This window comes from Pseudomonas fildesensis, from assembly GCF_001050345.1.
Taxonomy (GTDB): domain Bacteria; phylum Pseudomonadota; class Gammaproteobacteria; order Pseudomonadales; family Pseudomonadaceae; genus Aquipseudomonas; species Aquipseudomonas fildesensis.
On record NZ_LFMW01000009.1, the window covers coordinates 1 to 57,671 of the forward strand.

Here is a 57,671-nt window from a genome sequence, read left to right on the forward strand (position 1 = left end):
GCGTGGCTTCGCCGTTGGTTGCATCGATTGCGCCAGTAACCGGTTTGGTCATGGCAGCATCGGTGTAGAACGTGCCGTTGGTAGGCGTGCCGACGGTGAACGATTTCACGTTCGCCAGGCCGTCTACGTCGGTAGCCGAGAGCTTAACTTCGATGCCTACCGCTGGGTCTTCAGAACCGGTCGCAGTAGTAGCGACCGCTTCCGGCGCATCGTTCACCGCAGTCACGGTGATAGTGCCGTTAGCTGGAGCCGAGGTCAGCGGGTTAGTGCCATCAGCATTGCCGCTGTCAGTCGCGGTGTAGGTGAAGTTCGCGGTGCCGTTGAAATTAGTGTTCGGCTTGAAGTACAGCGTCGCTTCGCCGTTGGTCGCGTCGATGGCGCCAGTAACCGGTTTGGTCATGGCCGCGTCGGTGTAGAACGTACCGTTGGTAGGCTCGCCGACGTTGAACGATTTAACGTTCGCCAGGCCGTCGATATCCGTAGCCGAAAGCTTAACTTCAATGCCCTGGACTGGATCTTCCGAACCCGTGGCAGTAGTCGCCACAGCTTCAGGTGCATCGTTGACCGCAGTGACGGTAATGGTGCCGTTGGCAGGCGCCGAGGTCAGCGGATTGCTGCCATCAGCATTGCCGCCGTCGGTGGCGGTGTAGGTGAAGTTCACCGTGCCGTTGAAATTGGTGTTTGGCTTGAAGTACAGCGTGGCTTCGCCGTTGGCTGCGTCGATGGCACCAGTAACCGGCTTGGTCATGGCCGCGTCGGTGTAGAACGTGCCGTTGGCAGGCGTGCTCACGGTGAACGTTTTAATGTCCCCCAGGCCGTCTACGTCGGTGGCGCTCAACTTGACTTCAATGCCCTGGGCCGCATCTTCAGCCCCTGTAGCCGCGACGGTAAGTGCCACCGGCGCATCATTGACCGCGGTGATGGTCACGTCCAGGGTGCTGCTCGAACCGGTGTTGGTGGTGTAGCCGATTTGCGGCACTTCACCGTTGTAATCCTTGGCCGGTGTAAACGCATACGCGCCATCAGCACCAATGGTGATGGTGCCAATACCGACGATGGTCGCGACCTGGCCGGCGTTATAAGTGGTGCCACCGACGTTGAACGTGGCGACGGTCAACACGTTGTCGATGTCGCTGTCGTTGCTCAGTACATTGCCTGTGGCAACGCCATCCTCGGCGATGGTCGCGGTGTCGGCCACCAGCACGCTCGGGTCATCAACGGCCACCACTGTGGTCGTGGCAGCTTGCGGATTGATTGCCAGGTTTTCGTAGTTGCCGCCGCTCGCGCCAGTGATGGTGGCGCTGACACTGAGGTCTTTGCCGTCAGCCAGGTTGGCCGGCGTAGCGACGCTGACCGTGCCTGTGGTGTTACCGGCTTCAATGGTGATGGTGGTGTTGTTGGACAGCGTGATGGTGACGTCGGTCTGCGCAGCGTTGTTCACGGTCGCGGTGTAGACGATCTGGCCGCCCTCATCGACCGATGCATTCGCCGTCAGGGTGACGGTGGTGGTGTCGATGGTGTCGTTGACCTGCGTAACCGCTGGCGCCGGGTCAGTGGTGATGATCAGGTTGCCGCCGCCGGAGGTGCCGGTAATGGTGGCAGAGATCGACGAGGCATCCAGGTACGGCGTGTCGTTACCGGCAAACGTGACGTTCAGCGCGCCCGAGGTCTGGCCGGCAGGGACCACTACGGAGAGGCCGTTGGACAAGGTAACGGTCAGGTCACTGGTCGGTGCCTGGGTGATAAACACGGTGTAGACCACAACGCCACCGGCTTCGGTGATGGTCGGCGTGGCGGTCAGGGTGATGGTGACGTTGCGCGGGTCGACGCCGTTATTGTCGGCGCCGGTGAAGGTAGTGCCCACGGCATCACCGGCATTCAAGCCGGTCGTCGGGTAGCCGATGGTGGGGTCAACCGAGCCCGCGGTGGCCTCCAGCACGACAAAGCTGTGGCCGCCGCCCACGGCGCCGTCTGCGCCAGCGGCGGTCGGGCCGGCAGCGGTGGCTTCAAGGGTTTGGGTCGGGTCGGCACCGGCAGCGATGGCTTGCTGCAGTTCGGCAACGGAGGGTGCCGCTTGAGCAGTGGCGGCGCTCAGGTCGGTCGACGAGTCAGGAGCGTTTGCGCTCCACTGGCTGTCGCGACCCAGGTCAATGATGCGGCCATCGGCCAGTTCCAGCGACACGGCGCCCGCAGGACCGGTGTCGACCTGCTCTCCTGCGAACAGGCGATCGCCTTCTACGAGCAGACGACGAATCCCTTCTGGGGAAACCGCGAACACTTGACCGACAATGCTTTTGACGACCGCAACGCTGCTCATAAAAGACTCTCCGTGTATTACCGTCAGGGTATCCATCATGGAGACCGGTCACTTTCTCTAGCGCCGATTCGATAGCTGGAGTACGTTGATTCTATGTGAAAAATTTGGCGTCAATAATTTGTTGTTTCACCCAACAAATTACTTTTCCGTCAAGGTATTGACCTATTTAACGCTATCCTAAACAATCCGCCCGGTAATGTCACATTGATATTTAAGCGGCCTCGCGACTTTCTGTTTGCAGCACTCAGCTACCATGACAAGCAGTCATTTCGGTTGCCACTCCAATGCAATATTCCAAGTTTGTTGCGGTATTTCAGGCAACCAATCCCCGGGGAAACATCAGAATGCGTTTGCACTTATTAAAAGCTGTGCCGTTTGCTCTCGCCGCCAGTTTTGTACAGGCCCAGACCCTGCCAGAAGCGATGCAAAAAGCGGTGGAAGTCCACCCGGAGATCCAGGCTGGTATCAATGCGCGCATTGCCGCCGACTATCAAGTCAGAGCGGCCCAAGGCGGTTACCTGCCTAAAGTCGACCTGCTGGGCGGTTATGGCCGTGAAAGCTCGGACAACACCTCGACCCGCGCCGCCAGCAACAGCCATGACTGGAAAACCTTGAACCGCGGCGAGTCGACCATTCGCCTGCAGCAAAACTTGTTCCAAGGTTTCGGTACCCAGAATGAAGTGGGCCGCCAACAAGCCACCGCCAATTCCCGTGGTTATGCACTGCTTAATACGTCCGAGCGCACCGCACTGACGGTCGCCCAGGTTTATCTGGATGTCTTGACCCGTCGCGAGATGGTGCAACTGGCAGAAGACAACCTGAAAAGCCACGAACGTATTTTTGACCAGATCAAATTGCGCACCAGCCGTGGCGTCGGAAGAATGGCGGACATGGACCAGGCTGAAGCACGTCTGGCTCAAGCGCAAAACAACTTGATCACCGAGCAGACCAACCTGGCTGACGCCAACACCAACTACCTGAGCGTTGTCGGCCAAGAACCGGACCAACTGGAAAAGCCGCTGGGCGTTGTAACCCTGTTGCCAGCCAGCCTGGATGAAGCACGCCGGCAGATGATTGCCGACAGCCCGGTATTGCGCTCGGCCGAATCGGATATCACCGCCGCTGAAAAGCAGTACGAATCCGCCAAGGCAAACTTCTACCCGCGCTTTGATGCTGTGCTGCAACGGTCAGCCAACAACAACATCGGCGGCGAAGAAGGCCATGACAATGGCTATTCCGCCATGCTGAACATGCAATTCAACCTATACTCCGGCGGCAGCGACAAGGCTAGCCTGCAGTCCAAGGCCTCCCAGGCTACCCAGGCGCTGGATATCCGCAACAACGCCCTGCGTCAGCTGAACGAAGAGCTGGGCCTGGCGTGGAACGCCTACAACAACGCCACCCAGCAGGTGCCGATTGCGCAGCAATACGTGGACCGCAGCAATAAAGTGCGCACCTCGTATCAGCAGCAGTTCAGCCTGGGGGAGCGTACACTGCTCGACTTGCTCGACAGCGAGAACGAACTGTTCACCGCTCAGCAGCGCCTGGCGCAGATCAAGAACCTGCACATCTATACGCAATATCGAATCAAGGCCGACATGGGCCAATTGCTGAGAAGTCAGGGTGTGGTTGCCCCGATGGCATCAGTTGTGCAGAACGATATTAAACCGTCGGTAAACCTGCCAGGGATGAACTGATTCTTGACGGAGTTGGACCACTCAACTGCATTAAGAGAGAGTCAGCTTGGATTCTGAAATAGGTGTGGCGCAACTCAACCATGACCCGCGCAGTCAGCATGATGACCCTCTGCTGGATGGGTTGCTGGCACTCTGCTCACTGCATTACAAGCCCGCCAGCCGCGCGATGCTGACCACTGGGCTGCCCTTGGCAGCCCAGCGCCTCAGCGCCGAGTTGCTGCCACGCGCAGCCGCTCGGGCGGGTTTGCAGGGGCGGTTGCTGCAGCGCAAGCTGGAACAAATCCCGTCCATCGCACTGCCTGCCCTGCTGCTGCTCAAGGAAGGGCGCAGTGCGGTACTGTTGGGATGGGAAGGTGACACGGCACGCCTGCTGCTCAGCGAAAGTGACGGTGGCGAAGTCCACATCTCCCGTGAGGTCTTGAGTCAAGATTACAGCGGTCGGGTTTTTTTCGCCCAACCGCAGCATAAATTTGACATCACCAACGGTACGCTCATCCCCCGCGCCCGCTCGTGGTTCAAAGACACCCTAAAGCGCTCTCGCTGGCTGTACGCCGACGCCATCGCAGCGAGCCTGGTGATCAACCTGATCGCCCTGGCCGCCCCACTGTTTGTCATGAACGTGTATGACCGCGTAGTGCCCAACCAGGCCACCGCCACCCTGTGGGTGCTGGCCATCGGTATCTGCGGCGCCTACCTGTTCGACCTGCTGCTCAAGAGCCTGCGCAGTTTATGCCTGGACCTGGCGGGCAAAAAAACCGACCTGATCATTTCCGCGACGCTGTTTGAGCGCATCGTGGGCATGGCGATGAAAGTGCGCCCGGCACGCGTCGGCAGCTTTGCGCAAAATATCCATGAATTCCAGGGGATGCGTGACTTCCTCACCTCCCTGACCCTCGCCAGTCTTATCGACCTGCCGTTTACCCTGATCATCCTGGTGGTAATCGCCATGCTCGGCGGCCACCTGGTGTGGATTCCGATCATTGCCTTCCCCTTGGCCCTGGGTATTGGCCACATGCTCCAAAAACCGTTGACTGCGACACTGGAGCGCACCATGGCCCTGGGCGCCGAGCGCCAGTCGAGCCTGATCGAAACCCTCGCCGGGCTCGATGCGGTGAAGGTCAATAACGCCGAAAGCGAGCGCCAGTACCAGTGGGAACAAACCATTGGCACCCTCAGCCGCCTGGAACTGCGGGTGAAGGTGTTGTCGGGCCTGGCCATGAACATCACGTTGCTGATCCAGCAAGTGGCGGGCGTGGCCATGATCATCTTCGGCGTGTACCAAATCATCGATGGCACCCTCAGCATGGGCGGCCTGGTGGCGTGCTACATGCTCAGTGGCCGCGCACTGGGCCCACTCGCCCAACTGTCGGGCCTGCTGACGCGCTACCAGCAAGCCAAGGTGACGATGGTTTCGGTCGACCAGATGATGGAGCTGCCGCAAGAACGCAATTACGACGAGCGCCCCCTCAGCCGCAAAGCGCTGCAAGGCGCGATGACGTTTCGTGAGGTCGACTTCACCTACCCGAACCAGCAAAATCTGGCGCTGCGCGGTATCAACCTGAATGTTAAGCCGGGCGAGAAAATCGGCATCATCGGGCGCAGCGGGTCGGGTAAAAGCTCGCTGGCCAAACTGCTGGTCGGTCTTTATCAGCCGGACTCGGGTTCGCTGCTGGTGGACGGCGTGGACATTCGCCAGATCGACGTCAGCGAATTGCGCCATAACATCGGCTACGTGGCCCAGGACATTCAGCTGCTGGCCGGCACCTTGCGCGACAACCTTGTCTCGGGCGCGCGCTACGTCGATGACGAAATGGTGTTGCAAGCGTCAGAACTCGCCGGCGTGCATGAATTTGCCAGGCTTCACCCGCAGGGCTACGAACTGCAGGTGGGCGAGCGCGGGCAAAACCTCTCCGGCGGCCAACGACAGAACGTCGCCCTGGCCCGTGCGCTGTTGCTGAACCCGCCCATCCTGCTGTTGGACGAACCGACCAGCGCCATGGACAACACCGGCGAAGAGCGTCTGAAACAGCGCCTGCAGGCGGTGATCGAAAACAAAACGGTGATCCTCGTGACGCACCGTGCCTCACTGTTGAGCCTGGTGGATCGCCTGCTGGTGATCGACCGTGGCCAGATACTCGCAGACGGTCCAAAAGCGGCCGTTATGGAAGCGCTGAAAAAGGGGCAGATCAGTGTTGCTTAAATCCGGCCCACGCCGCTTGAAGGACGTCATCATCGGCTATTTCAAGGGCACCGACTCGTTCCACGACCAACCACTGCCAGAAGTCGAAAAGGCCCTGATCGACGATGCCCCACGCATCGTCCGCCTGACTATTTGGGGAGTGATCGGCTTCTTCGTGTTCCTGCTGTTGTGGGCACACTTTGCGATCATCGATGAAGTCACCAAGGGCGAAGGCAAGGCAATCCCCTCGTCGCGCATCCAGAAAATCCAGAACCTGGAAGGCGGCATCGTCGCCCAGATCTACGTGCACGAAGGGCAGATCGTCGAAGCCGGCGCGCCCCTGGTGCGCCTCGATGACACCCGTTTTGCCTCCAACGTCGGCGAAACCGAAGCCGACCGCGTGGCGATGGAGCTGCGCGTAGAGCGCCTCAGCGCCGAGATTGAAAACCGCCCGCTGAACATCACCGATGCCGCCCGCAAAGCCGTGCCCAACCAAGTCTCGAACGAAGAGTCGCTGTACCAGAGCCGACGCCAGCAACTGACCGACGAAGTGGGTGGGCTGCAACAACAGCTGGTACAGCGTCAGCAGGAGTTGCGTGAATTTGGCTCCAAGCAGGACCAATACCGCAACAGCCTGAGCTTGCTGCGCCAGGAGATCGGCATGTCCGAACCCCTGGTAAAACAAGGCGCGATATCGCCGGTAGAAGTACTGCGCCTCAAGCGCTCCGAAGTAGAAACCCGCGGCATGCTCGACGGCACCACCCTGGCCATCCCCCGCGCCCAGGCCGCCATCAACGAAGTACAGCGCAAAATCGACGAGACTCGCGGCAAATTCCGCAGCGAAGCGCTGGCCCAGCTGAATGAAGCCCGCACCAACCTGAGCAAGGCCCAGGCCACGTCCAAAGGCCTGGAAGACCGCGTCAGCCGCACCATGGTCACCTCGCCCGTGCGTGGCATCGTCAAGCAAATGCTGGTCAACACCGTCGGCGGCGTCATCCAGCCCGGCAGCGACATGGCCGAAATCGTACCGCTGGACGACACCCTGCTGGTCGAAGCCAAGATCCGCCCGCAAGACATCGCCTTCCTGCACCCCGGCCAGGAAGCCATGATCAAATTCACCGCCTACGACTACACCATCTACGGAGGCCTCAAAGGCAAGCTCGAACAGATCGGCGCCGACACCGTGATGGATGAAGAGAAGAAAAACACCTTCTACCTCATCAAACTGCGCACCGACCGCAGCCACCTGGGCACCGATGAGAAGCCCCTGCTGATCATCCCCGGCATGGTGGCCTCCGTAGACATCATCACCGGCAAGAAGAGCATCTTGAGCTACCTGCTCAAGCCGATCATCAAGTCGCGTGCCGAGGCGATGCACGAGCGTTGATCACCCCGAAATTTTCGGGGAGACGCGGGTAAATGTGGGGCAATGCAAAAAAACTGGGGCTTTCGCAAAAATAGTCAGATTTCAGGGGTTTACAGAACCTTCGCAATCGCTATAATCGTCGCCCTAACACGCCGGTATAGCTCAGTTGGTAGAGCAACTGACTTGTAATCAGTAGGTCCCGGGTTCGACTCCTGGTGCCGGCACCATACAAAACGAAGCCCTCGCAGAAATGTGAGGGCTTTGTTGTTTCCGGGGTGTTTGTATTCTAGCCAAGCCTCGCTTTACACCCCCTACCTCACTTCGCTCCACTCCCCGTCCTTTCTACGAAACCTTCGAAGTTGCCGTTTTTTGTACCCCCGGTTCAACTTTCAAGCTTTATGCTAAATTATGAACTGGCAATAATTATGGCGTATCCATAAAAAGGGGTAATTGCATGAGCAGCATATTTCAGCGCCCTGATCTGGCTGAATCGATGGCAAACCAGCTTCTCAATCCGGGCGTGCTCGATGAAGGCCTGCGCTCAGGTCTGTTTTTGTCTGGACTTCGCCGCACAGGCAAAACGACATTTCTTCGAAACGACCTCATCCCAGCCCTGGAAGCCGCAGGCGCGCTGGTGATTTACGTCGACCTCTGGAGTGACACGCTGGCCAACCCTGCGACGCTTGTGTACAACGCCATCTGTAAAACCCTGAAAGAACTCCAAATGCCGGGCTCCGCTGTCCTGGAGATGCTCAAGCGCGTCAGTAACGTTGATGTAGGCGCAGCGGGATTCACATTCGGCTTCAAACTCGACAGCATCGGCAACGCCGGCGGCCCGACACTGGCGCAAGCACTCACAGAAGTCGTCGACCAAGCAAAGACTGACCTCGTGCTGATAATCGACGAAGTGCAACACGCCATTTCATCCGACGATGGAAATCAGCTGCTCCTGGCACTCAAAGCCGCTCGCGATGCGATCAACCCACGTCCGAACACTCCAGGCTACTTCCTATTCATCGGCACCGGCTCTCACAGAGCGCAAGTGAGCGAGCTGACAGCCAAGCGCAACCAAGCGTTCTCCGGCGCCACATCGACTGCCTACCCGCTGCTGAAGGGTGATTACGTTGAGTTCCTGCTCAACCGACTGGCGATGACCGTGAAGAAGGAGAAGCTCCCGTCTCTCGAAGCCGCTGTTGAAGCGTTCAACACTTTGGGTAATCGACCTGAAGAAATGCTCAAGGCCCTGCGTCAGCTCTTGCAGCAGGAGGGTGACCCCGATCTTTTCCTACCCGTGATAGCCAGCACCTTACGCTCGGCAGCGGCGAGTATTGAGCTGGAGAAAGTCGAACAGCTGGGCAGCCTGGCTCAGGCGATTTTCAACAAAATCGCAGCTTCGGAAGGCGATGCCCGGGGGATTTTCTCTACCGATGCTGCGGCCGAATATTCGAAGACGGTCGGTCGCGAGGTGCGAGTTGAAGAGATTCAACCGGTGGTGATTGCGCTGGTGGCGGAGAACATCGTCATGCGGCGCGGGCATGGGATTTATGCGATTACGGATCAGTTTGTTCAGGAGATTTGGTTGGAGGAGCGGGCGTTGATTGAGGGGCGCTAGGGAACAAGTCCTGACGCGCATGGGCCGCTCAACACCTGGAGAATCATGGTCTGACCCTGATTTCCCTCCTGATTTCCCTCCTATCAGCTCGACCAACGCCTCGATCAGGTGGCCCGGGAGCAAATAGGCTATGAACTGGGGCACGGTGGTGTCGACGTAGTATCGGCATATATCGGTGGTCGAACATGAGCAAGCCATTTGATATGGAACTGTTCCTGGGAGGCGTCCTGACCGGGTCGCATACCACGCGCCAACGCCATCTAAGCCAAGCAAAGACCATTCAAACGGAGATCTCTAATCACTGGCACAAAAATAATCCATGGACTTGGCAGCGTAAGCATCTTGTGTGGCTCCTAAGCTGTCACGTAAACCAGCGGGCTGAATCCACGCGCTATTACTATTTACTGACCCTGCGTCTAATCACCTTTCGCTTAGGAAAATCATGGCGGCTCACGCTCTAGGCCCAGGTCGGCCGACCTAAAAAGCCTTCAGGCTATTTGCCCATACAAACGCCTGAAATTGATGTCCTGGACCAGCATCTTCGACTAACGCGAACGTACTGATTGTGAGGAAGATTCTTTAAAAATTGAAATCCATAGGTTATCGGTTTCAGTATTACGTAGTAGCGCGACTAAAATCCCGTACACCTCAATTCGCCCGACACTGTCTTAAATAAATTCGTCAAACCTTAAAGTTACCTATTTGCCGCTGCAGCACGGTTCCTAGTTCTGCCAAGTTGTTACTTGAACTGGCAGTTCTCTCGCATGACAAAGCTGAATCATCCGCAATATTACGAACTGAAGTAACACTCCGGTTAATTTCTTCTGCTACACAGCTTTGTTCCTCACCGGCGGTTGCGATTTGCCTTACCATCTGCTGGATGTTGTCAATCATCTCCACGATGGTTTCAACCGAATTCCCCGTGTTTGAAACCTGTATTACAGTTTCATCAGTCAAACCGCGACAGACTTCCATCATCCCAGCAGCTTCTTCGGCTATTTTTTGCAGATTGGCGGTCAGAGATCCAATTTCCAGGGTTGCGCCCTGAGTCCGTTTGGCAAGAGTTCTTACCTCATCGGCTACCACCGCAAATCCTCGACCAGCATCGCCCGCCCTAGCAGCTTCGATAGCAGCATTTAACGCTAACAGGTTGGTTTGATCTGCGACTGACGTTATTACTTGCAATACCCCGCCTATATTCAAGCTCTCTATTTTGAGTTGTGCCATGGCTGCGGCAGATTTTGACACCTCAGATGCCAGACGTTTTATTTGGGCTATTGCGTCTTTTGCCATGGTGCCGCCGGTCTGCGCTTGAAGGTTAGCGCTGAGTGCCGCATGGGCTGCCTCTTCGGAGTTGCGCGCAACTTCAAGGGTGGTTGCTACCATTTCGTGAATCGCGGTCGCGACCTGGTCGATTTCAATTCTCTGATTTTCCACGCCGATACGGGTCTGCTCTGTCGCTGCGGAAAGGTCAACAGCAGCAGTAGAAATGACGGCCGATGACGTATTAACCTGACTAATAAGCAGGCTCAGGCGTGACTGCATTTCACCTAAGGAGGACAGCACACTACCGCGCACTGACATTTCTGCTTCGAGAATCGGGCGCAAGTCACCGCTGGCAACGCGCTGAGCGATTGTAGACAAGATGGTGGGCTCTGCACCAAGGGCGCGTGATAGGCCGCGGACTATTAGAATGGTCAGCACCACCCCTATGGCAATTGCTACTGCGCAGAAAAGCATCAAGAAAATACGATTATTTTGATATTCAACCTGCGAGTCGCTAACGCTAGCTAGTGCATTTTTTGAGTTAAAGCTCTTGTAGTTATTGACGCTGGCCACCAGCTTTTTTAAGAGTGGCAAGCATTCGTTATTCATCATATTGATGGCTGCGCTATTATCACCACTCATGGCTAGCCGCGTAATCTCCAAGGCGACAGGGCCATAGACTTTCTCGATAGCCTCAATCTCCGCAACCAAGTTACGGGCACTGTTACTATTAGCCGATGGCGGTAATGCATTTACGCCAGCTACTATTTCTGACAAAAGGCTTTTAACGTGCTGATGCTCGGTGTTTATAGTGTCGGCCTCAGCCTGTCGGTCAGTTGCAGAGGTGACCAGCACAAGATTGCGTGCTGAAATAGCACGTTGCTCCGCAGCGAGCAGCAAATCATTCATCAAACCCATGCGCTTATTCAAGCCATCGACATAGTTTGAGAAGCGCAGATTCGAATCATTTAAGCTAACGACTGATAACGTAGAAACAAGAAAAATAATCAATACCATCACACCGAAACCCAATACTAACTTTGCCCTTACCGTCAAGGAAGCTAACATACAGATACCCCTCTGATCTTTCAGTACTTCGTGACAAAGCCAAGAATATGGCGCATTGGCACTATGCGGCGTGCGTCGTCAATACTTCAAGTACTAAATTCAGTTTTGATAATAAATCCACAATCCAAAATATAAACAACTCAATCGAATTGTTTGCGTGGCCTACTTTAATCTATTCGAGTGCCCCCTATTCCTGGCTGCACATTTACTATAGAAATACGACTGTGAATACGAAGCGCTCTACATTTATTTTAATAATATTTAATTGGTTCCCATAACGGCGTTTTCGTTAAATCGCTCCTCGCAAAAAAGCCCGCTTTGGCGAGCTTTTTTACGCCTGCTGGAAACCAGATCTGGGGGTGAGGCATTACCCCCGGAATACTTGGATCATGAGCTGAAAGGTGAGTGGATTGGTTTCAGGGAATGTCATATCGGGGGAGACTTTTTTCTGATTTACGACGTAGCCCGCGCGGGCTTGGTAACCTTCGTCGACCTCGGCAGCCATGCTGAATTGTTCAAATGAACCCATAAGACGAAGCCCTCGAAGAAATGTGAGGGCTTTGTTGTTTCTGGGATTTGGAACTGGGACGGTATGAAATAGACGGGTGACGGCCCCATAGATACTCCCTTTCGCCAGCATCCTGGCCTTTATACGAAATTATGGGTGCCCAATAATTATGGCGTACCCATGCAAAAGATAACCGCGTTAACGGCTGGCTCCCAGGTCAGGACGGGCTGAAAAACGACCAATCTATTTTCCCGATTGCTCCCCACTCCCCACCACGCTAACCTCCCCCTGCCGCTGCCAATTTTGCGGCCGGGCCTGAGAACCCCACTTGATGCAGGCGCCACAGCGCCGCCCATTCGCCTGAATACCGAATGTGGTAGCTCTCTTTTTATCTGGGAGTTTTACCAATGACCGCTACAAATCCCTCTGCATTAACCACCCTCGGCGTCACCCCCTTCTCCTTTCACTCCGACCAACCTCTGTTCCGCGTCAACAGCGGTGTTTCCCTGCATGAAGCCTTACACCACGTTTCCGACCTCCTCCACGTTGCCAAGCTGCTCGCAGAAGACGCGGCGATGACCAAGGAGACGGATCGTTATGCCTGGGCTTCGCATTATTTGCAGGAGATGAGCAAGGCGGTGATTGATGATGTGGTGAAGGTGTTGGCGTCGCCCTGCAACACCGAGCAATAAGCAGGGCGATCACCACCGCATAAACCGCCTCGACCGGTTACAGGTCGAGGCGTTTTAGTTTGTGGCGGTGATAGACCTGCGCAGACGAGATATGGCACTTAGCCACTTTTCCAATTGACACCCCCATCCCACCACGTTAAAAACCCTGTCTTGCTGGTGCTTTCTATCGAGACACGGATGTTGTCGACTCCCCCGCTGTTCAAATACCGCCGCTATTGGCTGGCGGCCCTCATCGTGCTGCTGGCGATCCTCGATCCTTTCGGCCTGGCCAGTTCCAGCGACAAGGCGTCGTCGCAGTGGCTCAACCGTATGTTCGCCAGCCACTACGCCAACACCGGGCAGCAGCAGGTGGCCGTGGTGTTGATTGATGATGCGTACCTGATGCGCAATGCCACTTCGTGGCCGATGCCGTATGGCGAGCAGAGCAAGTTGTTCAAGCGCTTGCTGGCCTACAAACCCAAGGCTGTTTTTGTGGATTTGCTGTACAGCCACGACCACTCGTTCGGCGACCCGGCGCGGGGCAGTCAGCTATTGGCGAATGTGTTTGAGCGCTACCAGCGCCAGGGCATCCCGTTGTGGCTGGCCAATACCGGCGTGGCGCGCGGTGAGGCGGGCCAGGCCAATACGCTGGCACCGTTTGTCGAGGTGAGCCGCCCGGCCCTGGTGGCGTGGGACGGGGTGGATGACAAGTACCCGCTGGCGGTGGAGACGTCGATAGGGCTGATGGAGACGCCGGCCCTGGCGCTGTATCGCGTGTTCTGCGAGACGCAGGCGTGCAAGCGACCGCCAGTGGACGCTGAAGTCGCCGCTCAACGCCAACCAATCGCTGTGCAGTGGGGGCTGAAGCTGGCGCCCGAGCAGGCGCGTATCGCCGAGATACGCCACTGCGCACCGGCGCGGCATTTCTTGCTGGATGGGGTGGCGCAGTTGTTCCAGGCAGTGTTCTGGAAACTCGATGACTCGGAGCAGGCGCGCTGCCCTTACACGCTGACGTTGTCGGCCAGCGACCTGGAGGTCAGCGACCCGGACGATCAAGCCTTGGTCGCCGAGTTGCTGCGCGACCGTCTCGTGATGGTCGGGGCCAACATCACCTCGACGGGTGATTGGGTTGAGTCGCCGGTGCACGGCCAGTTGCCGGGGGTTTTTCTGCACGCCATGGCCCTGGATAACCTGCTCAACGCGGGCATGGGCTATGACCATGAACCGGCCGATTTTCCCGGCGTGCCGTTCAACTGGCTGGATCTGCTGGAGCTGGGCCTGCTGGCATTGATTGCCGTGCTCAAGGCGCTGCACGCGCGGCGGTTGGCGGGCCATCGCACCTGGAGCCGCTGGCGCCGCCAGGAAATTTGGTTTTTTACTTCGCCGTGCCCGTCATGGCTGTTGGTGATGGGGGTGCTCGCGGCGGTGAGTGTGTTGCTGAGCCTCAGCCACATCACGCCGGTGAACGTGCTGGGTATTGTTTTGTTGTCGTTGGTGCTGTTCAGCGAACGGATCGAAGCCTTCTTCGACCGCGATCGCTGACTGCGCCACTTTGTCATTTGACTCAAGGAATCCAAGGATGAACAGAAGTCTGATCGTAGTGCTCGTTGCCCTCTTCGCCCAGGACGCCTGGGCGGAAACCCACAGTATCAAGGCGTTCCTGGCCGACCCGGTGGCGGTGCTGGATGAGCAGGGAAAACAACAGCGTGAGCTGCCGAAAAAAGACGCGCCCACCCAGCCCCTGACGGTGTTGCAGTACAACAAGGCGCTGGATTTGGTGCAGGTGGAGCTGGCGGGTCAGAAGGTCTGGCTGGACACCATGGACCTGCGCATCGAGCCGCCGCTCAATGTGGTCGACCTGCCCTGCCAGGGCCTGACCAAGAGCCAGACCAAAGACAGCCGTAATAACTCCACCATCGGTTTTGGTGCGGGCTGCAATCAATAAAAGGAGCGGTGCGGTGAAGGGATCTCTATTGGCAGCCAGCTTGCTGGCAAGCACGCTACTCAGCGGCCGCGCGACATTGAAGGGCGCCGACCAAGCGTTCCTGAACCTGGTGGGGCCCTCGACCCAATCCAGGGTCCAGGGCCACTACGTGGATAACACCGACGTGCGCCAGTACTACAAGCTCGACCCGCAACGCCAGAGCCAGCAGCGCTTGAGCTATGACGGGCGCGCCGTGCCCGCCGCCGAAGCGCGTCAGCAGAACCTGGTGGATATCCCGATGCTGCAGGTGTACCTGCAGGGCATCGTCACGCGCTTGTCCAAGGGCTGGCCGGGGGAGTTACCGCCCCTGCAGGTGAAGATCACCGACAGCTACAGCTTTGGACCTTCGGCGGACCCTTACGGCAACGTATTCGTGCCCTTGGGCATGCTGGACAACGTCGGCAGCGAAGACGAAATCGCCGCGATGCTTGGCCACGAAATGAGCCATGTGCTGCTGCATCACCATGACCGCATGGCGGCCTTCCAGCAGCAGAAGGACATGTTCACCACGGTAGCCTCCACCGTCGCCTTGGCCACGATGGCGGCCGACACCGGTGTGGACCGCAGCTCCGGCACGATGAAGCTGTTCAGCAAAGACCCGGCCGGCACCCAGAAGACCATTGGCAACACCGTGCTGTACACCGCGCTGGCCAATACGTTTTCCGACCATGTGTGGAGCACCGCCTGGGGCCGCAGCCAGGAAGACCAGGCCGACCTGCTCGGCACCGACCTGATGATCCGCGCCGGTTATGCGCCCCGCGCCGCCACCCATAGCCTGGAGCGTCTCAACGACTTCCAGGGCAAGCAGAAACCGCTGCTCACCGGCTTCCTCACCGCGCGCAAGAACGCCATGCAGGATTCGCTGCAGCAGTTCAATCTCAACCGCTTTACCCAGGAGCTCGACGTGCTGGTCAAGGACGGCCTGACCACCGGCATCTCCGCGACCACCCAGTATTTCAACCGCTCGCACATGTCGGCCATCGACCGCGATACCGAGTTGCGCCAATACCTGCAGCGCGAATATCGCCAGGAACGCCGCGCACGCATTAATCCGCAGAGTTGGGAGAAGATCAAAAGTACGCCGCAGGTGGCTAAAGCCATGCAGGGCTACAAGAATGCCTACTTTGCCAACGATGCCCTGGAGAAAAACAAGGTGGCCGACGCAGATGGGTTTATCCGCAAAGCGCTGGCTTCGCCGGTCAAGGATCAGCCAAGCATTCGGCGCACGGCGTACACCGTGCGCCTGGCCCAGGGCAAAAACAGCGAGGCGCTGAAAGAGTTGCAGGCGATTAAGGACTGGTCGCTGGCAGGCCCCTCGACGTACGACCTGATGATCAGCTATCACCTCAAGCGCGGCGACGGGCAATCGGCATTGGCGATGATCGACAAGGCCGAGCGCAACCTGGGCTCGGAAGAACTGTTCATCACCGAGAAGCTGTTGGCCAACCAGCAATTGCAGAACGCGCAGCAGGTGCAAACCGTGCTGCGCAAGTGCGAGCAATACCCGACGCGCAAAGAAAACTGCAAGAAGCTCGCGCCGGCCAAAGCCTGACGGTCAGTGCCCGCCGCCTACATGGAGAATCGCGCCGGTGACAAACCCGGCGCTCTCCAGGTAGACGAGCGCCTGGGCAATGCGATGTAACAAATTTTCAGGGTGATTCCCGCCTCCCCTCTGCAACATTTTCGCAGCGATATGGGCGATGCTCGCCGGCATAAAAAAACCCCGAACCAGTCGGGGGTTTTTATCGCCTTGAATCAGGCGCGACGTGCGATCAATTAGAAAACGTTGATCGGGTAGTCGGCGAACAGACGGATTTCGTTACCGCCTACGTTGTAGTTGCTGGCGTTGTTGGAAACACGCAACCACGAAGCACGCGCACGCAGGCTCAGGTCTTTCGCTGGGCCGGCTTGTACGACGTACTTGAACTGGTTCCAGATTTCACGCTCGGTGCCATCGCCACGGCCGCTGCCGTCGTCAATGTTGGTACCGCGCACGTAAGCAACGTTGTAGGTCAGGCCAGGCACGCCAAAGGTAGCGAAGTCGATACCGTAGGAGGCTTGCCACGAACGCTCGTCCTTGCCGTTGAAGTCGGACCAGTAGGAGTTGGCCAGCAGGATGGTGTTGCCGCCGTCGCCGATACCGGTATCGCGGGTATTGTCGCGGTAGCCGCCATACAGGTAACCGGTGTCGCCGGTGCTGCGCTGGTGGGCCAACGTGAAGCTGTGCGCGCCGACAGCCCAAGTGGCGCCCAGGCTCCAGATTTTGTTGTCGCGCGCGTCAGCGTCGCCACGTTGCTCGGCGAAGCTCTTGTCCAGCTTGGTTTTGTAGCCGTTGAAATCAAACGTCAGCGACTGCTTCTCTGGCAGGGCCAGCACGTAGTTGACGTTGACGTATTGCTTCTTCAGCACGTCTTCCATATCGGAAGCGTACAGCGCAGCCGACAGGCTTTCGGTGAACTTGTAGCTGCCGCCCAAGTAGCTGATGTTCTTCAGGTTGCCGCTGTCGGTACCTTCGGCGCCTTTTTGGGCTTCCTTGGTAAAGCGACCAGCGTCCAGTTGCAGGCCTTCGATCTCTTTGGAAACGATCGAGGTACCGGTATAGGTTTCGGACAGCAGACGGGAGTTGTCGTACTGCAGAACGGGTACGGCTGGCATCTGGTCACCGTACTTGAGGACGGTGTTGGAGATGCGTGCCTTGACGGCTGCGCCGCCCTTGGCCAGGTCGTCGGCTGCTGCGCCGCTATCACCTTGCTTGAAGAAGTTGATACCGCCCGCGCCGCTGCGACCTTTACCGCCGTCCAGACGGATGGCGTACTGGCCAATCACGTCCACACCCACACCCACGGTGCCTTGGGTGAAACCGGAATCGAACTTGCCGATGAAGCCTTGGCCCCATTCGGCTTTGTCTTGCTTGCCGTTTTTGTAGTCACGGCTGATATAGGCATTACGTGCTGCGATGTTCAGGTGGCTGTCTTCTACGAAACCCTTGGATTGCTCCTGGTCGTTTGCCATTGCTGCCGACGCGCTCAAAATCCCCAGAGCGATCAGACTCATCCGTTGCTTCAACATTTCTTATATTCCTTATTACTGGTTGAGTACGCGCTGTGACACCAGGCTCCGTGTTGCTTTCTGGTATCGACTTTTTCCGGAAAAAAGAAGGCCCGCGGACGACTGAACATGCCGCGGGCCTTTTTTTATTGGATGAGTCATGGCGGTTAGCCACAGGCGTTGGGCGCAATCCTAGTCGCGCATTGAACTAAGTGTCAATTTCGTGAATCGTCTGTATTTAGGCGAAAAAATTCTAAGCAAAGGCCTACAGCGCTTCTGCGAACGTCTGAAAACCTCTCCAATCCGTCAAAAAAACACATCAAGTAACAAATTTTTCAGTGTCACGTTTGGTAATAGATAACGTGCGCAAATGTAAAGCATTACCATTGGCGCGTTTTCTCCTCCCATACAATCTGGATACATTCCACCATGCCTGCCTCTCGACTGACGCCCATCACCCTTGGGCTCTCTGTTCTGCTGTCTGCCGGTTTTGCCTGTGCGGCCACAACCTTGCCCGCAACCTCGATCAGCGCCGAAGCTGACGAAGACGACCCGCGCGTCAAGGAGACCAACACGGCCACACGTACCGCAACACCGGTGCGTTATGTGCCCCAGGCCATCGATTCGGTGAAGACCGAAAGCCTGCGCTCCTACGGCACCAATGACCTGGGCCAGGCCTTGAGTGGCATTCCCAACGTCAGCAGTGGCGCCGACACGCGCTTCGACAGCCTGCGTATTCGCGGTTTCGACGCGAGTAACGACTTCTACCTGGACGGCATTCGCGACGACAGCCAATACGTGCGCGACCTGCATAACATCGAGCGCATCGAAGTGCTCAAAGGTCCGGCAGCAGTGCTTTACGGGCGAGGCGGTCAGGGAGGGATCGTCAACCGCGTGAGCAAACTGCCAACGGCCGGGCGTAAGTCGAGCATCGAGGCGCAAGGCGGCAGCAACGATTTGCGCAGTTTGTATGCCGACTTAAGCACCGACCCCACCGACGACATCAGCCTGCGCCTGAACATGGGCAACCAGGACAACAACAGTTTCCGCGACGGCGTCAGCGGCAATCGCCAGCTCTTTGCACCGTCGATGAGCTGGCAGCTCACGCCTGAACTCAACTGGCTGGTGCAATACGAATACAGCCGCTACAACCGCACACCGGACCGTGGCATCCCCGGAGTCAACGGCCGCCCGGCCGATGTGAGCCGCAGCACCACCTACTTTGACAGCGGCGACTACATCGACGACAAGTCCCAGTCGCTGCGTTCCAAACTCGCCTATGAACTCAACGACAACTGGCAACTGCGCCACACCCTCGGTGTGTTCAAGCTCGACAGTGACTTCGACAACACCTACCAGACCGGCTACAGCGCCGCGACCAACAGCGTCACGCGCCAGCACTGGCAGCAGGACCTGACCACCCGCAATGTGTTCAACAACGTTGAACTGGAAGGCGGTTTCAGTACCTTCGGCCTGGAACACCGCGTGCTCACTGGCCTGGAATTGGGTAGCCAACGCCGCGATCCGAAGCTGTACACCGCCACCGCCGTAACCCGTGGCGGCCAGGATGTGCCGAGCCTGAACCTCAACCAACCCAATCGCCACCTGAGCCACACCGGACGCATGAGTGTGTCGAGTGACAACCACACCGAAGTCGAAAGTCGCGCGTTGTACGTGCAGGACCAACTGCGCCTGAACGATCAGTGGCAACTATTGGGCGGCCTGCGGTACGACCGCTTCGAAGTGGACACCACCAACAAAGTGCTCAATACCCAACAAGATGTCGAAAGCCACAGCACCAGCCCGCGCGTCGGCCTGGTATGGACGCCGCTGGAGGATCACTCGTTTTACGCATCGTGGAGCAAGACCTTCTCCCCGGCGGGCGGTGGCTTGATCGGCATCACGCCAAATGCCGCCGGCAGCGTCAACGAGCTCAGCCCCGAGCTGACCAAACAGAAAGAAATCGGCGTAAAAAGCGACTGGCTCGACGACCGCCTGAGCACCACGCTGGCCGTGTACGAACTGGAACTCTACAACCGCCGCACCAACGACCCACTGGACCGCACCATTACTCTGCTCACGGGTATGCAGCGCTCACGCGGCGTGGAACTGACGGCCACCGGCAAGATCGTTGGCAACTGGTACGTGCGCGGTGGCATCGGCCTGCAGGATGCCAAGGTCGAGAAGGACAACAACGGCTTTGAAGGCAAGCGCGTCAGCGACGTGGCCAAGCGCAACGGCAGCCTGTTCATCACCTGGAAACCGGAGATGGGCTGGTACGCAGAAACCGGTTTAACGCTGGTGGGCGACCGTTATGCCGACAGCCTCAACACCGTGGTGCTGCCGGGTTATGGCCGCTGGGATGCGCTGGCCGGCTTCCGCCAGAAGGAATGGGACGTGCGGGCGGCGCTGAACAACATCGCTGACAAGACCTACTACGCCTCGGCAACCAGTGTGGCGCAGATCCAGCCGGGCGAGCCGCGTAGCCTGGTCGTAACAGGAACCTACAGTTTCTAAAACCATAAGCGGAACTTTCAACAAGGCAACCTCCTGTGGCGAGCGGGCTTGTCCCGCGTTGGGCTGCGAAGCGGCCCTGAAACCAGGCGCAGAGGAGTGCCCGATACACCGCATTCGTCTTCATCAGGGGCGCTTCGCAGCCCAACGCGGGACAAGCCCGCTCGCCACAGAGGTCCCAGTTTGCTGCGCGACAGCGCGGCGTCGAAGACGGGGTGGGACCTCCCTCGCCACAAGTAGGCTTTCAGTTGTTCATCAACTCACACAACACCTGCACTTCATCCTCACTGAACAAGCCCACCGGGTAACGTTCACTCATCACGCTGCGCAAGTCAGGCTGTTGCCTCAGCTGTCGCGAGCCGTTTGCCTTCAACCAGTGCGCCAGCGCATGAATCGCGTCACCGTTGACCCGCATCGGGTGGAACGGGCGGGTGTACATCAGGTTGATATCGGCATTCATTTCAGCGCTCTCTCCTACTGCGTGAGCGGCTAACTTACTCAAGGTTTATGACAGAACTGCGCAGTCATGCCCCTGAGTCACTGTGACAACACCGATACAAGAGCTATGCCAATGTCCCGTATTTATAGGCATTCGAACACAAAAAAGCCCGCAACCTTGGCGGGCTGCGGGCTTGCTGCGGACGCTAAAAAAGATTTGCGCCCGAGTGCCTTCGAGGCGCTGTTACATCTGCACTCAGTTTTTCTGCGGCGCCGGCTGCTGTTGGGTCAGGCAGTGGATATTGCCCCCCCCCAGTAACAGTTCGCGGCCCGGCACCATCACCACTTCGTGCTGCGGGAACAGGTTCTGCAGGATTTCCCTGGCCTGGCTGTCCAGCGGGTCGTCGAAGCTTGGCGCGATGATGCCGCCGTTGACGATCAGGAAGTTGACGTAGGAAGCCGCCAAGCGCACGGTCGGATTACGTTCCTGGGAGCCGTCCACCGGGTCCACGCCTGCGCACTCTTCCTCGGTGGCATACAACGGCCCAGGAATCGGCATTTTATGCACAGTGAACGAGCGGCCCTGGGCATCGGTGCTGCTTTGCAGCACGTCCATGGCGGCGTGGCAGCGTGCATAGTTCGGGTCTTGCGGGTCGTCTGTCCAGGCCAGCAATACTTCGCCAGGGCGCACGTAGCAGCAGAAGTTATCCACATGGCCGTCGGTTTCGTCGTTGAACAGGCCGTCCGGCAACCAGATGATCTTATCCACAGCCAGGTTCGCGCTGAGCACCGCTTCGATGGCCGCGCGGTCGAGGTGCGGGTTGCGATTGCGGTTGAGCAGGCATTCTTCGGTGGTGATCAGGGTGCCTTCGCCGTCGACGTGAATCGAACCGCCCTCCAGCACGAACCCTTCGGTGCGGTAACGCGGCGCGCGCTCGATCTCAAGGATCTTGCCGCCCACCTGCGAGTCACGGTTCCACGGTGCGTACAGGCCACCGTCAAAACCGCCCCAGGCATTAAAATCCCAGTTCACGCCGCGCACTTCGCCGCTGTCATTGATCACGAAGGTCGGGCCAGTATCGCGCACCCAGGCGTCATCGCTGGACATTTCCACCAAGCGAATATTCGGCACATCCAAACGGGCACGCGCATTCTCGTACTGGCCGGCGGAAACCGCGACCGTCACCGGCTCAAATCGCGCGATGGCCTTGGCCACGGCCACGTGAGCCGCCTGCGCCGGCTTGCCGCCCAGTCGCCAATTATCGGGACGCTCGGGCCAGATCATCCAGGTTTGGGTCTGTGGCGCCCATTCGGCGGGCATATGGAAGCCATCGGCGCGAGGTGTGCTGTGCAGGGTGGTCATGGCGATCAGGACTCCGAATGGGGTGAAGGCCGACTTTATAGCGGATAAAAATCGGCTTTAAAAGCGCTTAACGAGCTTAGGCGATAAATATGACAATAGTTAACCGATAACAATCGATTATTCACAGCTGCTCATCCAGCACCTTCGACAGCATGTCGACAAAAAAGTCCACGCTGCGTTTGGAAGTGACCATCGGCGGTTTGATCTTCAGGATGTTCAGATAATCGCCTGTCGGCTGCATGAAAATCCCCAACTCCCGCAGGCGATCACACAACCGTGCGGTCTCTTCGGTGGCGGGCTCCAGGGTTTGCCGGTCGCGCACCAACTCCAGGCCCAGGTAGAAACCGGAACCGTGCACAGCGCCGACCAACGGATGGCGGTCGATCAATTCTTCCAGTCGCGCCTTGAAATGCCCGCCCACCACTTGGGCGTTTTCCCACAGATTTTCTTCTTCCATCACGTCCAGCACCGCCATGCCGATTCGGCAACTGACGGGGCTGCCCCCTGAAGACGAGAAGAAATAGCCCTCGGCCTCCAGCGCCTCGGCAATCTCCCGGCGGGTGATCACCGCGCCCAAGGGCTGGCCGTTGCCCATGCCCTTGGCCATGGTAATGATGTCCGGCACTACCCCCTGCTCTTCAAAGCCCCAGAAGAAATGCCCCATGCGGCCGTAGCCCACCTGCACTTCATCGGCGATGCACACACCTCCCTGGGCGCGCACCAACGCATACACCTGCTGCAAATAGCCCGGCGGCAGGGAGATGCCGCCGGCATTTCCATACACCGGTTCACAAATGAAGCCAGCCAGTTGGCGCTGGTTCGCGGCGATTTTTGCCAGGTTGTGCTCCACACTTCGTACGTAATCCGGCGCACTGTCCTGCCCGCGGAACTCGCCGCGATAGGTATTCGGTGCGGTCACCGGGTGCACCCAATCCGGGCGGCTGCTCAACGCCTGGGGGTTGTCGGCGATCGAGGTGGATACCGCATCCGCCGCAACCGACCAGCCGTGGTAAGCCTCCAGCACACTGAGCATGTCCTTGCCGCCGCTGTAGGCCCAGGCCAGGCGAATGGCCAGGTCATTGGCCTCGGTGCCGCTGTTGACCAGGAATACCCGGTCCATGGCGTCAGGCGCCAGCGCCAGCAGGCGTTCGGAAAACTCGGCAATCGCCGCGTAGTGGAAGCGCGAGTTGGTATTGAGCAACGACCACTGCCGCGCCGCCACCGCCGCCATGCGTGGGTGGCCGTGGCCCAGCACGGCGACGTTGTTGAGCATGTCGAGGTAGGAACGGCCCTGCATGTCTATCAAGTGGTTGCGCCAGCCTCGCTCGATACGCGGCGGGTCGACGTAATAGTGCTTCTGTGAGCGCGCGAAACTGGCGTCGCGCCGGGCCAGCAAGGCTTCGGGGTCGAGTTCCGGCTCTGCATCGCAGGCAAGGCCGAGCAGCGCGGCGGGTGATGGGCACAGCGCTTGCCAGGCCGGTGCTCGGGAGGGGGTGCAGAACAGCGGAGGCTCCAGATCAGCTCGGCACAATTGCACGGTCAAGGGAGCATGGACTTCGCCGAGTATTTGCCCTTTCACCAGTTCCGAGTCCGCCTTCAATGAAGTTTTTACGCCCCATAAACGCACGCTCAAATCTGCGTCATGCAAGCTCAACAGACCATCGACACCTTGGCGCAAAACCCCGGCAAACGGCGCCTCCAACAGCGTGCCATGGGGCAAGTGCAACTCGACATGCAGCGGGAACGTCGCAGGTTCCGAGGCACTGTCAGGGCAGGTGCGCGACAGCCGATACTGCCCATACCGACTGGCGGCCAACCCATGCACTGCCGCCGCCTCATCCAGCAACCGGCGATCAATGCCGGGCAGCTCCCAATTACCTGCCTCGAAATGCGGGCTGAGTACGCCCAGGTCGATCAGCGCGAACTCACGCCCCACCAGTCCCGGCAATAAGGGCGCGAAGTCCTGGCTGGCGACCGGCGGCAGTGCCTCGCCGACACTGCCCAGAATCGCCGCCTCCATCAATTCAAACGGCACCGACGTCGCCACATGGAAGATTTCCCACTCATGCTCGGCATTTTTCAGCAGGTAGCTGTTATCCGGGTCCAGGCGTTGCTGCTGTTCGCTGCTCAGCACCAGCACGGCGGCACGGGCGACGATCAGTGGCCACAGCGCCTGTAATTCCTCGCGCTGCAAGGGGTTGATGGCATGGCACGCGTGGATCGCCGGCAAGATGGCAAAGGGGTCACCTTCGGCGTGGTGCAACAGCGCGGCGCAGGTCACCGAAAGGTCGGCAATACGCCAGGTGTGTACCAGATCGCCGAAATCAATCACCCCCTGAATCTGCCAATGCCGCTGTGCATCGCGCTGCCACACCACGTTGTCATCGGTGATGTCCATGTGCACCGCTTGGCACGGCAGGCGGTCGACCAGGGGGCGAATGCGCGTCGATACCTGCTCGGCCACGTGTTCCAGTGCGGCGCGGTGGGGCAGGTTTTCCAGGGTCGCCAGCAAGTGCGTGATCAGTTCCTGAGCGTGACGAGGGTCCCATTGCAGGGTGCGATCAAGGCCCGGATGCACGAAATCGGCCAGCGCCAGGCTCATCCGCCCGCACAGCTCACCAAAGCCTGCGATCACTTCGCGGCCCAAGTGAGGCAGGTGCGTTAAAGGTTGGCCGTCGATGTAGTCCAGCAGCCGCAGGTGCAGGGTTTGCCCATCCACCGCTACGGTTAGCAGCTCTTCGCCGGTGAGCGCCTTGATGACCCTGGGCACACGCACCTGCGCACGGGTCTGCAGTCTATTGAGCGCGGCGTGCTGCGCCTGCAACTCAACGGCGGCGTAGTCGCCCCGGCAGATTTTCAGAACAAAGCGGCCACGGTCACTGTCGATCCTGTAGTTGAGGTCTTGCTGGCTGCCCAGTGACTGCAACCTGCCAGTGAGGCCGTAGTGCTGCTCAAGGAGCTGTGCTGCCTGTTCAGGGCCCACTTGCGGGCACGGCAGGCTGGCGCGATGGATCAACGTGGCGAGCAACATGGGACGACCTCTGTTTTTATCAGGTGCTTATATCGCCATTGTTGAGGGGGGTTAGGCAACCCCCAACGCATACCGCGCTTGCGCCACCCTGCTCCACAACTCAAGCTATGCTTCATTCGCTTGATGTCCGTCTAAGTTAAAGGCCCTCCGACATGCGCATTCTCATCACCGGCGGCGCTGGTTTTATCGGCTCCGCCCTGATCCGTCACTTGATTGAAAACACCGAGCACGAAGTGCTCAACCTGGACAAACTCACCTACGCCGGCAACCTGGAGTCGCTGACCAGCATCGCGTCCAACAGCCGCTATGAGTTCGTCCAGGCCGATATCATCGACCAGGCCACCGTCAGCGCCGTGCTGGCACGCTTCGAGCCCCAGGCGATCATGCACCTGGCGGCAGAGTCCCATGTCGACCGTTCCATTGACGGCCCTTCGGACTTCATCCAGACCAACATCGTCGGCACCTACAGCTTGCTGGAAGCCACTCGCGCTTACTGGCAAACGCTGGCAGAGCCGGCCAAAAGCGCATTCCGCTTCCACCACATCTCCACCGACGAGGTGTACGGCGACCTGCACGGCGTGGACGACCTGTTCACCGAAACCACGCCGTATGCGCCCAGCTCGCCGTATTCGGCCAGCAAGGCTGCGTCCGACCACCTGGTTCGCGCCTGGCAGCGGACCTACGGTCTGCCGGTGCTGCTGACCAACTGCTCGAACAACTACGGGCCCTTCCACTTCCCCGAGAAGCTGATCCCGCTGGTGATCCTCAACGCCCTCGCGGGCAAGCCGTTGCCGGTGTATGGCGATGGTTTGCAGGTACGCGACTGGCTGTTCGTCGAGGACCACGCGCGCGCGTTGCTCAAGGTAGTCACCGAAGGCGTGGTCGGCGAGACCTACAACATCGGTGGTCATAACGAGCAGAAAAATATCGACGTAGTGCGCGGCATCTGCGCCCTGCTCGAAGAGCTGGCGCCACAGCGTCCGGCCGGTGTCGAGCAATTCACCGACTTGATCACCTTCGTCAAGGATCGCCCCGGCCACGATCAGCGCTATGCGATCGATGCCAGCAAGATCGAACGAGAACTGGGCTGGGTCCCGGAAGAAACCTTTGAAACCGGGCTGCGCAAAACCGTGCAGTGGTACCTCGATAATCTGCAATGGTGCCGCAGGGTCCAGGACGGCAGTTATCAGGGTGAACGTTTGGGCAACACTGAGTTGAAGGATCTGATTGCATGATGAAGGGAATCGTATTGGCCGGCGGTTCCGGCACCCGTTTGCACCCCATTACCCTGGGCGTGTCCAAACAGCTGTTGCCGGTGTATGACAAGCCGATGATCTACTACCCGATCTCGGTGCTGATGCTGGCGGGTATCAAGGACATCCTGGTGATTTCCACACCCACGGACCTGCCGCAGTACCGCAATCTGCTGGGCGATGGCAGCCAGTTTGGCGTGCGCTTCAGCTATGCGGAGCAGCCCTCGCCGGATGGTCTGGCGCAGGCATTTATCATTGGTGAGGAATTCATCGGGAATGACCCGGTGTGCCTGATCCTGGGTGACAACATCTTCCACGGCCAACACTTCGGTGACCAATTGCGCACAGCTGCCGAACGCCCGTCAGGCGCTACGGTATTTGGCTATTGGGTCAAAGACCCAGAGCGTTTTGGCGTGATCGATTTCGACAAGGAGGGCCGCGCCCTTTCAATCGAAGAAAAACCGGCCAAACCCAAGTCCTCTTACGCCGTGACCGGTCTGTATTTCTACGACAGCGACGTGATCAAGATCGCCAAGGCGGTCAAGCCGTCGCCCCGTGGCGAGCTGGAGATTACCGATGTCAACAACGCTTACCTTAAGCGTGGCGACTTGCATGTTGAACGTTTCGGCCGTGGTTTTGCCTGGCTCGACACAGGTACCCATGACAGTCTGCTTGAGGCCTCGACCTACGTGCAGACTATTGAGCACCGCCAAGGTCTGAAGGTGGCTTGCCTGGAAGAGATTGCCTATGAAAATAACTGGATCGACCGCGACCACTTGCTGGAACGCGCCAAGTACTTCGGCAAGACCGGCTATGGCCAATACCTGTACTCGCTGGCCGGAGAGAGCAAGTGAAAGTAGTTGAAACCTCATTGCCCGGCGTGCTGATCCTTGAACCGAAAGTGTTCGGTGATGAGCGCGGTTTTTTCTACGAAAGCTTCAACGCCCGCGCCTTTGAAGAGGCCACCGGGCTCAAGCGTAATTTCGTGCAGGACAATCACTCGCGCTCGCAGAAAGGTGTGCTGCGGGGCCTGCACTATCAGCTTGAACACACGCAGGGCAAACTGGTGCGCGTCATCGCCGGTGAAGTGCTGGATGTAGCCGTCGATATCCGCCGCAGCTCGCCGAACTTCGGCCAGTGGGTAGGCGTGCGCCTGTCGGCGCAGAACAATCACCAACTGTGGGTGCCGGAAGGGTTTGCCCACGGGTTCGTGGTGCTGAGCGAATACGCCGAGTTCTTGTATAAGACCACTGACTACTACCAGCCGAGCGCCGAGCGCAGCATTTTGTGGAATGACCCGACGCTGGCCATCGACTGGGAACTGACTGAGACGCCGCAACTGTCCGCCAAGGACCAGGCGGGCAAACTGCTGATGGAAGCCGACCTGTTCCCATGACTACCCCTCTAAAGATCCTCATCACCGGCGAACACGGCCAAGTCTCCCGGGAGCTGCAACAGCGGCTCCAGAACCTGGGCGAACTCATCGTACTGGGCCGCAACCAACTGGACCTGGCCAACGTCGACCAGATCCGCCAGCAAGTGCGCGCCCATCGCCCGGACCTGATCATCAACGCCGCAGCCCACACCGCCGTCGATCAAGCCGAAAGCGAGCCGGATGCAGCCTTCACCATCAACGCCATCGCCCCCGGCGTCCTCGCCGAGCAAGCCAAGGCCCTGGGCATCCCGCTGATCCACTATTCCACCGACTACGTGTTCGACGGCAGCAAAACTGCGCCCTACACCGAAGCCGACACGCCAAACCCGCTGGGCATCTACGGCCAAAGCAAGCTGGCCGGCGAACAGGCGATCGTGGCCGTGGGCGGCGAGTACCTGATCCTGCGCACCAGTTGGGTTTACTCCAATCACGGCAAGAATTTCCTGCTGACCCTGCAACGCCTGCTGCAGGAAAAACCGCACATGCGCATCGTCGCCGACCAGATCGGCGCACCGACCTGGGCGGGCACCATCGCCAACAGCACCCGCGCGTTGATCGAGCGCTGGCAGGCAGGCCAGGCGGGCGACTGGGGCGTCTATCACCTGACCGGTCAGGGTGAGACGTCTTGGTTCGGCTTTGCCCAGGCGATTGGCGAGCACCTGCGCGCCGAAGGTAAAGCCTGCGCCGAGCTGGAGGCGATTCCTTCCAGCGCCTACCCGACGCCAGCCAAGCGCCCGCTGAACTCACGCCTCGATTGCAGCCACCTGCAGCAACAGTGGCAGGTCAGCCAGCCGCAGTGGCACGACGCATTGCGCGAGTGTCTTGCAGAGCAGCACTAGGCATAATGCGCCTGTACCCACAGGCGCACGACTCCCATGACTCCACCCCTCCCACGAAGACCCCGCTGGCGCAGCCTCGCCCTGCTCGCGCTGTGCCTGGCACCGTTGCTGTGGCCGCTGGAGCACTTGGCCGAGCGCTATTACCGCAGCGAACTGGCCGGGCAGAATCGTCAGACCCTCGACCTGTACGTCGCCAACCTGCTGGGTACGCTGCATCGCTATGAGGTGCTGCCGCAAATCCTCGGCGACTTGCCGGCCCTGCGCACCGCGCTGGACGCCCCTGAGGTCAGCACCAACCTGGTCAGCGCCAACTTGCTGCTCAAGGATGTCGCCGCCCAGGCCGGTGTGGAAGTGATGTACCTGATGGACACCACCGGCAAAACACTGGCCGCGTCCAACTGGGACAAGCCGGACAGCTTCGTCGGGCGTAATTTCTCGTTCCGACCCTATTTCAGCGAAGCCATGGCCGGGCGTCTGGGGCGGTTTTTCGGCTTGGGCACCACCTCGGCCAAGCGCGGCTACTTCTTCGCCGCCGCCGTGCGCGATGGCGACACTATCATCGGCGTGCTGGTGGTGAAGGTCGACCTGGACCACACCGAAAGCCTGTGGGGCAACACCCCGGAACAACTGCTGGTCACCGACCACAACGGCGTGGTGATTCTCACGTCGCGCCCGCAATGGCGCTTTCGGGCGACCCGGCCGCTGACTGCCGAAGAGCGCCAGGCGATCATCGCCATCCAGCCTTACCCGACCCGTGACCCGCAACCGCTGGCCTTGAGCACCACGGCGTGGCTGCGCCAATCCACGGCCATCGCCGAGACCGGCTGGAACGTGGAAATCCTCGCGCCGCGCTCGCTGATCAACCGCCCGGTGCGTACGGTAGTCGCGGTAGGTGGCGCCACGCTGCTGGTGCTGATGTTGCTGCTGGGCTTGATGATGCAACGCCGTCGGCATTACCTGGAACGCATTGCCTTCGAAGCCAAGGCCCGCCGCGAGCTGGAGATGCGCGTGGTAGAGCGGACCAGCGACCTGGAAGGCCTCAACCGGCGCCTGAAACAGGAAGTATTGGAGCGCGAACATGCCCAGCAGGAGCTGGTGCGCGCCCAGGACGACCTGGTGCAAGCGGGCAAACTCTCGGCGCTGGGCACCATGTCGGCGAGTATCAGCCACGAACTCAATCAGCCCCTGGCGGCGATTCGCAGCTATGCGGAAAACGCCGAAATCCTCCTCGACCATGAACGCACCAGCGATGCCCGGGGCAATCTCAAGCTGATCAGCGAGTTGACCGGGCGCATGGCCTCGATCATCGCCCACCTGCGTGCCTTCGCCCGCCGCGACCGGCACGCGCCGGAAAGCGTGGCCCTGCAACCGGCGCTGGACGATGCCCTGGCCTTGCTGGCCAAGCGCCGACGCTCGATGGAAGTCGAGTTGATCCGCGATCTTCCGGAAGCGACCCTGTGGGTACAGGCTGGCGAAACCCGTCTGCGCCAGGTGCTCGGCAACCTTTTGGCCAACGCCCTCGATGCCCTCACCGAAAAAGGCCCGCCGCGCAAACTCTGGCTGAGTGCCCAAACCACCGAGACGGGCGTCAACCTGTACATTCGCGACAACGGCCCGGGATTTTGCATGGAAGCCCTGGGCCGCGCCAGCGAGCCGTTCTACACCACCAAGACCCGCACCCAGGGCCTGGGGCTAGGCCTGGCGATCTGTGACACCCTGATGCGTGCCTTTGGCGGCGAACTGCTGTTCGCCAACCACAAGGAAGGCGGCGCGTTGTTAACCTTGAAATTGCGTGCCGGCTCGCCGGGCGTCAGTCTGCAACCGTCCGAGGACCGCAGTGTATGAGTATCGATAACCAGATTCAGGTGGTGTTGATCGACGACGATCCACACCTGCGTCAGGCCCTGTGCCAGACCCTGGACCTGGCCGGGCTGAAAGTCCTGACCCTGGGCGAAGCCACCGGCCTCACTGCGCGCCTGTCTCGTGATTGGCCGGGCGTGGTGGTCAGCGATATCCGCATGCCCGGCATGGACGGCCTGGAGTTGCTCGCCGAACTGCACGGCCAGGACCCGGAGCTACCGGTGCTGCTGATCACCGGCCACGGCGACGTGCCGCTGGCGGTGCAGGCCATGCGTGCCGGCGCCTATGACTTCCTCGAAAAACCCTTCGCCAGCGACGCACTACTCGACAGCGTGCGCCGCGCCCTGGCCTTGCGCCGGCTGGTGTTGGACAACCGCAGCCTGCGCCTGGCCTTGAGTGATCGCCAACAACTGAGCACGCGCCTGGTGGGCCACTCGCCGCAAATGCTGCGCCTGCGCGAGCAGATCGGCGCGCTGGCGGCTACTCGGGCCGACGTGCTGATCCTGGGTGAAACCGGCGCCGGCAAGGAAGTCGTCGCCCGTGCGCTGCACGACCTGTCGAGCCGGCGCAGCGGTCCGTTTGTAGCAATCAACGCCGGTGCCCTGGCCGAGTCGGTGGTGGAAAGCGAGCTGTTCGGCCATGAGCCGGGCGCCTTTACCGGGGCGCAGAAGCGGCGCATCGGCAAGTTCGAGTTCGCCAACGGCGGCACGCTGTTCCTCGATGAAATTGAGAGCATGAGCCTGGATGTGCAGGTCAAGCTGCTGCGCCTGTTGCAGGAGCGCGTGGTCGAGCGCCTCGGCGGCAATCAGCTGATCCCGCTGGACATCCGCATCATCGCCGCCACCAAGGAAGACCTGCGTCAGTCCGCCGACCAGGGCCGCTTCCGCGCCGACTTGTATTACCGCCTCAACGTCGCACCGCTGCGCATTCCGCCGCTGCGCGAGCGCGGTGAAGATGCGCTGATGCTGTTCCAGCACTTCGCCGACGAAGCCAGCAGCCGCCACGGCCTGCCGCTGCACGAACTACAACCGGGCCAGCGCGCCCTGCTGTTGCGCCACAGCTGGCCGGGCAATGTACGGGAACTGCAAAACGCTGCGGAGCGCTTTGCCCTGGGCCTGGAACTGGCGCTGGATAACACTCAGGACAATCCCGCAGCCGGCGTGCTGACCTCCACACCGGGCGGCTTGAGTGAACAAGTCGAGCAGTTCGAAAAAAGCCTGATCGCCGCCGAACTCACCCGCCCCCACAGCTCCGTGCGCAGCCTCGCCGAAGCCCTGGGCATCCCGCGCAAGACCTTGCACGACAAACTGCGCAAGCACGGCCTCAACTTCGCCGACAGCGGCAATCACAGCGCTGACGACGAATGACCCTGTCTACCCACCAAGAGGCCGCCATGAGCCGCGACAGCCGTTACCTGGAATCCATCCTTCACCACGACATCCCCCTCACACGGGAAATGGGCCTCAAGGTGCTCGACTGGCAATACGGCCAGTTGCAGCTACACCTGCCGTTGCTAGCCAATATCAACCACAAGAGCACCATGTTCGGCGGCAGCCTTTACTGCGGCGCCGTGCTGGCGGGCTGGGGTTGGCTGCACCTGCAATTGCGCGAAGAAGGCATCGAAGACGGGCATATCGTGATTCAGGAAGGGCAGATCAGTTATCCGCTGCCAGTGACGCGAGACGCGACGGCGATTTGCCCGGCGCCGGAGGAGAAGGTGTGGAAGCGCTTTTTGGCGACCTACAAGCGGTATGGGCGGGCGCGGTTGACGCTGGAGACGTGGATTGTGAATGAGGGCAGTGAGGAGCGAGCGGTGGCGTTCAGCGGCCAGTACGTCCTGCACCGCTGAAAACCATCACACAAAACCAATGTGGGAGGGGGCTTGCTCCCGATAGCGGAGTGTCAGTCGGTACATCTTTGACTCACCACCGCCATCGGGAGCAAGCCCCCTCCCACATTTAGATCGGCTGAGGCCTTAAGAGCGGGCCAGGGTCAGCAAGCGCTCACGCCACGCCGCCTTCGCCGGCAACGCCAGGAAAAACGGGTTCAACAACGACGCCCGCGCCGGATAGCTGAACGGCTCGCCACTCAACTCCAGCACCTCGCCGCCCGCCCCTTCCAATACGCCCTGCGCCGCCGCCGTATCCCACTGCGAGGTCGGCGCCAGGCGCGGATAACAATCGGCGCTGCCCTCGGCCAACAGGCAGAACTTTAACGAACTGCCGATATTCGCCAGCTTCAACTCACCCAAGCCCGCGCTCAAACCGTCCAGCAGGCGCTCCTGCTCGGGGCTGGTATGCCGACGGCTGGCGACCACGGTAAAAGCTTCGCCGGCCGCCGGTGTCTCGCGCACCTGGATCTGCTTGGGCGCTTCATTCACATCAGAACGCCACGCCCCCAGGCCCGCGCCACCAAAGTAGCAGCGGCCACTGGTCGGCATGGAGACCACGCCAAACACCACGCGGCCGTTTTCGATCAACGCCACGTTGACGGTGAACTCTTCACTGCCTGCGATAAATTCCTTGGTGCCATCCAAGGGGTCCACCAGCCACCAGCGCTGCCAACTGGCGCGCACGCTCTGGTCAATATCGGCGTCTTCTTCGGACAGCACCGGGATGCTTGGGTCGAGCGCGGTAAGGCCGGCGAGAATCAGGTGGTGAGCGGCGAGGTCTGCCGCCGTCACCGGCGAATCATCGGCCTTGGACGTCACCGCCACATCGGCGCGCCAGTAAGGCAGGATGACTTCACCCGCCTGGCGAGCCAGCTCAATCACAGGGGCGATAAACGGGTGGCCTAAAAACAGTTCGCTCATGCGCTGAACGCTCCACGCTGGGTCAGCAGATCTCGTACCAGGTACAGCGCGGCCAGGGCGCGGCCTTCGCTGAATTGCTCGTTTTGCGCCAGTTGCGACAGCTCCCGCAGGTTGACCCTTTCCACGCGCATCGGCTCGGGCTCGTCGCCTTCAAGGCGTTCTTCGTAGAGATCGGTGGCCAGCACCACCTGGATTTTCTGGCTCATATAGCCGGGCGACAACGACAGTTCGGTAATGTGTTCCAACTGGCGCGCACCGTAGCCCGCTTCTTCCTTGAGCTCGCGGTCGGCGGCCGCCAGTATGTCTTCGCCGGGCTCGATCAACCCCTTGGGCAACGACAACTCATACTCATCGGTGCCGCCGCAGTACTCTTCCACCAGCAACGCGTGATCATCATCGATCATCGCCACGATCATCACCGCGCCGTAGCCGGCACCGCGGCCCACCAAGCGCTCGTAGGTCCGTTCAACGCCATTGGAAAAGCGCAATTGCACTTCCTCCACGCGGAACAAACGGCTACTGGCGACTATTTCGCGGGCGAGGACGGTGGGTTTCTGGCGCATGAGCGGCTCCTTGGCGTGATCGGGTTACTATACCGTGGCTTTTCCGATTGTCTGTGTCGGATATCTTTACTTACATGAGACCGCCCCATGCCCTCTTTGCCCTGGCACGCCATCGACACCGTCCTGCTGGACATGGACGGCACCCTGCTCGACCTGCACTACGACAACCACTTCTGGATGGAACACCTGCCCCAGCGTTACGCCGAGCTGCACGGGGTGAGCCGGGCGATGGCCGAGATGGAGTTGCAGCCACTGTTCGAGCGTAACGCCGGCCAGTTGCAATGGTATTGCCTGGACTTCTGGAGCGCCGAGCTGAACATCCCGGTGCGCGAACTCAAGCTGGAAACGGCCCACCTGATCGCCCTGCGCCCGGATGCCGACACCTTTCTGGCGGCGATCAAACAAGCCGGCAAGCGGGTGATCCTGATCACCAACGCCCATCGTGATTCGCTGTCATTGAAGTTGGAACGCATTGAACTGGCGCCGTATTTCGAGCGTTTGATCAGTTCCCATGACTACGGTTTCGCCAAGGAAAACCCGCAGTTCTGGGATGCCTTGCACGCTGACATCCATTTCGACCCGGCCCGCAGCCTGTTTATCGACGACACGTTGCCGATCCTGCGCAGCGCCCGGGATTTTGGCGTGGGGCACCTGCTGGCGGTGAAAGAACCGGACAGCCGGAAGGGGCCAAAGGACACGGTGGAGTTTGCTGCAGTGGGGGATTATCGGGATCTGATTGCCGGACTCTAATCAAATGTGGGAGGGGGCTTGCTCCCGATAGCAGTGTGTCAATCAAAGCTTCCTTGACTGACACTCCGTCATCGGGGGCAAGCCCCCTCCCACCTTTTCGCCCGTGTATTACTCAGGAATACGCAACGTCTGCCCTGGGTAAATCTTGTCTGGATGAGACAACAGCGGCTTGTTGGCCTCGAAGATCTTGTTGTACTTGTTGGCATCTTTGTAGAAGTGAAGGGAGATTTTGCTCAGCGTGTCGCCACTGAGCACCGTGTAAAAGACGGCGGCCGCCACGACTGGGCCCGGGCCGGATACGGTGATCTGGTCATCCACACTCGCCACACCGGCAATATTGCCCAGCGCCAGCAGAATCTTCTCTTTCTCTTCCTGGGTCGCGACTTCACCGGTTACGGTCACTTTGTCGCCATCCACCGTGGTCTGCACGTTCGGATTACCCAGACCCACCTTTGCCACGTGCTCCTTCAACTGCTCACTGGCGTTCGCATTACCCGGCGTCAACAGATCAATCAACTTCTCGCCTGCTTCCTTAACAAAGCTAAAAATACTCATGGTGCGCTCTCCTTGGTAGTTGGTTTCCAGATGCCCAAGACTAGACCAGTCCTACAGACTTGGGTTCCAGCCCGACCAAAGACCCAAACGCGCTAGAATCCCCCCGCCGTTGGAATAAGCCCTGGAGCGAAGATGGACATCAAACAGCTGAAATTCCTCATCGCCCTCGACGAGACCCGTCACTTCGGCCAGGCGGCCGCGCGTTGTCACATCACCCAGCCGACCCTGTCGATGCGCCTGCGCAGCCTCGAAGAAGAACTCGACCTGCCGCTGGTCAACCGCGGCCAGCGCTTCGAAGGCTTTACCGCTCCTGGCGAACGCGTGCTGGCCTGGGCGCGTACGGTGTTGGCGGCGTATGACGGCTTGCAGGCCGAAGCGGCGGCGTGTCGCGGCAACCTTGTGGGCACATTGCGACTGGGCGTCGTGCCACTGTCGAGCTTTGATCCCTTGGCATTGATGCAGCAACTGCACAAAGAGCACCCGAGCCTGCGCTTTGAGCTGTCGGCACTCAGCTCTGAACAGATCCTCGAACAGCTGGCGAGCAATCGCCTGGACCTTGGTGTGTCGTACCTCGACCGCCTCGACAACGAACGCTTCGACTCCCTGGCCCTCGGCGAAACCCGCATGGGCCTGCTCTACGACCAACGCTATTTCAGCTTCGGCGATAAGCCATTGAGCTGGGAAGCGCTGATCGAACTGCCCTTGGGCATGCTCACCAGCGGCATGCACTTTCGCCAGTCCATCGACCACAACTTCCACAGCCGGGGCCTGCACCCGCAACCGCTGCTGCAAACCGATGCCGTCCACCAGTTGTTACAAGCTGTGCACGGCGGGCTGTGCTGCGCGGTAATGCCACTGGACGGCGGCTTGGACGCGCTCACTGAGCATTTGCGCCTGCAACCCATTGAGGACGCCCACACCCTGGCGCGCCTTGGGCTGATCATGCGGCGCAGCGCGCCTCGCTCGGCGTTGGCGGAAGCGTGTTTCGCGCTGTTTCAGAAATCGCAAACAGAGTCTTGATCGATGTCATCTATCGGTAGATCAGTACTGGCAATTAGACGCGACGCTTTGTCGCGCCTAGTCTAAACACTGATCAATCCGCCGGTGGTACTGCCCCATGAACGCCAAGCGCCCAGCCTGCACGGCGCCCGCCCCTGAAACGCACGCGCACGTCGCCAGCCAGAGCTACCAGTTTTGTAACCTCGAACACACTGAAGTCGCGAGCACTGCGTTGGCGGAAGAAGTGGCATTGGCGATTGCCTACAACGACATCAGCCAGGCCGTGATGCTGGTGACGCCGACGGACCTCGAAGACTTTATCGTCGGTTTCAGCATCGGCAGCGGCATTATTGCCGACGTTAGCGATATTTATGACCTGAAACTCAGCGGTTCTGGCTCCACCCAGTACGCTCAGGTACAGATCTCCAGCCGTGCCTTCTGGAACCTCAAGCAGCAGCGCCGCCAATTGGCCGGCACCAGCGGTTGCGGTTTGTGCGGTGTGGAAGCGGTGGAACAGGCATTGCCGGACCTTAAGGTACTGCCCGGCTCGCCTCTGCCGCCCGCCGAATGGCTGGACGGCCTGCGCCAGCGCATCAGCGCGTTCCAGCCCCTGGGCCAGTACAGCGGCGCAGTGCATGCGGCGGTGTTCATGAACAACCAGGGCGAACTGCTGCTGGGCCGCGAAGATATCGGCCGGCATAACGCTCTCGACAAGTTGATTGGCGCGCTGATCCGCCAACAAATCCCGACTGATGGCGGCCTGGCGATTGTCACCAGCCGTTGCAGCCTCGAATTGATCCAGAAAGTCCTGCGCGCGGGCATCCAGACCCTGGTCAGCCTGTCGTCGCCCACCGGCCTGGCCCTGCAATGGGCGCGCCGGCACAACCTCAATCTCATCCACCTGCCGCAGAAAAGTGCGCCGCGGGTCTACAGCCCCGCGATGGAGTACCAGCCATGAGCAATCACCACCAAGCAGACCAAACCCCGACCCCGCGCTACAAGCCTTACAAAGGCCCGGCGGGCGGCTGGGGCGCACTGATCAGCGTGGCGCAGGCGTGGCTGACCAGCGACAACGCACTGAAAAATCTGCGCATGATGCTCAAGACCAACCAGAACGGCGGCTTCGACTGCCCGGGCTGTGCCTGGGGCGACTCGCCGGAAAGCGGCATGGTCAAGTTCTGTGAAAACGGCGCCAAGGCGGTCAACTGGGAAGCCACCAAACGCCGTGTCGACGCGGCGTTCTTCGCCAAACACAGCGTCACCGCGCTGCTGGAGCAAAGTGACTATTGGCTGGAATACCAGGGCCGACTGACCGAGCCGATGCGCTATGACGCCGAGACCGACCGCTACACCCCCGTGAGTTGGGAAGCGGCGTTCGACCTCATCGGCAAGCACCTCAACGCGCTGCCCAGCCCGGACATGGCCGAGTTCTACACCTCGGGCCGCGCCAGCAACGAAGCGGCGTACCTGTACCAGTTGTTCGTACGTGCCTACGGCACCAACAACTTCCCGGATTGCTCGAACATGTGCCACGAGGCCAGCGGCGTGGCCTTGGCGCAAAGCGTGGGCGTCGGCAAAGGCACCGTGACCTTTGATGACTTCGAACATGCCGACGCGATTTTCGTCTGGGGCCAGAACCCCGGCACCAACCACCCACGCATGCTCGAACCGCTGCGTGAAGCGGTGAAACGCGGCGCCCAAGTGGTGTGCATCAACCCGTTGAAAGAGCGCGGCCTGGAACGCTTCCAGCACCCGCAACACCCGCTGGAAATGCTCACCAACGGCGACAAGCCGACCAACACCGCCTACTTCCGCCCCGCACTGGGTGGCGACATGGCCATCCTGCGCGGCATGGCCAAGTTCCTGCTGTTGTGGGAACGCCAGGCCCAGGCCGAAGGCAAGGAAGCGGTGTTCGACCACGATTTCCTCAACGAACACACGGCCAACGTGCTCGATTACCTGGGTAAGATCGACGACACCTCCTGGGATGAAATCGTCGCTCAGTCCGGCCTGCCGCTGGTCGAGATCGAGCAGGCGGCACGCATGTACGCCAAAGGCAAGAACGTGATCATGTGCTGGGCGATGGGCATCACCCAGCATCGCCACTCGGTGCCGACCATCCAGGAAATCGCCAACCTGATGCTGTTGCGCGGCAATATCGGCCGCCCCGGCGCCGGCCTGTGCCCGGTGCGTGGTCACAGTAACGTGCAGGGCGACCGCACCATGGGCATCAACGAACGCCCACCGGTGGCGTTCCTCGACTCGCTGGAGCGCCGCTTCCAGTTCCAGGTGCCGCGCACAAACGGTCACAACGTGGTGGAAGCGATTCACGCCATGCTTGAAGGGCGTTCCAAGGTGTTTATCGGCCTGGGCGGCAACTTTGCCCAAGCCACCCCGGACAGTCCGCGCACCTTCGAAGCGCTGCGCAATTGCGACCTGACCGTACAGATCAGCACCAAGCTCAACCGCAGCCACCTGATGCACGGTAAAGACGCGCTGATCCTGCCGTGCCTGGGCCGTACCGACATCGATATCCAGGCCGAAGGCCCGCAGGCCGTGACCGTGGAGGACTCGTTCAGCATGGTCCACGATTCCAACGGCCAATTGCAGCCGCTTTCGAAGCAGATGAAGTCGGAACCGGCCATTGTCGCCGGCATCGCCGCCGCGACCCTGGGCAGCAAGCCGGTGGACTGGAACTGGCTGGTGGCGGATTACAGCCGCATTCGCGACCTGATCGCCGACACCATTCCGGGCTTCAAGGATTTCAACGAGCGCCTCAAACACCCCGGTGGTTTCTACCTGGGTAACTCCGCCGGCGCGCGCCGCTGGAACACCCCTTCGGGCCGTGCCAACTTCCGCGCGAATATCCTGCCCAAAGACCTGATCCACGAACGCACTCACGCCACGGGCCGCATACCGGACCTGATCATGCAGTCGATGCGCTCCCACGATCAGTACAACACCACCATTTATGGCCTGGACGACCGCTACCGTGGCGTGAAAGGCCAGCGCGACGTGCTGTTCGTCAACGAAGCCGACATCATCCGCCTGGGCTTCAAGCCAGGGCAGAAAGCCGACATTGTGTCGTTGTGGGAAGACGGGCGTGAGCGCCGCGTGAAGGGCTTTACCTTGCTGGCGTTTGATATTCCGGCGGGGCAGGCAGCCGCTTATTACCCGGAAGTGAACCCGCTGGTACCGCTGGAAAGCACCGGGGATGGCAGCCATACGCCGACATCGAAGTTCGTGGCAATTCGCCTGGAAGCGGCGAGTGACAATGGGTTGATCATGGCGCGTTCGGCCTGACCTGATCGTTCCCACGCTCTGCGTGGGAATGCCGCACTGGACGCTCTGCGTCCACTTTTTTGAAGGTCGTGACGCGGAGCGTCACAGGATGCATTCCCACGCGGAGCGCGGGAACGATCCTCCAGGCATAAAAAAGGCCGCTTTTGCATAAAAGCGGCCGTTCCGAAGTAACTAAAGACTCGCAAAAATAACTTAAGTTCCCTAGTAAAAACAGTAACTTATAGAATTGTGTACAACTCGTGTTACTGGTCGGATTTCTATTGTCACAATGTCGACACAGCCTCAGGATCGCGCCGTCATCCTCCTGAGGTCTCTCTATGAAGTTCTCCTCGATTCTCTTGTTGTCCCTTGGCCTGGTCAGTGGCGCAGCCATGGCCGGTGGCACCACCGAAGCCGGTGTGGGCGGCGCATTGGGCGGGGTTCTAGGCTCGGTTGTCGGCCAGCAGATAGGCGGCAACACCGGTTCGGCCATTGGCGCAGCCCTGGGTGGCGCAGGCGGCAGTGCGGTCGGCGCTGACAAGCGCAGCCGCGGCGAAGCCGCCATCGGTGGCGCGCTGGGCGCAGCCGGCGGCAACGTAGTGGGCCGTAGCATGGGTGGCAACACCGGCAGCCTGATCGGCGCAGCCGCAGGCGGTGGCGCGGGCGGCGCACTGGGCAACTACATGGGCAACAAGAGCGATGACGACGACCGTGGTTATCGCGGCCGTGATAACCGTCGCTATGACCGTGACGACCATCGTGGACGTGGTCATGCCTATGGCCATCGCAAGAACGAGCATCACTACCGTCACCGCTGATTTCTCATTGTAGGAGCTGGCTTGCCGGCGATGGCGCTATTAAGCGCCTACGCCAAGTCCGAGGAGCTCATCGCCGGCAAGCCGGCTCCTACAAGGTGAGCAACCGCTGCAACGCCTCGCGCAACATCCCCGGGATCGTCACCGGCTGGTTCGACGCCCGATCCACAAACACATGCACAAACCGCCCCGCCGCACAGGCGTCTTCCTCGCCGGCCTTAAACACCGCCAACTCATACTGCACCGAACTGTTGCCCAACTTGCCCACCCGCAGGCCAATTTCAATGCGGTCCGGAAAGGCAATCGACGCGAAGTAATCGCACGCCGAACTCACCACAAACCCCACCACCTCGCCGTCATGGATATCCAACCCGCCCTCTTCGATCAGGTAGGTATTCACGGCGGTGTCAAAGAAGCTGTAGTAGGTGACGTTGTTCACATGGCCGTACACATCATTGTCGTGCCAGCGCGTGATGATCGGCTGGAAGTGACGGTAATCGGCGCGTTGGGGCATTGAGTCAGGCATCGGCAAGTCTCGTCAAATGTGGATTAAAGGTCCTGCAAATGAGCGTCGGCCCACTCGCGCACCTCGGCGTAGGGATAGTCCTCCAGCGCAGCAAAACCAGGAATGCCCCGCGCCTTCAACTTGGTAAACAACGGCACGCTGATACCGCCGAGGAACCGCGTCAGCCGGTCGGCAGCGGGCAGATGGCCCGTGTGCTCATGATGCCTGTGGATAAAATCACCGCACAGCCCCATGAAGTTTTTATCCACAAGCGGTGGCAGGCTCGGCGGTGGCGGTAAATACGCAACTTGGCCGTGGCACACCGAACAATGCCCGCAGCGCAGCGGCGCGTTTTCATCACCGAAATACTGTGCCAGACGCTGCCCAAGGCAGTGCTCGGTGGCGAACAGATCGAGCATGGCGTGAATCCGCGCCACCTCCGTCACTTCATGCTGCCTGAAGCCTGTGTATAACTCGGCACTCAGCACCTGTGGATCAAAGTCGGTATTCAGCAGGCTGTAGACCTCGGTCATCTGCTTGCTTTCCAGCTCGATCAGGCCCTGCTCCTGGAAATAATCCAGCGCCTTCACCACCCGATTACGTTCGGCGTTGTGCTGTTGATAAAGCGCGTCGAAATCCACCGTCGCCCAGGTTTTCGCACGCTTGCACACCTGGATGATTGCAGCGACAAACTGCTGCCGTTCACCGGAAAACCGCGCCAGCAAGGCCTCGGGCTCGATCAGGTACTTGAAGCGGTATTCGGCATAAAACGCATAGCGCGGTGCGATCACGCCCTTTAGCTCCAGCTGAACCAGCAGCGTCTTCAATGGCAACTCGCGGATATTGCTGTGGTCCGACAGCGACCTCAGCAAAAACTCCCACTGACCCTCGCCCCGCGCCGCCTGCAACTCCTCCAGCACACGGCGAATACCCTCCTGCTCAGGCGTATCGCCGTACACAAAGTTTTCCAGCACATTGAGGCTGTCGCGGTTGGCTAAAACCAGGCAGTCCGAAGGTTGGCCATCACGCCCCGCACGGCCGATTTCCTGGCTGTAGTTCTCGATAGATTTGGGCAGGTCAAAGTGCACCACGTTGCGGATGTCACTTTTGTCGATGCCCATGCCAAAGGCAATCGTGGCGACGATGCAATTGGAGCGCCCACCCATGAACCGCTGCTGGATGCCCTCGCGTTTATCGTGGGGCAACCCCGCGTGATACGCCTCGGCCTGGATGCCGTTGCGGTTCAGGTGCTCGGCAATCTGCTCGGCGGTTTTTTGCAGGGTGACGTAGACGATGCTCGGCTGATTCGCCCGCTCGTTCATCCACTGGACCAGCCGACGGCGCTTGTCCGCGCCGCTGACCGGCTCCACCAGCAGGTTGAGGTTGGGCCGGTAGAAGCCCGTAGTGATCACATCGTCAGGCGCGATGGCAAACTTAGCCTGCATGTCGGCGATCACCTTGGGCGTCGCCGTAGCCGTCAACAACAACGCCTGTGGGATATTGAACTGGCGCTGGTAGTCCGGCAGCTTCAAATAGTCCGGACGGAAGTTGTGGCCCCACTCGGAAATGCAGTGCGCCTCATCCACCACCAGCAACGAGATCGGTACGCTTTGCAAAAAGTTGCGGAAGCGCTCGTTCTTCAAGCGCTCCACGGAAATCATCAGGATTTTCAACTCACCCGAGCGCGCCCGGGCCATTACGTCATTGGCGTCCTCACGGCTTTGCGCCGAGTCGATGCTGCCCGCCGAAATACCGTGGCGCTGCAGGAAGCCAAGCTGGTCCTGCATCAACGCCAAAAGCGGCGACACCACCACCGTCAGGTGCGGCAGCAACACCGCCGACAGCTGGTAACACAGGGACTTGCCCGACCCGGTCGGAAAAATTGCCGCGGCCGAACGCCCGGCCAGCACGGCGCTGACGGCCGCTTCCTGACCCAAACGAAACTGTGGATAACCAAAGACCTGCTGGAGGGTGTCGTGCATAGGCTGTCACTCCATTGACCGCTGAATGTGGCTTAAAAACATAGCCCGTGAATCTCAGCGAATCGAGAAAGGTCGCAAGGAAAAAAGAGACAGGATGATACACAGGGTGCAGCAATGGCCTTGGGCCAAATGTGACAAGTTCGAACGCAGTTGTAGGAACACTACAAACCAAATGAGGGAGGGGCGGTGCGACGATTCGGTTTGCTCCCGATTACGGTGTCTCAGTCAAATTGATGTCGACTGTCACACTGCCATCGGGAGCAAGCCGAATCGTCGCACCGCCCCTCCCACATTTTAGAACTGCGCTACAGCTTAATCAGCGGTTCTGTACCCGCTCAATCGCCGTGTCATACACCGGGTTGGCCTTCTGTTCCTTGGCCAACTGGTAATGACGCAACGCATCGGAGAACTGCCCGGCTGCTTCGTAGATTCGCGCAATGTTGTAGTAAGCGCCTGCACGCACGGTCGCTGCATTGGCGCCCGTGGCGAGGGCAATGGCCTTGCGGTTGGCCCAGATCGCCTCGGCAGTGTTGCCGGCCTTCTGATATGCCAGACCCAGGTTGCCGTAGGCCTTGCCGAAGCTATTGTCCAGGTCGATGGCCTGACGGAACAGGTCGATGGCCTGGTCCAGGTTGCCGGCCTTGTAAGCCGCTTCACCTTTCAAGTTCAGACTCTTCGCATCGGCTTGAGCGGAAGAGCTGACAGCTACCGCCGTGACCGCAACGCTGTCATCCAGCAACGGTTTGACTTCGTTAAGCACATTCGCAGCATTCACCGTCACGCCGCTGAAGGTATTGATGTCCTGGAAGTCGCCGCTGCCGGTCATGCGGAACACTGTCCACAAGTTGCCGCTGCGGTTCTGTGGCACGTAATAAGTGCGCACCAGCGACTGGCCCATGTACACAAACACCTTGGCTTCGCTGTTGGACAGTTGACGCGAGGACGGATTGCCGCCGTTGGAGTAGTCATGTACGGCATACACATAGCTTTCGCCGTAGTGTTTTTTCTGCAGGGTGATGGTTTCCGGGCCGTAGCTGTCGGTGTCATCCACATCCAACTCGGCATCGGTGCCGTTCTTGTTCTCGAAGTAGATGTTGTTGCCGGGGAAAATCATGTGGGAGTCGAGGTCTGACGGCGTCTTGCCCCAAGTCAGCACGACGCGCAGGCCGTCGAGGTTTTCCATCACCGGGCTGATGGCGTAAGTCATGCCCTTGCACGGGCACTTCACCACCAGGTTGGAGAAGCCAGGCTTCTTGATGATCAGCAAATTACTGGCGTCATCGGCGGCTTCGCTGGTGAGGGTCACCTGGCCTTGCGCGTTGGTGCGGCCCACCACGTTCTGTGCGCCGTTGCGTTGCAGCAGCACCTCGGCATCGGCGATTTTCTGATCCTTGACCACGGCGCTGAGCACTTCAATCGGCAACTGCTCGGCCTGGATTGAAAAAGCCACCGCACACAATGACATCGCCGAGGCTACACGAAGCAAACCCATGCTTAACTCCCTTTAAGTAGTGGGCGGAAATCGCCCTACAAGATTTTGCGGTGAAACATACGCTGAATTCAGGGTATTGGCTGAATTTTTGTACAAAATGTGACGAAGTTTTCATCAGTAGATTGCGAGCAACTTATCGTTGCGCACGCTCCGCGTGGGAATGCCGCCTGGGGCGCTCCGCGTCCCGCCATCCGTGTAAGGCTTAAGCCTTCGGCACTGGTGACGCGGAGCGTCACGGGATGCATTCCCACGCGGGAGCGTGGGAACGATCTGAATCGGACTGTTAGCTGAATTTTTGAACAGCGTGTAACGTGGTTTTAGAGTACTTGGCAACATGCCAAGATCAGCATTTGCCTAAGAAGACTGCTCCGTGGAAGAAACGACGGTTAAGCACAAACAGGCTCACTACAAGAAAATCCAACGATCCAATTACCTGGCTAGCCTTCGTCTGGATGGGTTCGATACCCAACCGGCTGATGTCGACAATCCCCTGCCGACCCGAGAGGCCGTCCTCGCCAAGTACCGCACCGCCAAAATGCATCCCACTGGAAGCAGCGAATATTGATACGGTGCATCGGTAGACCTATCAGCAACTGATCGTTCCGCACGCTCCGCGTGGGAATGCCGCCTGGGACGCTCTGCGTCCTGCCATCCGCGCACGGTTTGAGCACTCGGTACTGGTGACGCAGAGCGTCATGGAATGTATTCCCACGCGGGAGCGTGGGAACGATCTGATCGCCTTCTACGCACCAATTTCACCGACCCCCATCCTCTCGTCATAGACACCGAAGCCAAAGCCGAAGACATCCAGTCCGCCGCACATCAACGCATCCGCGCTGCCACGGACCTACTGGAAACCTTCTCATGCCTGACCTTCGAACACGCCGACCTCAAAGACATTTCCCACATCACCAACGCCCTATACCTGCTCGTCCAGGATGGCTGTGATTTGCTGGAAGCCGCGCAACACGTACAACTGCACCCTCCGCAACCAAACAGCTAAGCAACACCCTTTGAGCGGTTGAACGCCCGAAATTCGCTGCCAAGCTACAAATGCCGGAAACCTCTGTAAGAAATTGCCAAACACTGCGCCATCCTCTTCCCAAACTGCTTCAAAGACCCGCTCAACCCTCTATAGAAATTACCTGCAGCTGACTGAAAATGGCGTCCTCTCAACCGTCTCGGCAAACACCCTTGAACATCGGAAGGACTCAACACGTCGGCCACTACGGCGTCATCTTCACAGTGATTCGCTTCACTGTTATGCCCGGCCTATGCCTGCTGGAAGCAAAAGCCGCAGTGCAGCAGGTTCGCGATCAGATACGCTGCCTTTACCAAAAAATGCTGGCTAGAGATTTGCCATGCGAGATATCGGTCGCAATTTCTTATCCATTGAGATGGAGTCAAGCCGATCGGTTAAACGACCAAAACATCCTCATCAAACAAATAATTTCCAGAGCTGTTGCAGCGCCAGGAATTGTTATTTCGACAGTAACTGCAGGCTTCGTTGGTAATACGATTTCCGGCAAGCTTCGCAGATATCACGCTGGAGACATCATCATCGGTCTGGATGCCAATGTGAGAGGAGGCATAGGACCGCAACGGTCAACACTCTCAACACATATCTACTCGGACGAGCCCTAATCACATGGCCCTGTACCTTCAATCCGCCTTTTTCCTCGTGATCTATTTGGTGCTGCACTACCAAATTACTGACCCCATGCTCAGAAAGCGCTTCGCGGTTACATTTCTCGCAACAGGCCTTACTTTGACATTCGTACTGCCCTACGTAGCGGTATTCCTAAGAATGCCCCTCTTAACTGTCTTCGTATTCTTGATAGGCTTGGCACTCTTCATCACCCGAAACACATACCGCCTCCAACGCAACCATCCCCCTCACCCACTCCTGCGTGCACCCACCATGAACCTGGCCCCCAACTTCCCCGAAGACCCTGTCATGCAGCAGCTTCTGCAACTGCTGCACGAAGAAATCGGCCTGCCGAAACACAAGACCCTCCGCCTGCAAACCTCGATCAACTTCGACCTCGGCTGCAACGGCGCCGAAGCCAAGCAGCTGGTTGAAGCGCTGGAGCAGGATTTTGCCGTCGACCTGGGCGACTACGACGCTTATCGTTACTTCCACCCGCCGGTTTTCGACGTCTTCCTCAAACGCCGAGCCAAAGGGCGTGGCGACAAGGTGCCCTTGACCATCGGCATGCTCTACCTGGCCATCAAAACCCACAGCTGGGACACGCAGACGCTGGAAAATTTGAGCTAAGCAAACAGCGACTCCAGGTACACCGAAAGTCAAAATGTGGGAGCGGGCTTGCTCGCGATAGCGGTGAGTCAGTCAATTATTTTCTGACAGAAAAAACGCTATCGCGAACAAGCCCGCTCCCACATTAGAGCTGCGCCAGCCGGGCCAAACACACACATAACGAGGACCTTACATGGACGTAACAATGGGCCTGCTAGCCGCCCTGCTCTGGGGCGGTACGGATTTCCTAGTGGGCCTCAACGCCCGAGCCGTGGGCGTGAAACGCGCGGTGTACTTCGGCCAAGCCCTCGGCTTCCTGATCATGACGCTGCTGCTCGTCATCTTCCCGTCCGTACTCTTCAAATCCCTCGACGCCTCGTCGAGCGTCTGGCTAATGGGCATTGCTGCGGCGCTGTTCACCGTCTCCGGCGCCCTTGCCCTGTCCAAGGCCTTCGCCCTGGGCAAAGCAGCCATCGTCGCGCCGCTGGTAACCTCCTACGGCGTCGTCACCACGCTGCTGTCCTGGACCAGCGGCGAACACATCAGCTTGATCCAACTCGGCTGCATCGTCCTGTGCGTCATCGGCGTAATCCTCTCCAGCCTCCATAAAGACAACGGCGTCCCCCACAACAGCTCAAACCGCGCCATCGCTTACGCCATGCTCGCCGCGCTGCTGTACGGCACCAGCTTCTGGCTGCAGGGTCGCTACACACTGCCCGCGCTGGGGCCGATCACCATGTTGTGGCTGGGTTATCTGGTGGGCTTGTGCGTACTGGTGGTGATGGTGCTGAAGATCAAGGACGGCCTGAAAATCCCGCCGCTGAAAAACTGCGCGACGTTGACCGGTGCGAGCTTGATGAACCTGGGCGGGTTCTCGGCGTTTTCGTGGGGGGCGATGGCGGGGTCGGTTTCGGTGGTGACGGTGATCAGTACGTTGTCGGGAGGGATTGCAGCGATTTTGGGGTTTGTGTTTTTCAAGGAGCGGTTGTCGGCCGTGCAGGTGCTGGGGGTTGTGCTGGTGCTAATTGGCGCAGTGGTTTTGCACATCGCACACTGACCTATCGACCACAAAAAAGCCGCCCACTAGGGGCGGCTTTTTAACAGCGACCGAATCTTACAACTTCGGACCCGCAGCCTTGATCGCGTCACTCACCTCAAACTTCTTGAAGTTCTCCACGAACAACCCCGCCAGCGCCTTAGCAGCCTCATCGTAAGCAGCCTTGTCAGCCCAGGTGTTACGTGGGTTCAACAGGCCTGTCTCAACGCCTGGCACAGCCAATGGCACGTCGAGGTTGATGGTGTCGAGGTGTTGGGTTTCAGCACCGATCAACGCGCCGCTCTGGATCGCTGCGATGACGCCGCGAGTGGTCGGGATGTTGAAGCGTTTGCCGACGCCGTAGCCGCCACCGGTCCAGCCGGTGTTGACCAGGTAGACCTTGGAGCCGAAGCCGCGGATGCGCTTGATCAGCAGCTCGGCGTATTCGCCGGCCGGGCGTGGGAAGAATGGCGCGCCGAAGCAGGTGGAGAAGGTCGACTTGATGCCGCTGCCGGAACCCATTTCGGTCGAGCCCACCAGTGCGGTGTAGCCGGACAGGAAGTGGTAGGCCGCTTGTTCTTCGCTGAGGATCGAGACGGGCGGCAGTACGCCGGTCAGGTCGCAGGTCAGGAAGATCACAGCGTTTGGCTCGCCGCCCAGGTTCTTCTCGGAACGCTTGGCAACGTGCTCCAGCGGGTAAGCGGCGCGGCTGTTCTGGGTCAGGCTGACATCGGCGTAGTCGGCGTGCTTGGCCTCATCGATGACGACGTTTTCCAGCACGGCGCCGTGTTTGATGGCTTTCCAGATGACCGGCTCGTTCTTCTCGGACAGGTCGATGCACTTGGCATAGCAACCGCCTTCGATGTTGAAAACCACGCCTTCGCCCCAGCCGTGCTCGTCGTCACCGATCAGGTAACGGCTTTCGTCGGCGGACAGGGTGGTTTTGCCGGTGCCGGACAGGCCGAAGAACAGGGTCACGTCGCCTGCTTCGCCAATGTTGGCGGCGCAGTGCATCGGCAGTACGTCGGAAGCCGGCAGCAGGAAGTTCTGCACCGAGAACATGGCTTTTTTCATTTCACCGGCGTAACGCATGCCGGCGATCAGCACTTTCTTCTGGGCGAAATTGAGGATCACGCAACCGTCGGAGTTGGTGCCGTCACGCTCTGGCACGCACTCGAAGTTGGCCACGTTGAGCACTTGCCACTCGTCACGACCGGCCGGGTTGTACTCGGCCGGGTTGATGAACAGGCAGCGACCGAACAGGTTCTGCCAGGCAGTCTGAGTAGTCATCTTCACGGCCAGGTAGTGGTCTTCTGCAGCCCCTACATGCACGTGGGAAACGAAATGCTCTTGCGCGTTGTTGAATGCCTCGACGCGAGCCCACAGGGCGTCGAACTTGTCGGCCGGGAACTTGCGGTTGATCGGGCCCCAGGCGATTGCGGCCTGGGTGGAAGGCTCTTCAACGATGAAACGGTCAACTGGCGAACGGCCGGTACGGTGACCGGTCTCTACGACCAGCGCGCCAGTATCGGCAAGCACGCCTTCACCGCGCTGCAGGGCTTCTTTGACCAGATCGTCAACACTCAGATCGGTGTATACGGCGTTATTGGCTTGCGTCATGAGGTTCCCCGTCGGCCTATGGCCGAGTGCTCCAAACGTTTTGTAGTAGAAAGTTGCGCACTACTACCGCGAAAAAAGTGGGCCGGATTATGCCAGAAAAGCCCAAAAAGAGTAGGGCCCTCCCGTCAGAACAGCGCTAATCCGGCATTTGTCAGGTGATTTACCTGTGCTTAAACGTTTTAGTGGCGGGTATCGGAAGGGGTATCGATGCCTGCGCCGGCGAATAATTGGGCGACATCGGCGGAATCGAACAGGTAGCGCTGGTTGCAGAATTGGCAGTCGATCTCGATATTGCCACCGTGTTCCACCACCAGGTCCTGCGCATCTTCCAGGCCCAGGCTGACCAAGGCATTGGCCGAACGCTCGCGCGAGCAGCTGCAACGGAAACGCAGGCCCTGCGCGTCGAACAGGCGCACAGCCTCTTCGTGGTACAGGCGATGGAGGATGGTTTCGTTGTCCAGGCCCAGCAACTCTTCAGCGGTCAGGGTACCGGCCAGGGCCGTCAGCTTGCGCCAGCTGTCGGTGCGTTCATCGTCGTCCTTGATGCGGTCGGCCGGCAGTTGTTGCAGCAGCAGGCCACGGGCGCGCTTGCCGTCGGCGTTGAGCCAGAACTTGGTGCCGACTTGCTGGGACATCACGAAATAGTTGGTGAAACAGTCCGAAAGGGTCTCGCCGTCGAGGTCGACAATACCCTGGTAGCGCTGGCCTTCTGTCGGGTCGACGGTGATCGCCAGCACGCCGTTGGCCATCAGGTCGGACAGGGTGGCGTCCGCAGCGATCAAGTCGGCGTCGTAACGGGCCAGGCCACGGATTTCGCGCTCGCTGGAGCATTCGATCATCAGCATCGGGACCGGGCCTTCAGAGCGGGCCTGCAGGATCAGCAAACCGTCGAACTTCATGGTGCCCACCAGCAGCGCTGCCGCCGTCATCAGCTCACCGAGCAGTTGCGCGACCGGCTCCGGATAGGGGTGCTTGGCGAGGACTTCGGCATAGCTGCGCTCCAGCGAGACCAGTTCGCCGCGGGCGTCAATGTCGTCGAAGAGGAAGCGCTGGGTGAAGTCGGTATCCGGTAGATCAGTCATAGGTCTGGGTATCTGAATTGATGACAAATTGATTACGAGGTTTATAGAATTAAACGCTTTAGCACCATTTTGGTGCGGCTTTCTCCTGAAAACAGAGAGCTGAATTGAGCGATGAGGGACAGTTTATGAACAATCCGGGTTTGTTCCAAGCCAAGTGGAACCTCCGGCGATGGGCGCTTTGCAATTTACTCGCTATCGGGCTGCTGTGTTTTTGGCTGTGGCCCGCGGGCCAGATGCTGTGTGTAATTTTCGACGAGTGGCTGTTTCATCTGCTAAATGACCCTTTGGCGAGCAACTCGACATGGCTGCACCTGTGGGCCGTGGCCAGTCTGCGGCCGTTTGATGCGGTGGTCGGGATCATTTTGCTGGCGCTGCTGATTCGTGGCGACTGGGTGTTCAAGGCCATGCAGGTGCGTCAGGCGTTCTTTGGCTTTCTTGGCATTCTGCTGCTGTTGTTGTTTATCCGCATGCTGTTTTCCAAGCTCGCGGCGCACATGGGCTGGCAACACAGTAGCCCGTCGATGGTGATCAGCGGGGCGATTCAGATGAGTGACTACTTCCCAGGGCTTGAGAAAACCTGGGAGCTGAAAGACCGCTCAAGCCAGAGTTTCCCGGGCGATCACGCCTCGGTGTTGTTGATCTGGGGGATGTTCATGACGGTGTTTGCCAAACGGATCTGCCAGGTGCTGGTCGGTCGATTGAGCGTCGTAAGAGCACCGCAATAACCTGTGGCAAGCGAGCTTGCCCGGCGTTGGGCTGCGCAGCGGCCCCAAAACCAAACGCCTCGGTTTGCCTGAACCAACGGGGTGGCGAGTACTGGGGCTGCTGCGCAGCCCAACGCGGGGCAAGCCCGCTCGCCACAACAAGCCTGCTGGCCACAAAAGCTCATCCGCCCAAGGCTAGTCATCATTACCACTGCCGCGAAACTTGAACAGATCGCGGCGCTGCTTTTTGCTCGGTTTGCCATCGGTGGTCATGCCTGTGGCACCCGCCTTGCGCATGGCCGCCGCGTTTTCACGCTTGGCAATGCTGGCTTCGGTTTCGGTATACAGTGCCTGTGCTTCAGGTGCCCCTCGCCGTACGACGGAAAGCGCCTGGACCACGACGGTCTTTTCATCAAAGCCGGTACGAATCTGTAACTCATCACCGACACGTGGTTCTTTGCCCGGCTTGCAGCGCTCGCCGCGATGATGCACCTTGCCACTCTCGATGGCGGCCTTGGCCAAGGCCCGCGTTTTGTAGAAACGCGCAGCCCACAGCCACTTGTCCAAACGGACCTTTTCTTCCTCTTCCTGCTTTTGAGCCACTTGAATTCCTCGCTCTGAAAAATGTCGCAACTTTACCGTTGAAACCCGTCGACGCATTAACCCCAAGGCTCACCTAAGATATGCCAGGTAGCCCCTTTTTTCGCGAGGATACGCTGTGACCGACTTCCCCACTTCACTCACCTCGCCCAACCAGCCTTGCGTGGGTTGCCAGCAAAGCGAGCCCCTGGGCTTTGACTTTGCGTTCGCCTATCAGCCAATCGTAGACCTTCGGGACCATTCTATTTTTGCTCACGAAGCATTAGTGCGCGGTACGAACGGCGAAGGGGCGCTGTCGGTGCTGGATCAGGTCAACGACCAGAATCGCTATCGCTTCGACCAACGTTGCCGCCAGCAGGCGATTGCGGGGGCGGCGGCGCTGGGGATGCAAACTCACCTGTCGATCAACTTTTTGCCCAATGCGGTGTATCGGCCGGAGCTGTGTATTCGCAGCACCCTGGAGGCTGCCCGCGAGCATAACTTTCCGCTGAACCAGCTGATTTTCGAGACACTGGAAAGCGAGCATGTAGATAACTATCGCCATTTGACGAATATTCTGCGTGAATACCGCGAATTCGGCTTCAAGACCGCCATCGACGATTTCGGCGCGGGCTATTCGGGGCTGAATTTGCTGGCCGACTTCCAACCTGACCTGATTAAACTCGACATGGCGCTGATTCGCGATGTCGACCAGGACCGTGTCCGTCAGGTGATCGTCCAAGGCATTGTCACAATCTGTGAGCAGTTGGGGGTTACTGTCATCGCCGAAGGCATCGAAAGTGCCGGCGAGCGAGACTTCCTGTCCGACTGCGGAATATTTCTGATGCAAGGCTACTGGTTCGCCAGGCCTGCATTCAAAGCCCTGGCCGAGGTCAAACCTCAGGCCTGGGCGAATTGATCGGTTATCCATATTGAAGACATTTGACCATTTGACCGTTGTGGGTCTGCGTGAGTGGGTGGCACTTCCCGACTTGGGAGTGGCGGGCCTGCGCGCAAAGATCGACACCGGGGCCAGTACCTCAAGCTTGCACGCCACCGACATCGAGCCCTTTGAGCGTGACGGTGAACAGTGGGTGCGCTTTACCGCGCACCTGGGCAGCGTTGTGCAACTGCGTCACCGCCGCTGTGAAGCGCCGCTGGTGGCCATGAAGACGATCAAGAGTTCCAACGGCCATGCGCAGGTGCGCTACGTGATAAGCACCACCCTGGCCTTGGGTGATGGGGTGTGGCGGGTGGAGTTCACCCTCGCCTGCCGCAAAGCCATGCGTTACCGCCTATTGCTCGGTTCCAAGGCGCTGATTGACGGCCAGTTGGTGGTCAATCCAGGCGTCAAGTACGTTCAAGACAAGCCGGTGTTCCCGGTCTCTACTATTTCTGCCCCAGGTGCTGCATGAAGATTGCTGTGCTGTCGCGAAACCCGCGTCTGTATTCCACCCGCCGCCTGGTCGAGGCCGGCACCGAACGTGGCCACGAAATGGTGGTGATCGACACGTTGCGGGCCTATATGAACATTGCCAGCCACAAGCCGCAGATCCACTACCGGGGCAAGCCGCTGGAGGGTTTTGATGCCGTGATCCCGCGAATTGGTGCCTCGGTCACGTTCTACGGCTGCGCCGTGTTGCGCCAGTTTGAAATGATGGGGGTGTTCCCCCTGAATGAATCGGTGGCTATTGCGCGCTCACGGGACAAGCTGCGCTCGCTGCAACTGCTCTCGCGTCGAGGTATCGGCCTGCCGGTCACCGGTTTTGCCCACTCCCCTGATGACATCCCGGACCTGATCGAAATGGTCAACGGCGCACCGCTGGTGATCAAAGTGCTGGAAGGCACCCAGGGCATCGGCGTGGTGATGTGTGAAACCGCAACCGCAGCGGAGTCAGTGATCGAGGCGTTCATGGGCCTCAAGCAGAACATCATGGTTCAGGAGTACATCAAGGAAGCCGGTGGTGCGGATATCCGCTGCTTCGTGGTGGGCGACAAGGTGATTGCGGCAATGAAGCGCCAGGCCAAGCCGGGGGAGTTTCGCTCCAACCTGCATCGTGGCGGCAGTGCCAGCCTGATCAAGATCACCCCGGAAGAACGCATGACTGCGCTGCGCGCGGCCAAGGTGATGGGGTTGAGCGTCGCGGGTGTGGATATCTTGCGCTCCAACCATGGCCCGCTGGTGATGGAAGTGAACTCATCGCCCGGCCTGGAAGGCATCGAGACCACCACAGGCAAGGATGTGGCCGGGATCATCATTCAGCATCTGGAGAAGAATGGCGGGCCGAATATGACCAGGACCAAAGGCAAGGGGTAGAGAAGCAGCTGGTAGCTTCTAGCTATAAGCTGCAAGAAAAGACAAAGGCAGTCTGCCTTTCTCTTGCAGCTTACAGCTTGGAACTTGGAACTTGCGGCTGTTTCTAGACCGCGTCTCGCGGCAGCATCAGGCCCAGCGGCAAGCGCACCCGCGCTTCCAGGCCACCCTCTTCACGGTTGCGCAGCTCAACATTGCCACCATGCATTGAGGCGATCCGCCGCACAATCGCCAACCCCAAACCGGTGCCCTTGCCGCCACGGGCACGGTCGCCACGGGTGAAGGGGTTGAAGATGCCTTCCAGCTCGGCCGGGTCGATACCGGCACCGCGGTCCATCACGCTCAACACCACATAAGGCGCGGCGCTGTCGCCGGACACGTACGCCGCCACTTCCACGTCGGAACCGGCGTGGTGCAAGGCGTTGCCGATCAGGTTGTTCAGCAGGCGCTTCATCGACACCCGGCGCAACGCGAACGGCTGGATCGGCTCCAGGCGCATACGTACCTGTTCGCCGTTCTGGTTGTAGGGTGCCACCACCTCGCGCACCAGGTCCGTCAGGTCGACTTCTTCCACGACCTCGTCACGACCATCGCGAATAAACGCCAGGAATTGGTCGAGAATCGCGTCCATGTCCTCGATGTCACGCACCATGTCATCGGTCAGGTCGGTGTGGTTGCCCATCAGCTCAAGGGAAAGGCGCAATCGCGTCAACGGCGTACGCAAGTCATGGGACACCCCCGCCAGCATCAGCTCGCGCTCGCGCCCGGCCTGCTCGACGTCCTCCGCCATCTGGTTGAACGCGCCGTACACCTCGGTCATCTCACTGGGCGTATCGCTGACCGGCAGGCGCACACTGCGCCCCTGCCCCAATTGGCGGGCGGCGAATACCAGGCGTTTAAGCGGCTGGTTGAGCTGACGTACGAAAATCCATGCGGACGCCGTTGAAAGCAAGCCGATGGCCAGGAACCAGCCCAACACGTTCCAGATTTTTTGCCCTCGTAATGGATGCGGGTAAAGCGGCACCTTGATCCAGGCATCGCCCAGGCTCGGCGCCCTCACCCACAGCGCAGGCGAAACATGCATGCGCAGGCGCACCTCGGTGTCCTCTCCCAGTTCGTCGCGCATCTGGCGCTGGTAGATCTCGCTGTAAGGCCAATGCTGCTCGCCTTCGGGCACGCCGGCCCCTTCTACCCGGGTCAACGTCGAGGCCTTGGCTACTTTTTCCCTGTTCTCAGGGTCTACGGCCCAGTAACCACGCAACGTCAGGGCGACACCATGGGCGTACTGCCGGTCCACCAGCACGTCTTCGTTCATCAACAGATAAACGAGTGTCAGCGCCTTGGAAAACAGAACGACGATCAGCACCAGCCAAAGGGTGCGAGAGAAGAAACTTTGCGGGAACCACAACGGGGTTTTCATAGAAGACAGCCAGGCACTTTGCAGGAACGAGCGGCACTCGCAGAATTGCAGAAGCCGGGTATCCCATCGACGTTCATGGAGTCAAACGTCAGGACACCCGGCTCTGCAAATCATCGGTCACTTGGTTGCTGTGCCATCCGGCACGAACACATAACCCACGCCCCACACGGTCTGGATATACCGTGGCTTCGACGGGTCCGGCTCGATCATCCGGCGCAGACGGGAAATCTGCACGTCGATGGAGCGCTCCAGGGCATCCCATTCCCGGCCACGGGCCAGGTTCATCAGCTTGTCGCGGGTCAGCGGCTGGCGAGCATTCATCACCAGGGCCTTGAGCACCGCGAATTCGCCCGTGGTCAGCATGTGCACTTCATCGCCACGCTTGAGTTCACGGGTGGCCAGCGACAGTTCGTAGTCGCCAAAGGTAACGCTTTCGTCTTCGCTGCCCGGCGCGCCCGGCACCGGGGCTGCCTGACGACGCAATACGGCCTTGACCCGCGCCATCAGCTCGTCGGGGTTGAATGGCTTGGCCAGGTAATCATCAGCGCCCAGCTCGAGACCCTTGATGCGGCTCAGCTCATCGCCCTTGGCGGTAAGCATGATGATTGGAATCTGGTTGTTCGCGCCGCGCAGGCGCTTGCAGGCGGTGAGGCCGTCTTCGCCGGGCAACATCAGGTCGAGCACGACCAGATTGAACACTTCGCGCCCCAACAGGCGGTCCATTTGCTCGGTGTTCGGCACCGCGCGGGCACGGTAGCCCTTGGAGTTGAAAAAACGCTCCAGCAGGCTGCTCAGCCCCGGATCGTCATCAACGATGAGAATTTTTTCGCCTTCAGCAGTTTGTGCAGTGCTGCTCATTAGATGCTCCTCTTATCTCGGCGCGCATTATGGCGTAGCTGTCGTTATACGCACCGTGTGCATTGTTAGCAGATTTTTCCTCCACTGCCAGCGAACCCGCGCCCTACAACCTCTGGCGCAGTACCCCCCAAAGACAGAACGCTGGTTATAATGCGGCGCCTTCGTGCAGGGCAACGTCAGATCGTTACCGTTTACTGCCAGGCTTTTTTCACCTGCTTGTCGTGATTTTTTCGATTTCGAGGGTCAATAGGCAGCCTCTTGACCCAGGCAGCGGCGCAGTCGGGCCGCTCAACCAGCCTTGCAAGGCCTTGTTTTCCGGGCCTTCGAGCTGCTTTTAAGAATTTCAGGTGGTTTTATGGACAGCATCAACAGCCGCATCGCCGAGGAACTCGGTGTACGCCCACAGCAGGTCGAAGCGGCCGTCGCTCTACTGGATGAAGGCTCCACGGTGCCTTTCATCGCCCGTTACCGTAAAGAAGTGACCGGCAGCCTCGACGACATCCAACTGCGGCATCTGGAAGAGCGCCTGCGCTACCTGCGAGAACTCGACGAACGGCGCCTCAGTATCCTCGCCAGCATCGAAGAACAGGGCAAGTTGACCCCACAACTGGAACGCGACATCAAGCTCGCCGACACCAAGACCCGCCTCGAAGACCTCTACCTGCCCTACAAACAGAAACGCCGCACCAAGGGCCAGATCGCCCTGGAAGCCGGTTTGGGCGAGCTGGCCGACGGCCTGTTCAACGATCCGTCGCTGACCCCGGACACCGAAGCCGCACGCTTCATCGACGCTGAAAAAGGTGTCGCCGACGTCAAGGCCGCCCTCGAAGGCGCCAAATACATCCTCATGGAGCGCTTCGCCGAAAACGCCAGCCTCCTGGAAAAACTGCGCACTTACTTGAAACAGGAAGCCATCCTCAGCGCCCGCGTCATCGCCGGCAAAGAGGAAGAAGGCGCCAAGTTCCGCGATTACTTCGAACACGACGAACCGCTCAAGAGCATGCCGTCCCACCGCGCGCTGGCGATTTTTCGCGGCCGCAACGAAGGCATTCTCAGCTCCGCGCTGAAAGTCGGCGACGAGCTGCCGGGCACCATGCACCCGTGCGAAGGCATGATCGGTCAACAATTCGGCATCCAGAATCAGAACCGTCCTGCGGACAAGTGGCTCGGTGAAGTCGTGCGCTGGACCTGGAAGGTCAAGCTCTACACGCACCTGGAAACCGACCTGCTCGGCGAGTTGCGCGACGGCGCCGAAACCGAGGCGATCAACGTATTCGCCCACAACCTGCACGACCTGCTGCTGGCCGCTCCGGCCGGCCCGCGTGCCACCCTGGGCCTCGACCCGGGCCTGCGCACTGGCTGCAAAGTCGCCGTGGTCGACGCCACCGGCAAGCTGCTGGACCACGCCACCGTGTACCCGCACGTGCCACACAACAAGTGGGACCAGACCCTCGCGACCCTGGCAGCCTTGTGCGCTAAGCACGCGGTAGACCTGATCGCCATCGGCAACGGCACCGCCAGCCGGGAGACCGACAAACTGGCCGCCGAACTGATCAAAAAATACCCAGCCATGAAGATGACCAAGGTGATGGTTTCC

General features: G+C 59.5%; 49 protein-coding genes, 1 tRNA gene and 2 pseudogenes (1 of these 52 running past the window's edge). 35 read left to right on the forward strand and 17 right to left on the reverse strand.

Annotation, left to right across the window (positions count from 1 at the left end; translation table 11 throughout):
- A partial coding sequence (locus ACR52_RS14455; protein ID WP_161799300.1) for a retention module-containing protein occupies positions 1 to 2,317 on the reverse strand: 2,317 nt, incomplete at its 3' end.
- A gap of 344 nt (positions 2,318 to 2,661) precedes the next feature.
- On the opposite strand from ACR52_RS14455, the gene ACR52_RS14460 reads away from it, so the two are divergent.
- From ACR52_RS14460 to ACR52_RS31255, 7 genes and pseudogenes are all read left to right on the forward strand, one after another.
- On the forward strand, positions 2,662 to 4,014 hold the full coding sequence (locus ACR52_RS14460) for a TolC family outer membrane protein (protein ID WP_048725233.1): 1,353 nt from the start codon (positions 2,662 to 2,664) through the stop codon (positions 4,012 to 4,014).
- A 46-nt stretch (positions 4,015 to 4,060) separates the two neighbouring features.
- Positions 4,061 to 6,214 (forward strand): type I secretion system permease/ATPase, encoded by a 2,154-nt coding sequence (locus tag ACR52_RS14465; protein ID WP_048725236.1) that lies wholly within the window; start codon positions 4,061 to 4,063, stop codon positions 6,212 to 6,214.
- Positions 6,204 to 7,580 carry an HlyD family type I secretion periplasmic adaptor subunit gene (locus ACR52_RS14470; RefSeq protein WP_048725237.1) on the forward strand — a complete coding sequence of 459 codons (1,377 nt, stop codon included), beginning with the start codon at positions 6,204 to 6,206 and terminating at the stop codon, positions 7,578 to 7,580. The genes ACR52_RS14465 and ACR52_RS14470 overlap by 11 nt, the downstream gene beginning before the upstream one ends.
- 130 nt (positions 7,581 to 7,710) lie before the next feature.
- Positions 7,711 to 7,786 (forward strand) — tRNA-Thr (locus tag ACR52_RS14475).
- 227 nt (positions 7,787 to 8,013) lie between these two features.
- Positions 8,014 to 9,171 carry an AAA family ATPase gene (locus ACR52_RS14480; protein ID WP_048725239.1) on the forward strand — a complete coding sequence of 386 codons (1,158 nt, stop codon included), beginning with the start codon at positions 8,014 to 8,016 and terminating at the stop codon, positions 9,169 to 9,171.
- Between the two features lie 81 nt (positions 9,172 to 9,252).
- Positions 9,253 to 9,360 (forward strand): annotated as a pseudogene (locus tag ACR52_RS31250) (integrase domain-containing protein); the annotation flags it as partial.
- A complete protein-coding gene (locus tag ACR52_RS31255) occupies positions 9,357 to 9,632 on the forward strand; it encodes a hypothetical protein (protein ID WP_082143153.1) in 276 nt (91 codons plus the stop codon). The pseudogene ACR52_RS31250 and the gene ACR52_RS31255, both read left to right, overlap by 4 nt.
- A 220-nt stretch (positions 9,633 to 9,852) precedes the next feature.
- On the opposite strand, the gene ACR52_RS14485 is transcribed toward ACR52_RS31255, so the two are convergent.
- A complete protein-coding gene (locus tag ACR52_RS14485) occupies positions 9,853 to 11,505 on the reverse strand; it encodes a methyl-accepting chemotaxis protein (protein ID WP_048725241.1) in 1,653 nt (550 codons plus the stop codon).
- A gap of 265 nt (positions 11,506 to 11,770) precedes the next feature.
- Here ACR52_RS14485 and ACR52_RS29440 point away from each other — a divergent pair, with 265 nt between their 5' ends.
- From ACR52_RS29440 to ACR52_RS14505, 5 genes are all read left to right on the forward strand, one after another.
- Positions 11,771 to 12,028 (forward strand): type II toxin-antitoxin system YafQ family toxin, encoded by a 258-nt coding sequence (locus ACR52_RS29440; RefSeq protein ID WP_082143154.1) that lies wholly within the window; start codon positions 11,771 to 11,773, stop codon positions 12,026 to 12,028.
- Between the two features lie 392 nt (positions 12,029 to 12,420).
- A complete protein-coding gene (locus ACR52_RS14490; RefSeq protein WP_048725243.1) occupies positions 12,421 to 12,705 on the forward strand; it encodes a DUF3077 domain-containing protein in 285 nt (94 codons plus the stop codon).
- Positions 12,706 to 12,882: 177 nt separating this feature from the next.
- Positions 12,883 to 14,226 carry a CHASE2 domain-containing protein gene (locus tag ACR52_RS14495; RefSeq protein ID WP_048725245.1) on the forward strand — a complete coding sequence of 448 codons (1,344 nt, stop codon included), beginning with the start codon at positions 12,883 to 12,885 and terminating at the stop codon, positions 14,224 to 14,226.
- A gap of 37 nt (positions 14,227 to 14,263) precedes the next feature.
- Positions 14,264 to 14,629 carry a hypothetical protein gene (locus ACR52_RS14500; protein ID WP_048725249.1) on the forward strand — a complete coding sequence of 122 codons (366 nt, stop codon included), beginning with the start codon at positions 14,264 to 14,266 and terminating at the stop codon, positions 14,627 to 14,629.
- 13 nt (positions 14,630 to 14,642) lie between these two features.
- Positions 14,643 to 16,220, forward strand: coding sequence for a M48 family metallopeptidase (locus ACR52_RS14505; protein ID WP_048725256.1), 1,578 nt, complete (start codon positions 14,643 to 14,645; stop codon positions 16,218 to 16,220).
- A 224-nt stretch (positions 16,221 to 16,444) separates the two neighbouring features.
- Here ACR52_RS14505 and ACR52_RS14510 read toward each other — a convergent pair whose 3' ends face one another.
- Positions 16,445 to 17,737, reverse strand: coding sequence for an OprD family porin (locus ACR52_RS14510; protein ID WP_048725258.1), 1,293 nt, complete (start codon positions 17,735 to 17,737; stop codon positions 16,445 to 16,447).
- Between the two features lie 408 nt (positions 17,738 to 18,145).
- Between ACR52_RS14510 and ACR52_RS14515 the strand changes: the two genes are divergently transcribed.
- Positions 18,146 to 20,233 (forward strand): TonB-dependent receptor, encoded by a 2,088-nt coding sequence (locus ACR52_RS14515; RefSeq protein ID WP_048725259.1) that lies wholly within the window; start codon positions 18,146 to 18,148, stop codon positions 20,231 to 20,233.
- Between the two features lie 241 nt (positions 20,234 to 20,474).
- Here the strand turns inward: ACR52_RS14515 and ACR52_RS14520 are convergent, their stop codons facing one another.
- From ACR52_RS14520 to ACR52_RS14530, 3 genes are all read right to left on the reverse strand, one after another.
- Positions 20,475 to 20,690, reverse strand: coding sequence for a hypothetical protein (locus tag ACR52_RS14520; protein WP_048725262.1), 216 nt, complete (start codon positions 20,688 to 20,690; stop codon positions 20,475 to 20,477).
- A gap of 234 nt (positions 20,691 to 20,924) precedes the next feature.
- A complete protein-coding gene (gene aguA, locus ACR52_RS14525; RefSeq protein ID WP_048725265.1) occupies positions 20,925 to 22,031 on the reverse strand; it encodes an agmatine deiminase in 1,107 nt (368 codons plus the stop codon).
- Positions 22,032 to 22,152: 121 nt separating this feature from the next.
- Positions 22,153 to 25,062, reverse strand: coding sequence for an aminotransferase (locus ACR52_RS14530; RefSeq protein ID WP_048725267.1), 2,910 nt, complete (start codon positions 25,060 to 25,062; stop codon positions 22,153 to 22,155).
- A gap of 152 nt (positions 25,063 to 25,214) precedes the next feature.
- Here ACR52_RS14530 and rfbB point away from each other — a divergent pair, with 152 nt between their 5' ends.
- From rfbB to ACR52_RS14565, 7 genes are read left to right on the forward strand one after another with little or no spacing between them, the layout of a single operon-like run.
- On the forward strand, positions 25,215 to 26,297 hold the full coding sequence (rfbB, locus tag ACR52_RS14535) for a dTDP-glucose 4,6-dehydratase (protein WP_048725269.1): 1,083 nt from the start codon (positions 25,215 to 25,217) through the stop codon (positions 26,295 to 26,297).
- Positions 26,294 to 27,169, forward strand: a complete 876-nt coding sequence (rfbA, locus tag ACR52_RS14540) for a glucose-1-phosphate thymidylyltransferase RfbA (RefSeq protein ID WP_048725271.1) — start codon at positions 26,294 to 26,296, stop codon at positions 27,167 to 27,169. The genes rfbB and rfbA overlap by 4 nt, the downstream gene beginning before the upstream one ends.
- The gene (gene rfbC / locus ACR52_RS14545) at positions 27,166 to 27,711 is read left to right on the forward strand and encodes a dTDP-4-dehydrorhamnose 3,5-epimerase (RefSeq protein WP_048725273.1); all 546 of its coding nucleotides are present in this window, start codon (positions 27,166 to 27,168) and stop codon (positions 27,709 to 27,711) included. Before rfbA ends, rfbC begins: the two co-directional genes overlap by 4 nt.
- Entirely contained in the window at positions 27,708 to 28,589 is an 882-nt protein-coding gene (rfbD, locus tag ACR52_RS14550) for a dTDP-4-dehydrorhamnose reductase (RefSeq protein ID WP_048725276.1), read from the forward strand. Before rfbC ends, rfbD begins: the two co-directional genes overlap by 4 nt.
- Before the next feature lie 36 nt (positions 28,590 to 28,625).
- Complete coding sequence (locus tag ACR52_RS14555) at positions 28,626 to 30,434, forward strand: sensor histidine kinase (RefSeq protein WP_048725279.1); 1,809 nt, start codon at positions 28,626 to 28,628, stop codon at positions 30,432 to 30,434.
- Entirely contained in the window at positions 30,431 to 31,816 is a 1,386-nt protein-coding gene (locus ACR52_RS14560) for a sigma-54-dependent transcriptional regulator (RefSeq protein WP_048725282.1), read from the forward strand. The genes ACR52_RS14555 and ACR52_RS14560 overlap by 4 nt, the downstream gene beginning before the upstream one ends.
- 26 nt (positions 31,817 to 31,842) lie before the next feature.
- On the forward strand, positions 31,843 to 32,298 hold the full coding sequence (locus tag ACR52_RS14565) for a YiiD C-terminal domain-containing protein (RefSeq protein WP_048725284.1): 456 nt from the start codon (positions 31,843 to 31,845) through the stop codon (positions 32,296 to 32,298).
- Between the two features lie 126 nt (positions 32,299 to 32,424).
- Here ACR52_RS14565 and cysQ read toward each other — a convergent pair whose 3' ends face one another.
- Together cysQ and nudE are read right to left on the reverse strand one after the other, a co-directional pair.
- Positions 32,425 to 33,261: a 3'(2'),5'-bisphosphate nucleotidase CysQ gene (gene cysQ, locus ACR52_RS14570; protein ID WP_048725286.1), complete on the reverse strand. Its 837-nt coding sequence runs from the start codon at positions 33,259 to 33,261 to the stop codon at positions 32,425 to 32,427.
- A complete protein-coding gene (gene nudE, locus ACR52_RS14575) occupies positions 33,258 to 33,824 on the reverse strand; it encodes an ADP compounds hydrolase NudE (RefSeq protein WP_048725287.1) in 567 nt (188 codons plus the stop codon). Before nudE ends, cysQ begins: the two co-directional genes overlap by 4 nt.
- 87 nt (positions 33,825 to 33,911) lie before the next feature.
- Here nudE and yrfG point away from each other — a divergent pair, with 87 nt between their 5' ends.
- Positions 33,912 to 34,574 (forward strand): GMP/IMP nucleotidase, encoded by a 663-nt coding sequence (gene yrfG, locus ACR52_RS14580; protein ID WP_048725289.1) that lies wholly within the window; start codon positions 33,912 to 33,914, stop codon positions 34,572 to 34,574.
- A 108-nt stretch (positions 34,575 to 34,682) separates the two neighbouring features.
- Here yrfG and lysM read toward each other — a convergent pair whose 3' ends face one another.
- Positions 34,683 to 35,129, reverse strand: coding sequence for a peptidoglycan-binding protein LysM (gene lysM, locus ACR52_RS14585; RefSeq protein ID WP_048725291.1), 447 nt, complete (start codon positions 35,127 to 35,129; stop codon positions 34,683 to 34,685).
- A 132-nt stretch (positions 35,130 to 35,261) separates the two neighbouring features.
- On the opposite strand from lysM, the gene ACR52_RS14590 reads away from it, so the two are divergent.
- The 4 genes from ACR52_RS14590 (at position 35,262) to ACR52_RS14605 (ending at position 40,228) form a co-directional block, all read left to right on the forward strand.
- Entirely contained in the window at positions 35,262 to 36,149 is an 888-nt protein-coding gene (locus ACR52_RS14590) for a LysR family transcriptional regulator (protein WP_048725293.1), read from the forward strand.
- Positions 36,150 to 36,246: 97 nt separating this feature from the next.
- Positions 36,247 to 37,086 carry a formate dehydrogenase accessory sulfurtransferase FdhD gene (gene fdhD, locus ACR52_RS14595; RefSeq protein ID WP_048725296.1) on the forward strand — a complete coding sequence of 280 codons (840 nt, stop codon included), beginning with the start codon at positions 36,247 to 36,249 and terminating at the stop codon, positions 37,084 to 37,086.
- Positions 37,083 to 39,431 carry an FdhF/YdeP family oxidoreductase gene (locus ACR52_RS14600; RefSeq protein ID WP_048725297.1) on the forward strand — a complete coding sequence of 783 codons (2,349 nt, stop codon included), beginning with the start codon at positions 37,083 to 37,085 and terminating at the stop codon, positions 39,429 to 39,431. The genes fdhD and ACR52_RS14600 overlap by 4 nt, the downstream gene beginning before the upstream one ends.
- Positions 39,432 to 39,748: 317 nt before the next feature.
- Positions 39,749 to 40,228 carry a glycine zipper domain-containing protein gene (locus ACR52_RS14605; RefSeq protein ID WP_048725300.1) on the forward strand — a complete coding sequence of 160 codons (480 nt, stop codon included), beginning with the start codon at positions 39,749 to 39,751 and terminating at the stop codon, positions 40,226 to 40,228.
- 88 nt (positions 40,229 to 40,316) lie between these two features.
- On the opposite strand, the gene ACR52_RS14610 is transcribed toward ACR52_RS14605, so the two are convergent.
- The 3 genes from ACR52_RS14610 to ACR52_RS14620 form a co-directional block, all read right to left on the reverse strand.
- Positions 40,317 to 40,751 (reverse strand): acyl-CoA thioesterase, encoded by a 435-nt coding sequence (locus ACR52_RS14610; protein WP_048725302.1) that lies wholly within the window; start codon positions 40,749 to 40,751, stop codon positions 40,317 to 40,319.
- A 23-nt stretch (positions 40,752 to 40,774) separates the two neighbouring features.
- On the reverse strand, positions 40,775 to 42,712 hold the full coding sequence (locus tag ACR52_RS14615; protein ID WP_048725304.1) for a RecQ family ATP-dependent DNA helicase: 1,938 nt from the start codon (positions 42,710 to 42,712) through the stop codon (positions 40,775 to 40,777).
- Between the two features lie 316 nt (positions 42,713 to 43,028).
- On the reverse strand, positions 43,029 to 44,204 hold the full coding sequence (locus ACR52_RS14620; RefSeq protein ID WP_048725307.1) for a tetratricopeptide repeat protein: 1,176 nt from the start codon (positions 44,202 to 44,204) through the stop codon (positions 43,029 to 43,031).
- Between the two features lie 370 nt (positions 44,205 to 44,574).
- Here ACR52_RS14620 and ACR52_RS29445 point away from each other — a divergent pair, with 370 nt between their 5' ends.
- The 5 genes from ACR52_RS29445 (at position 44,575) to ACR52_RS14640 (ending at position 47,518) form a co-directional block, all read left to right on the forward strand.
- Entirely contained in the window at positions 44,575 to 44,769 is a 195-nt protein-coding gene (locus ACR52_RS29445) for a YhfG family protein (RefSeq protein WP_082143155.1), read from the forward strand.
- A gap of 135 nt (positions 44,770 to 44,904) precedes the next feature.
- Entirely contained in the window at positions 44,905 to 45,207 is a 303-nt protein-coding gene (locus ACR52_RS14630) for a hypothetical protein (protein WP_048725311.1), read from the forward strand.
- A gap of 191 nt (positions 45,208 to 45,398) precedes the next feature.
- Positions 45,399 to 45,848 carry a hypothetical protein gene (locus tag ACR52_RS29450; protein ID WP_082143165.1) on the forward strand — a complete coding sequence of 150 codons (450 nt, stop codon included), beginning with the start codon at positions 45,399 to 45,401 and terminating at the stop codon, positions 45,846 to 45,848.
- A 277-nt stretch (positions 45,849 to 46,125) separates the two neighbouring features.
- Complete coding sequence (locus ACR52_RS14635; protein ID WP_048725313.1) at positions 46,126 to 46,482, forward strand: DUF1493 family protein; 357 nt, start codon at positions 46,126 to 46,128, stop codon at positions 46,480 to 46,482.
- Positions 46,483 to 46,666: 184 nt separating this feature from the next.
- Positions 46,667 to 47,518 (forward strand): DMT family transporter, encoded by an 852-nt coding sequence (locus ACR52_RS14640; protein WP_048725316.1) that lies wholly within the window; start codon positions 46,667 to 46,669, stop codon positions 47,516 to 47,518.
- A gap of 57 nt (positions 47,519 to 47,575) precedes the next feature.
- On the opposite strand, the gene ACR52_RS14645 is transcribed toward ACR52_RS14640, so the two are convergent.
- Positions 47,576 to 49,117 carry a phosphoenolpyruvate carboxykinase gene (locus tag ACR52_RS14645; RefSeq protein WP_048725318.1) on the reverse strand — a complete coding sequence of 514 codons (1,542 nt, stop codon included), beginning with the start codon at positions 49,115 to 49,117 and terminating at the stop codon, positions 47,576 to 47,578.
- Between the two features lie 179 nt (positions 49,118 to 49,296).
- Positions 49,297 to 50,199, reverse strand: a complete 903-nt coding sequence (gene hslO / locus ACR52_RS14650) for an Hsp33 family molecular chaperone HslO (protein ID WP_048725320.1) — start codon at positions 50,197 to 50,199, stop codon at positions 49,297 to 49,299.
- Positions 50,200 to 50,324: 125 nt separating this feature from the next.
- On the opposite strand from hslO, the pseudogene ACR52_RS14655 reads away from it, so the two are divergent.
- A pseudogene (locus ACR52_RS14655) lies at positions 50,325 to 50,891 on the forward strand (phosphatase PAP2 family protein); the annotation flags it as partial.
- A 207-nt stretch (positions 50,892 to 51,098) separates the two neighbouring features.
- Here the strand turns inward: ACR52_RS14655 and ACR52_RS14660 are convergent.
- Positions 51,099 to 51,506, reverse strand: a complete 408-nt coding sequence (locus ACR52_RS14660) for an RNA-binding S4 domain-containing protein (RefSeq protein WP_048725321.1) — start codon at positions 51,504 to 51,506, stop codon at positions 51,099 to 51,101.
- Positions 51,507 to 51,621: 115 nt separating this feature from the next.
- On the opposite strand from ACR52_RS14660, the gene rimA reads away from it, so the two are divergent.
- From rimA to rimK, 3 genes are read left to right on the forward strand one after another with little or no spacing between them, the layout of a single operon-like run.
- Positions 51,622 to 52,401, forward strand: coding sequence for a S6 modification regulatory phosphodiesterase RimA (gene rimA / locus ACR52_RS14665; protein WP_048725323.1), 780 nt, complete (start codon positions 51,622 to 51,624; stop codon positions 52,399 to 52,401).
- 13 nt (positions 52,402 to 52,414) lie between these two features.
- Positions 52,415 to 52,897, forward strand: a complete 483-nt coding sequence (rimB, locus tag ACR52_RS14670; protein ID WP_048725325.1) for a retropepsin-like aspartic endopeptidase RimB — start codon at positions 52,415 to 52,417, stop codon at positions 52,895 to 52,897.
- Positions 52,894 to 53,799, forward strand: coding sequence for a 30S ribosomal protein S6--L-glutamate ligase (gene rimK / locus ACR52_RS14675; protein WP_034117233.1), 906 nt, complete (start codon positions 52,894 to 52,896; stop codon positions 53,797 to 53,799). Before rimB ends, rimK begins: the two co-directional genes overlap by 4 nt.
- Before the next feature lie 103 nt (positions 53,800 to 53,902).
- Here rimK and ACR52_RS14680 read toward each other — a convergent pair whose 3' ends face one another.
- Together ACR52_RS14680 and ompR are read right to left on the reverse strand one after the other, a co-directional pair.
- Entirely contained in the window at positions 53,903 to 55,216 is a 1,314-nt protein-coding gene (locus ACR52_RS14680) for an ATP-binding protein (RefSeq protein ID WP_048725329.1), read from the reverse strand.
- A gap of 117 nt (positions 55,217 to 55,333) precedes the next feature.
- Positions 55,334 to 56,074, reverse strand: coding sequence for an osmolarity response regulator transcription factor OmpR (gene ompR / locus ACR52_RS14685; protein WP_003213175.1), 741 nt, complete (start codon positions 56,072 to 56,074; stop codon positions 55,334 to 55,336).
- 355 nt (positions 56,075 to 56,429) lie between these two features.
- On the opposite strand from ompR, the gene ACR52_RS14690 reads away from it, so the two are divergent.
- Positions 56,430 to 57,671, forward strand: the 5' portion of a protein-coding gene (locus tag ACR52_RS14690; protein WP_048725334.1) for a Tex family protein. Its footprint extends 1,092 nt past the window's final position; the window shows 1,242 of its 2,334 coding nt (coding positions 1-1,242); its start codon is at positions 56,430 to 56,432; the stop codon falls past the right edge of the window.

What these genes read in the sequence shown, in the direction of transcription:
- ACR52_RS14460 (WP_048725233.1), top strand. Translation starts at nt 2,662, where the DNA reads ATGCGTTTGCACTTATTAAAAGCTGTGCCGTTTGCTCTCGCCGCCAGT.
- ACR52_RS14480 (WP_048725239.1), top strand. Translation starts at nt 8,014, where the DNA reads ATGAGCAGCATATTTCAGCGCCCTGATCTGGCTGAATCGATGGCAAAC.
- ACR52_RS31255 (WP_082143153.1), top strand. Translation starts at nt 9,357, where the DNA reads ATGAGCAAGCCATTTGATATGGAACTGTTCCTGGGAGGCGTCCTGACC.
- ACR52_RS14485 (WP_048725241.1), bottom strand. Translation starts at nt 11,505, where the DNA reads ATGTTAGCTTCCTTGACGGTAAGGGCAAAGTTAGTATTGGGTTTCGGT.
- ACR52_RS14490 (WP_048725243.1), top strand. Translation starts at nt 12,421, where the DNA reads ATGACCGCTACAAATCCCTCTGCATTAACCACCCTCGGCGTCACCCCC.
- ACR52_RS14495 (WP_048725245.1), top strand. Translation starts at nt 12,883, where the DNA reads ATGTTGTCGACTCCCCCGCTGTTCAAATACCGCCGCTATTGGCTGGCG.
- ACR52_RS14500 (WP_048725249.1), top strand. Translation starts at nt 14,264, where the DNA reads ATGAACAGAAGTCTGATCGTAGTGCTCGTTGCCCTCTTCGCCCAGGAC.
- ACR52_RS14510 (WP_048725258.1), bottom strand. Translation starts at nt 17,737, where the DNA reads ATGTTGAAGCAACGGATGAGTCTGATCGCTCTGGGGATTTTGAGCGCG.
- ACR52_RS14515 (WP_048725259.1), top strand. Translation starts at nt 18,146, where the DNA reads ATGCCTGCCTCTCGACTGACGCCCATCACCCTTGGGCTCTCTGTTCTG.
- ACR52_RS14520 (WP_048725262.1), bottom strand. Translation starts at nt 20,690, where the DNA reads ATGAATGCCGATATCAACCTGATGTACACCCGCCCGTTCCACCCGATG.
- aguA (WP_048725265.1), bottom strand. Translation starts at nt 22,031, where the DNA reads ATGACCACCCTGCACAGCACACCTCGCGCCGATGGCTTCCATATGCCC.
- ACR52_RS14530 (WP_048725267.1), bottom strand. Translation starts at nt 25,062, where the DNA reads ATGTTGCTCGCCACGTTGATCCATCGCGCCAGCCTGCCGTGCCCGCAA.
- rfbB (WP_048725269.1), top strand. Translation starts at nt 25,215, where the DNA reads ATGCGCATTCTCATCACCGGCGGCGCTGGTTTTATCGGCTCCGCCCTG.
- rfbA (WP_048725271.1), top strand. Translation starts at nt 26,294, where the DNA reads ATGATGAAGGGAATCGTATTGGCCGGCGGTTCCGGCACCCGTTTGCAC.
- rfbD (WP_048725276.1), top strand. Translation starts at nt 27,708, where the DNA reads ATGACTACCCCTCTAAAGATCCTCATCACCGGCGAACACGGCCAAGTC.
- ACR52_RS14555 (WP_048725279.1), top strand. Translation starts at nt 28,626, where the DNA reads ATGACTCCACCCCTCCCACGAAGACCCCGCTGGCGCAGCCTCGCCCTG.
- ACR52_RS14560 (WP_048725282.1), top strand. Translation starts at nt 30,431, where the DNA reads ATGAGTATCGATAACCAGATTCAGGTGGTGTTGATCGACGACGATCCA.
- ACR52_RS14565 (WP_048725284.1), top strand. Translation starts at nt 31,843, where the DNA reads ATGAGCCGCGACAGCCGTTACCTGGAATCCATCCTTCACCACGACATC.
- cysQ (WP_048725286.1), bottom strand. Translation starts at nt 33,261, where the DNA reads ATGAGCGAACTGTTTTTAGGCCACCCGTTTATCGCCCCTGTGATTGAG.
- nudE (WP_048725287.1), bottom strand. Translation starts at nt 33,824, where the DNA reads ATGCGCCAGAAACCCACCGTCCTCGCCCGCGAAATAGTCGCCAGTAGC.
- yrfG (WP_048725289.1), top strand. Translation starts at nt 33,912, where the DNA reads ATGCCCTCTTTGCCCTGGCACGCCATCGACACCGTCCTGCTGGACATG.
- lysM (WP_048725291.1), bottom strand. Translation starts at nt 35,129, where the DNA reads ATGAGTATTTTTAGCTTTGTTAAGGAAGCAGGCGAGAAGTTGATTGAT.
- ACR52_RS14590 (WP_048725293.1), top strand. Translation starts at nt 35,262, where the DNA reads ATGGACATCAAACAGCTGAAATTCCTCATCGCCCTCGACGAGACCCGT.
- fdhD (WP_048725296.1), top strand. Translation starts at nt 36,247, where the DNA reads ATGAACGCCAAGCGCCCAGCCTGCACGGCGCCCGCCCCTGAAACGCAC.
- ACR52_RS14600 (WP_048725297.1), top strand. Translation starts at nt 37,083, where the DNA reads ATGAGCAATCACCACCAAGCAGACCAAACCCCGACCCCGCGCTACAAG.
- ACR52_RS14605 (WP_048725300.1), top strand. Translation starts at nt 39,749, where the DNA reads ATGAAGTTCTCCTCGATTCTCTTGTTGTCCCTTGGCCTGGTCAGTGGC.
- ACR52_RS14610 (WP_048725302.1), bottom strand. Translation starts at nt 40,751, where the DNA reads ATGCCTGACTCAATGCCCCAACGCGCCGATTACCGTCACTTCCAGCCG.
- ACR52_RS14615 (WP_048725304.1), bottom strand. Translation starts at nt 42,712, where the DNA reads ATGCACGACACCCTCCAGCAGGTCTTTGGTTATCCACAGTTTCGTTTG.
- ACR52_RS14620 (WP_048725307.1), bottom strand. Translation starts at nt 44,204, where the DNA reads ATGGGTTTGCTTCGTGTAGCCTCGGCGATGTCATTGTGTGCGGTGGCT.
- ACR52_RS14630 (WP_048725311.1), top strand. Translation starts at nt 44,905, where the DNA reads ATGTATTCCCACGCGGGAGCGTGGGAACGATCTGATCGCCTTCTACGC.
- ACR52_RS14635 (WP_048725313.1), top strand. Translation starts at nt 46,126, where the DNA reads ATGAACCTGGCCCCCAACTTCCCCGAAGACCCTGTCATGCAGCAGCTT.
- ACR52_RS14640 (WP_048725316.1), top strand. Translation starts at nt 46,667, where the DNA reads ATGGGCCTGCTAGCCGCCCTGCTCTGGGGCGGTACGGATTTCCTAGTG.
- ACR52_RS14645 (WP_048725318.1), bottom strand. Translation starts at nt 49,117, where the DNA reads ATGACGCAAGCCAATAACGCCGTATACACCGATCTGAGTGTTGACGAT.
- hslO (WP_048725320.1), bottom strand. Translation starts at nt 50,199, where the DNA reads ATGACTGATCTACCGGATACCGACTTCACCCAGCGCTTCCTCTTCGAC.
- rimK (WP_034117233.1), top strand. Translation starts at nt 52,894, where the DNA reads ATGAAGATTGCTGTGCTGTCGCGAAACCCGCGTCTGTATTCCACCCGC.
- ACR52_RS14680 (WP_048725329.1), bottom strand. Translation starts at nt 55,216, where the DNA reads ATGAAAACCCCGTTGTGGTTCCCGCAAAGTTTCTTCTCTCGCACCCTT.
- ompR (WP_003213175.1), bottom strand. Translation starts at nt 56,074, where the DNA reads ATGAGCAGCACTGCACAAACTGCTGAAGGCGAAAAAATTCTCATCGTT.